The organism is Verrucomicrobiales bacterium, from assembly GCA_016793885.1.
GTDB lineage: Bacteria > Verrucomicrobiota > Verrucomicrobiia > Limisphaerales > UBA11320 > UBA11320.
In genome coordinates, this window is the sequence record JAEUHE010000124.1 from 1 (window position 1) to 56,065 (window position 56,065).

The 56,065-nt window shown below is 59.4% G+C and carries 30 protein-coding genes; 14 read left to right on the top strand and 16 right to left on the bottom strand.

The window, feature by feature from the left end:
• Window positions 1–77: 77 nt before the first annotated feature.
• Together JNN07_14010 and JNN07_14015 are read left to right on the top strand one after the other, a co-directional pair.
• A complete protein-coding gene (locus JNN07_14010) occupies window positions 78–1,013 on the top strand; it encodes a DUF58 domain-containing protein (protein MBL9168849.1) in 936 nt (311 codons plus the stop codon).
• Window positions 1,014–1,017: 4 nt separating this feature from the next.
• Complete coding sequence (locus tag JNN07_14015) at window positions 1,018–1,902, top strand: PIG-L family deacetylase (GenBank protein MBL9168850.1); 885 nt, start codon at window positions 1,018–1,020, stop codon at window positions 1,900–1,902.
• 133 nt (window positions 1,903–2,035) lie between these two features.
• Here JNN07_14015 and metF read toward each other — a convergent pair whose 3' ends face one another.
• Window positions 2,036–2,935 carry a methylenetetrahydrofolate reductase [NAD(P)H] gene (metF, locus tag JNN07_14020; GenBank protein MBL9168851.1) on the bottom strand — a complete coding sequence of 300 codons (900 nt, stop codon included), beginning with the start codon at window positions 2,933–2,935 and terminating at the stop codon, window positions 2,036–2,038.
• Between the two features lie 182 nt (window positions 2,936–3,117).
• Here metF and argA point away from each other — a divergent pair, with 182 nt between their 5' ends.
• Both argA and eno read left to right on the top strand, forming a co-directional pair.
• Window positions 3,118–4,422: an amino-acid N-acetyltransferase gene (gene argA / locus JNN07_14025; protein ID MBL9168852.1), complete on the top strand. Its 1,305-nt coding sequence runs from the start codon at window positions 3,118–3,120 to the stop codon at window positions 4,420–4,422.
• A 225-nt stretch (window positions 4,423–4,647) separates the two neighbouring features.
• Window positions 4,648–5,928 carry a phosphopyruvate hydratase gene (gene eno / locus JNN07_14030; protein MBL9168853.1) on the top strand — a complete coding sequence of 427 codons (1,281 nt, stop codon included), beginning with the start codon at window positions 4,648–4,650 and terminating at the stop codon, window positions 5,926–5,928.
• Window positions 5,929–6,090: 162 nt separating this feature from the next.
• On the opposite strand, the gene JNN07_14035 is transcribed toward eno, so the two are convergent.
• Window positions 6,091–6,963, bottom strand: a complete 873-nt coding sequence (locus JNN07_14035; protein MBL9168854.1) for a hypothetical protein — start codon at window positions 6,961–6,963, stop codon at window positions 6,091–6,093.
• A gap of 154 nt (window positions 6,964–7,117) precedes the next feature.
• Here JNN07_14035 and JNN07_14040 point away from each other — a divergent pair, with 154 nt between their 5' ends.
• Window positions 7,118–7,459, top strand: a complete 342-nt coding sequence (locus JNN07_14040) for a hypothetical protein (protein ID MBL9168855.1) — start codon at window positions 7,118–7,120, stop codon at window positions 7,457–7,459.
• A gap of 11 nt (window positions 7,460–7,470) precedes the next feature.
• On the opposite strand, the gene JNN07_14045 is transcribed toward JNN07_14040, so the two are convergent.
• From JNN07_14045 to ilvD, 3 genes are all read right to left on the bottom strand, one after another.
• Complete coding sequence (locus JNN07_14045) at window positions 7,471–8,871, bottom strand: hypothetical protein (GenBank protein MBL9168856.1); 1,401 nt, start codon at window positions 8,869–8,871, stop codon at window positions 7,471–7,473.
• Entirely contained in the window at window positions 8,868–9,392 is a 525-nt protein-coding gene (locus JNN07_14050) for a hypothetical protein (protein MBL9168857.1), read from the bottom strand. Before JNN07_14050 ends, JNN07_14045 begins: the two co-directional genes overlap by 4 nt.
• Window positions 9,393–9,534: 142 nt before the next feature.
• Entirely contained in the window at window positions 9,535–11,259 is a 1,725-nt protein-coding gene (gene ilvD, locus JNN07_14055; GenBank protein ID MBL9168858.1) for a dihydroxy-acid dehydratase, read from the bottom strand.
• 8 nt (window positions 11,260–11,267) lie between these two features.
• Between ilvD and JNN07_14060 the strand changes: the two genes are divergently transcribed.
• The gene (locus JNN07_14060; GenBank protein ID MBL9168859.1) at window positions 11,268–11,975 is read left to right on the top strand and encodes a hypothetical protein; all 708 of its coding nucleotides are present in this window, start codon (window positions 11,268–11,270) and stop codon (window positions 11,973–11,975) included.
• Between the two features lie 84 nt (window positions 11,976–12,059).
• On the opposite strand, the gene JNN07_14065 is transcribed toward JNN07_14060, so the two are convergent.
• Entirely contained in the window at window positions 12,060–12,434 is a 375-nt protein-coding gene (locus JNN07_14065) for a hypothetical protein (GenBank protein MBL9168860.1), read from the bottom strand.
• Between JNN07_14065 and JNN07_14070 the strand changes: the two genes are divergently transcribed.
• Genes JNN07_14070 through JNN07_14080 form a run of 3 tightly spaced genes read left to right on the top strand, consistent with a single transcriptional unit; the run spans window position 12,423 to window position 16,334 of the window.
• Window positions 12,423–13,292, top strand: coding sequence for a hypothetical protein (locus tag JNN07_14070; protein ID MBL9168861.1), 870 nt, complete (start codon window positions 12,423–12,425; stop codon window positions 13,290–13,292). The two genes, JNN07_14065 and JNN07_14070, sit on opposite strands and share 12 nt — an antisense overlap.
• Before the next feature lie 41 nt (window positions 13,293–13,333).
• Window positions 13,334–14,197, top strand: coding sequence for a hypothetical protein (locus tag JNN07_14075; protein MBL9168862.1), 864 nt, complete (start codon window positions 13,334–13,336; stop codon window positions 14,195–14,197).
• 13 nt (window positions 14,198–14,210) lie between these two features.
• Window positions 14,211–16,334: a hypothetical protein gene (locus JNN07_14080; GenBank protein ID MBL9168863.1), complete on the top strand. Its 2,124-nt coding sequence runs from the start codon at window positions 14,211–14,213 to the stop codon at window positions 16,332–16,334.
• 123 nt (window positions 16,335–16,457) lie between these two features.
• On the opposite strand, the gene JNN07_14085 is transcribed toward JNN07_14080, so the two are convergent.
• Window positions 16,458–19,781, bottom strand: coding sequence for a HEAT repeat domain-containing protein (locus tag JNN07_14085; GenBank protein MBL9168864.1), 3,324 nt, complete (start codon window positions 19,779–19,781; stop codon window positions 16,458–16,460).
• A gap of 374 nt (window positions 19,782–20,155) precedes the next feature.
• On the opposite strand from JNN07_14085, the gene JNN07_14090 reads away from it, so the two are divergent.
• On the top strand, window positions 20,156–22,924 hold the full coding sequence (locus tag JNN07_14090) for a pyruvate, phosphate dikinase (GenBank protein ID MBL9168865.1): 2,769 nt from the start codon (window positions 20,156–20,158) through the stop codon (window positions 22,922–22,924).
• A 276-nt stretch (window positions 22,925–23,200) separates the two neighbouring features.
• Window positions 23,201–25,402, top strand: a complete 2,202-nt coding sequence (locus JNN07_14095; GenBank protein ID MBL9168866.1) for a CHASE domain-containing protein — start codon at window positions 23,201–23,203, stop codon at window positions 25,400–25,402.
• Here JNN07_14095 and JNN07_14100 read toward each other — a convergent pair.
• Complete coding sequence (locus tag JNN07_14100; protein MBL9168867.1) at window positions 25,350–28,280, bottom strand: c-type cytochrome; 2,931 nt, start codon at window positions 28,278–28,280, stop codon at window positions 25,350–25,352. The two genes, JNN07_14095 and JNN07_14100, sit on opposite strands and share 53 nt — an antisense overlap.
• Window positions 28,281–28,489: 209 nt before the next feature.
• Between JNN07_14100 and JNN07_14105 the strand changes: the two genes are divergently transcribed.
• Window positions 28,490–30,145 (top strand): hypothetical protein, encoded by a 1,656-nt coding sequence (locus JNN07_14105; protein ID MBL9168868.1) that lies wholly within the window; start codon window positions 28,490–28,492, stop codon window positions 30,143–30,145.
• A gap of 7 nt (window positions 30,146–30,152) precedes the next feature.
• Here JNN07_14105 and JNN07_14110 read toward each other — a convergent pair whose 3' ends face one another.
• The 5 genes from JNN07_14110 to JNN07_14130 form a co-directional block, all read right to left on the bottom strand.
• Window positions 30,153–35,396 carry a hypothetical protein gene (locus JNN07_14110; protein MBL9168869.1) on the bottom strand — a complete coding sequence of 1,748 codons (5,244 nt, stop codon included), beginning with the start codon at window positions 35,394–35,396 and terminating at the stop codon, window positions 30,153–30,155.
• Window positions 35,397–35,587: 191 nt separating this feature from the next.
• Entirely contained in the window at window positions 35,588–36,610 is a 1,023-nt protein-coding gene (locus JNN07_14115; GenBank protein ID MBL9168870.1) for a formylglycine-generating enzyme family protein, read from the bottom strand.
• A gap of 45 nt (window positions 36,611–36,655) precedes the next feature.
• Window positions 36,656–37,906, bottom strand: coding sequence for a PD40 domain-containing protein (locus JNN07_14120; protein MBL9168871.1), 1,251 nt, complete (start codon window positions 37,904–37,906; stop codon window positions 36,656–36,658).
• A 1-nt stretch (window position 37,907) separates the two neighbouring features.
• Complete coding sequence (locus tag JNN07_14125; protein MBL9168872.1) at window positions 37,908–40,133, bottom strand: immunoglobulin domain-containing protein; 2,226 nt, start codon at window positions 40,131–40,133, stop codon at window positions 37,908–37,910.
• A gap of 57 nt (window positions 40,134–40,190) precedes the next feature.
• Window positions 40,191–42,065, bottom strand: coding sequence for a gamma-glutamyltransferase (locus JNN07_14130; GenBank protein MBL9168873.1), 1,875 nt, complete (start codon window positions 42,063–42,065; stop codon window positions 40,191–40,193).
• Window positions 42,066–42,390: 325 nt separating this feature from the next.
• Between JNN07_14130 and JNN07_14135 the strand changes: the two genes are divergently transcribed.
• Together JNN07_14135 and JNN07_14140 are read left to right on the top strand one after the other, a co-directional pair.
• Window positions 42,391–44,973 (top strand): DUF1553 domain-containing protein, encoded by a 2,583-nt coding sequence (locus tag JNN07_14135; GenBank protein MBL9168874.1) that lies wholly within the window; start codon window positions 42,391–42,393, stop codon window positions 44,971–44,973.
• A gap of 20 nt (window positions 44,974–44,993) precedes the next feature.
• Entirely contained in the window at window positions 44,994–46,385 is a 1,392-nt protein-coding gene (locus tag JNN07_14140) for a DUF1501 domain-containing protein (GenBank protein MBL9168875.1), read from the top strand.
• A gap of 432 nt (window positions 46,386–46,817) precedes the next feature.
• On the opposite strand, the gene JNN07_14145 is transcribed toward JNN07_14140, so the two are convergent.
• The 3 genes from JNN07_14145 to JNN07_14155 are packed head-to-tail and all read right to left on the bottom strand — an operon-like array spanning window position 46,818 to window position 55,808.
• Window positions 46,818–49,142 carry an AAA family ATPase gene (locus JNN07_14145; protein ID MBL9168876.1) on the bottom strand — a complete coding sequence of 775 codons (2,325 nt, stop codon included), beginning with the start codon at window positions 49,140–49,142 and terminating at the stop codon, window positions 46,818–46,820.
• A gap of 3 nt (window positions 49,143–49,145) precedes the next feature.
• Entirely contained in the window at window positions 49,146–52,505 is a 3,360-nt protein-coding gene (locus JNN07_14150) for an ATP-dependent Clp protease ATP-binding subunit (GenBank protein MBL9168877.1), read from the bottom strand.
• A 6-nt stretch (window positions 52,506–52,511) separates the two neighbouring features.
• Window positions 52,512–55,808 (bottom strand): ATP-dependent Clp protease ATP-binding subunit, encoded by a 3,297-nt coding sequence (locus JNN07_14155; protein MBL9168878.1) that lies wholly within the window; start codon window positions 55,806–55,808, stop codon window positions 52,512–52,514.
• Window positions 55,809–56,065: the final 257 nt, after the last annotated feature.

The following is a 56,065-nucleotide window of genomic DNA, read 5'->3' on the forward strand; positions in this document are numbered from 1 at the left end:
AATAACCATCCCCCCCCGCAGCCTTGCCCAAAACTTTCCCATTCTCATTTGATCCCAGAGTCACTAAGGTCCGTCGCATGCCGCCCAGCACCGCGGAAAGACGATCTTCGTCGATCGATGCCAAAGCCCTCATGGCGATTCGCAATCTCGAGTTGCGGGCCAGGGTTGTTGTCCAAGGATTTTGGAATGGCCTCCATCGGAGCCCCTATCACGGATTCAGCGTGGAGTTCACGGAATACCGCGAATACACCCCCGGCGACGACCCGCGCTACCTCGACTGGAAGCTCTACGCGCGCAGCGACCGCTACTACATCAAGAAATTCGAGGACGAGACCAACCTGCGCTGCCACCTGTTGGTGGACAACAGCCGCTCCATGGGCTTCGGCAGCCTGGGCCACACGAAGTCGGACTACGCCAACACCTTGGCTGCCACCCTTGCGTGGTTCTTGTTTCAGCAGGGCGACGCCACCGGTCTGATGACCTTCGACGCCGAGATCCGGGACTACCTGCCGCCCAAGGCTCGCAAGGGACATCTCCGACAAATCATGCTGGCGCTGGAAAAGCCAGCCAGCGGCGTTTCCACGGATCTGGCCGCTCCGCTCCGTCGCATCGCTGACTTGGTGCGTCGTCGCGGCCTGCTCGTGCTCGTGTCCGACCTGCTCGCGCCCATCGAAACCCTCGACACTCACCTCGGGTTCCTATCCGCAGCCGGTCACGAAGTCGTGGTCTTTCAGGTGTTGGATCCTGCCGAGTTGTCGTTCCAGTTCAAGGAGGCCTCGCTCTTTCGCGACTTGGAGACGGATCAAGAGCTATACATCGACCCCGAAGTGGCGCGAACGACCTATCAGGAGAAATTTTCCGCGCACAATGCGGCAGTCAAGCAAACCTGCGAACGCCATGGCATCCAGTTTCACCCGGTCGTGTCGGACCAGCCGATGGAGTTTGCCCTGTTCGACTTTATGCGCAGCCGCATGCAACGAGCGCGCAGCGTGCGACGTCGTGTGTTGAGGTAATCGCATGCTGAAGGTTCAATACATTCACGCTCACTACGACGACTACGAATTCACCGCCGCGGGCACCTTCGAGCTGTGGAGACGACAACTTGGGTCGGAGTTCAAAGCGCAGGTCGTGGTATGCACCGACGGCAAAGCAGGCCACCATTTTCGCACCCGGGAGGAAACCGGCCTGGTCCGACTCGAAGAGCAGCGCGAATCGGCACGGCTAGGCCGGTATGAGTTCAAACCCTTACTCTTGCCCGATGGCACCCAACCTCGCGAGGCTTGTTTACCGGTTTCCATTCCCCTGCTCGCCGCGCTGTGGAAAACCATTCGCGATTTTGAGCCGGACTATCTGTTCTGCCCCCCGCTCGTGACGGATCCCCTGGCCGGACTCCACAATGATCACCAAACCATCGCGGAGGCCGTTCGTCGCGTGGCCTACATGATCAATGTGCCTCACGCGTTCACTCCGGAGTTTCCAGCCGACGAGACCGCCTCCAAGCCCTGCAAGGTTCCGGTCATCATCCCGGTGTACGATGGCTATCAATTTGGAGCGAACAGCTTCGACCTGGCGGTCAATACCGACGCAACGTTCCCCGTGGTGAGCGAGATGACCTGGGCTCACCAATCTCAAGTTCGTGAATGGCTGCCCTGGGTCGGTCGGCATCAGATGGAACCCCCAGCCGATTTGGAGGCTTGGCGGAAAACCCTGCGCGCACGGTTCAGTCGAAGGAACGGGGAGCTGGGCCTTCAGACCGAGGATTACATGGAGGTGTTCACCGTGAGTGCCTGGGGTGAAATCCCGACGATCGACCAGCTGAGGAAGGACTTCCCATTCCTGGATCCCGAAAGATCCAACCTCGCGGCTCTGGCGGCCCGTCTCAAGCGGTGGCGCTCGGAGTAGGGAGCGATGGCCGATAAGCGATCGTCTCCATCAAGGCTCTCCACGACGCATCCACTCCCAATTCGCTACCCTAGGGCCCATCAGGGCTCGAGCGGAATCTCGCCCTACCCCGTATCGCTGGGGTAAGGTCAACTCAACCCTTACCGCCGCCTAGCCCGAGATTCTTGGCGACCTGCACCGTGCTCCGCGCTTTGTTGAGACAGTAGAAATGGAGCCCGGTCACCCCGGCCTTGAGCAATCCCTCGCCCTGTCGAGTCGCGTACTCGATTCCAAATTCGATGGCGGCCTCCTCACTGTCCCCCAGTTTCTCCAGCGAGGCAGCCAGCCCCTCAGGGATACGGGCGCCGCACAGAGCGGTGAATTTCTTGATCTGAGTCGCGCTCAGAATCGGGATCAGGCCGGGAATCAGCGTCGCCGTATTCCCTAGTTTCGTGAGAAAATCCCGAAAGCGAAAGAAGTCGTCGTTGTCGAAGAAAAGCTGAGTGATGACGAAATCAGCGCCACGATCAATCTTGGCCTTCAGCCGATGCCAATCCACTTCGCGTCCTTCCTTGCACGCGATATGTCCCTCCGGAAAGCCGGCGGTACCGATGGAGAACCCGCCCATCTCACGGATGAAAGCAACCAGCTCGTGCGAGTACTCGAAGCCGCCGGGGGTCTTCACGAACTCCGTTTGACCGCCAGGAGGATCGCCTCGAAGTGCGAGAATGTTGCGAATACCGCGCGCTCGGGCATCGTGAAGAACCTCCGACAACTGTTCCCGGGTCGAGCCGACACAGGTCAAGTGAGCCATCGAAGTGAGCCTATGCTCTTTTTGAATGCGCTCGACGATCCCCAGCGTCTTGTCGCGTGTACTCCCGCCTGCCCCGTAAGTCACCGAACAATAATCAGGATGGAGGTTGACCAAGTCAGGGATGGTTCGTTCAAACAGCGCTTTCTCACCCTCCGGGGTTTTCGGAGGAAAGAACTCGAACGAAAACGCCGGCCGACCCGCTGCCTTACACCGCGCGTGGATATCCCTAATCAATTCCATTTCGGTGACGCTATCGTTGAGCCGGGAACAATTCAAGGCGAACCCATACCGGTATGGATGCCAAACATCCCGGCGGTCGAACTAAAATAAGGATTGCACCTCGGCGAAAACAGCTTACTAGTGCGGGCGCAAGCCGGCAGGTATCCTGTTGTATCTAGGATGAGCCGGCACTGGACTCTGAAATGAAGCTGACCAACCTGCGGGGCATTCTCCAATATGTTCCGCGATTTCGTGAAAAAACGTTCGTCCTGAGCATCGACGGTGCGGTGGTCATGGATGAGATCTTCGCGAGCCTCCTCCAGGACATTGCGGTACTCCGCTCACTCAACATCCGAGTGGTGATCGTCCATGGAGCTGCGGCGCAGATCAAGAGCCTAGGGGAAGAACAAGCTGTCACTCCCAGCGACCTCGAAGGGAACGGCGTGACTGACGGCGTTACCCTCAAACTGGCGCTCACCGCCGCCAATCGACTCACCCACGAGATTCTGGAAGGTCTTTCGGCCAACGATCTCCGCGCCGTCTCCACCAACGCGGTGATCGCGCATCCCCTGGGAATCTTGCAGGGGGTCGACCATCTCTTTACCGGCAAGGTGGAGCGGGTCGATGTGGAGATGCTCCAAAGCCTGCTCAACCAGGGCATCGTTCCAATCTTGCCGCCGCTCGGATTTGACGGGGAAGGCCGCACCTACCGGGTAAACTCGGACCATGTGGCGGTCGCCGTCGCTGAGGCGCTCAAGGCGATCAAACTGATTTTTATCGGGAGCATGGATGGCCTCATCTTCCAGAACCAAAAGATTCCGGACATGCTGGCGAGTTCCCTTTCGACGCAGCTCAGCACGCGCAAAGCCGACTTCCATCCCGATTGCCTCTCCAAGGCTACCCACGCCGCCCAAGCCTGCCAGATGGGAATTCCGCGAGTGCATATCATCAATGGCCTCGTGAACGAGGCTTTGTTGGCGGAGGTGTTCTCGAATGAGGGCATCGGGACGCTCATCTACGCGAACGAATACAGCCAGGTGCGGCCGGCTCTGCGGAAGGATATCCGCAACATCCTGCTGCTGATCAAGAATTCGGTGGAGTCTGCCGAGCTGGTGAAACGGACGCGCACAAGCATCGAGAAGCAGCTCGGGGATTACTACCTATACGAGTTGGACCGGAACATTGTGGGTTGTGTTGCGGTGCATACTTATCCCGAAGAGAAGGCTGCGGAGCTGGCCTGTCTCTTTGTCAGCCGCGGGCATGAAAATCAGGGCATCGGACGCAAGCTCATCCAGTTCGCCGAAAGCCGCGCCCGAGAGCTGGGGATGAAGGAGATGTTCGCGCTCTCGACCCAGGCTTTCACCTACTTTCAGAGCAAGGGCGGATTCATCGAGGCCTCGCCCGATATGCTTCCAGCCAGCCGCAAGGAGAAGTACGAACAGAGCGGTAGGTTCTCCAAAATCCTGCTCAAGCGACTCACTCCCCCTCAAAACGGGACATCATCCTAGGGCTGACTCCACGTTTCCCGCGGTTCCCGGCCCCGATGCCGCAATGGGCTAGGGCTCGCCCCGGCCGAGGTGTGGGGCCTAGCGGTCCCGGAATGAGGCTCGTCCGCTCTCGACTGCCCCCCTGCAACGACTGCTTGACGGAAAAGCCAGTTGGGCCCGTAATCTGACCTGCTTTTTACCAAGCTAAAGACCAATTACTTACCGATGCACTGCGAACATTCAAACATGAGCACGATTGTTGACATTTTAGCCCGCGAAATTCTGGACTCCCGCGGCAACCCTACGGTGGAAGTCGACGTACACCTCGCCTCCGGCGCCAGTGGTAGCGCTGCCGTTCCGTCCGGGGCCTCCACAGGCGAACACGAAGCCATCGAACTCCGCGACGGCGACAAAAAGCGCTACCTCGGCAAGGGCGTTTCCAAGGCGGTTGCCAATGTGGTGGATCGCATTTTCCCGGCGATCGAAGGCCTAGACGCGATCGATCAGTTGACGATCGACCAGACCATGCTGAAGCTGGACGGCACCGAGACCAAGTCTAAGCTCGGCGCAAACGCCATCCTGGCTGTTTCGATGGCCAACGCCAAGGCCGCCTCCAACCACGTCGGCGTTCCCCTTTACAAATACCTGGGCGGACCGAACTCCAAGGTCCTTCCGGTGCCGATGGCCAACGTCATCAACGGCGGCGCCCACTCCGACGCGCCGATCGATTTCCAAGAATTCATGATCATGCCGGTCGGCTTCAAGACCTTTAGCCGCGGCCTCCAAGCGATCACCGAAATCTTCCACTCTCTGAAGGCTGTGCTCAAGGGCAAGGGTTTGAGCACTGCGGTGGGTGACGAAGGTGGTTTCGCTCCCAAGCTCGATAGCGCCGAGGCGGCGATCGAAGCGATTTTGCTCGCCACGAAGAACGCCGGCTACAAGCCCGGGAAAGAGATCTTCCTCGCTCTGGATGTGGCCAGCTCCGAGTTCCACACCGGCAACGGAAACTATGTCTTCAAGAAGAGCTCGGGACGCAAACTCACCGGGGACGAACTCGTGGACTTCTACGTCGAACTCTGCGGGAAGTATCCCATCATCTCCATCGAAGACGGCTGCGCCGAAGGGGACTGGACGAATTGGAAGAAGCTCACGGACAAGCTCGGCGACCGGGTTCAGCTGGTCGGGGACGATCTGTTCGTGACCAACGTCAAGTTCCTCCAGAAGGGCATCTCCACCGGAACCGCGAATTCAATCCTCGTCAAAGTGAACCAGATCGGTTCGCTGACCGAGACGCTGGATGCCGTCGAACTCGCCCAGATGAACAACTACACGGCCGTCATCAGCCATCGATCCGGCGAGACTGAGGATGCGACCATCGCTGACATCGCCGTCGCCACCAACGCCGGACAGATCAAGACCGGCTCTCTGAGCCGCACCGATCGCGTCGCGAAATACAATCAACTGCTGCGCATCGAGCAACAGCTCGGCAAGAACGCAGTCTACGGCGGCAAAATCAAGGTCGTCTAATCCTGCCGAAGGCCAGCCGGATTGAGTCCGGTCTGGCAAACAAGCTAGCCAGAGCTCCGGTATTATCCAGGGCTCTGGCTTTCTTCTGCCCGTGCACCCCCCAGTTGGGGAGGAACCACCAGCTAAGGGGCCACGGCAAACCGGCTTGCTAGTCGGTGAGGTTTAGAACCGGAAGATCATGTCAAAGGTGTAACGATCTTCGAAGAGGCCCTGAGGATGAGTCAGTCCCCGCTCGTAGGCGACACCCAGGTCCACCCACGAGAGAAGTCGAGAACGGAAGCCAACGCCACCGGTCACATCCGTGGTCCCAGCAGCATTGGACGCTCCGAAGTTAATAAGGTCATAGCCCTCATGCGTCAGCCCGAGCCCACGACCATTGTTCAAAGTTGAGTACGCGTTCAGCGCAACAAACGGGATGAAGTACTGGCAGGTGACATAGTCGACCTGGGCACTGTAATGCAACTGAGCGGTCTCCTGGCTGAAGTCGTTAGGGATTCGCGCGCCGATGCTACCGGTCAGGTTCAGCCGATCGTAACCTTTGGCGGCCGACACGAATAGGTCCCACTCACCGCGTCCATTGCCTTGGAACACCCGTTGATTTCCGGTCGGGAGCTCAAACTTGAAACCGGGCGTCACGATGAAGTCGTTTTCCTTATCATCGATCACGGCATACTTCAGGCCTGCGCCGATATCCGCCCAGCCGTCGTTATGCGCCACCGCTCGGCTCGGGTGGAGCGAGATGTAGCCGTCCTTGGTGGCAATCAGCGCCAGGCGATCAGTGATCGCCCATCGCACTTGCGCCGCAAACACGCGCGCGATTCCACCCTGCGTCACAAACGACTCGTCGATGTTGTGGTAGGCAAAGATAGGACGAACCTCGCTCGTGATGTGCGGATCTTCAAAGAAGAGCGGATTGGTAACCGGTGAGATGTGGATAGGTTCTGCATCCGCTTCGGCAGCCTGAACTCCAGAGCTCAGGCCAACACTCGCCACAGCAGCGCAGGTTAGAAGGGAAACTTTTGTTGAGTTCATCATACGCGTTCATGTTTAGAGGCTTCACCGCAGCCTGACTCAACCCTTCTTGACCAAGAACCGGCTGGAATTGCTCTCTGAGACAAACTGTCGGCCAGCCAAAACCCGGACTTGCCCTCCGAGGCTGAGCAGTCTCTATAATCATGAAAAGCACTCCATGTTATTGCTCAAAGGCGAAAAAATCCACGTCGTGCACCGCCGGCTGTTCGATCACGACATCCGCAAGCACTTCATCGGCGAGGTTGAGGACTACGAGCACGGAATCGTGCGTGTGGTCGGGCATGTTTGGGTAATCGAAGACATCAAGGAGAATATCTTCCGCCGGAAACCAGAACCGCGGACACGTCTCATCTCACTCAGCTCTGGCGAGGTGTTCGTCAATGTTCTGCCTCCGACCATCGATTTGGAAAAAGTCCGCTATGAGGGCGTGGGCCACAATGTGCGCGTCACGGACGGCTCGGACTGGCACCTCGACATCAAGGAATTCGGCTGGGCCTAGACCGCGGCTCCTCACTGGCGGCGCAGCCGGAAAAATGCCCGCTCCGCGGAGAGCGGAAGCTTGAGTCGATACCGGTCTCCCTGCTTCCTGGGAAGCTCTGCCACCCCGCTCCAGGGTCCGGACGCAGCGGAACGTGATGTTTCGAGCGCGAAGCCGATCGCCAGGGCCGACCAGGAAAACTCGACACCCTCGGAGACAATCTCAACTCCCAGGCGCGGAGGGGTGAGCAGATCCCGCACTACCGTCCACCGCGTGGTCGAGCTCAACCGCTCGAGCGGATCGTTCCTGACGAGTGGAGTGGTGAGGACCAAATCCGCGGTAAGCACATTAGTTTCGAAGGGCAAGGCGACGCCAGGTAGGGACAGTTTAAGCCCAGGCTCTGAGGGACCCAATGGAACTCCATTTAGCGCCCAACTCACACTGGCAGACTCCGAGGCGACCGTGAGTATCTCCAACACGAAATCCCGCTGGTCGTAGAGTGAGATGCTCACCGGAATGTCGACTGCCGGCAACGTGCTTGGAGGCTGAGGCAAGCGCTCATGGATGCTGAGCACCAAAGCCTCGGAGCATACTTCGCAGAACGGCACGCCCAGCGCTCTCATTTTGCAATCATGCTTAGGTCGATACCAACCCGTGGTGTGGTAATGGGCGCCTTCGAACAACCCGACAACGGACTCGAAACCTGACGACGGGGTAGGAACTGGGGTTGAGGCTCGGATCCACGCATTCCATTTGACCTGGGCGCGCACCGTAGTACGGGTGGTATTGGGTTCTTCGACATCCGGATAGCCAGGGTTGGCAGTGGAGTATTCATCTCCCAGGCGGGCCAGCGTGTGTCCCAGCTCGTGCACGGCGATTTCTCTCGAACTGGAATGGTTGGAGACCACCAAGGTGCGACCTCCGGATCCGCCATACTCGGGATCATTCACAACGATCGCCACCAGGTCATATTCGGGATACATCGCGGCGAGCAACTCCAACACTTTGCCCTGGCCATTCGCGCTGTTGGAGTCGTGGTTGTTGGGCGGGATCGTGATGAGCCTCTGAATCCCAAAGCTGTCGAAGCTGCTGTTAAAATAGGTATTGCGAAAGGAACCCCGAAACGGGTGGTCTGACCCGGATTCCTGCGAGGCGACGAACACACCGACCACATTAAAATGGCTGGCATACTCCCTCAGAGGAGGGGCCTGAAGGATCCCGTCGGCCACCGCTCGGGCATCACGCAGGAACACGTCGCGTTCCGCCTCCAGGTAACCTTCGGAGAGGATGACGAGGTTGAGTCTAGCCTCCGCCGGTCCGTTCACGGACAACCGGACCAGCTCGCCAATCGCTGCCGAGACATGAACTGGGGAGCTGACCAGAAAACAGACCAGGACCCAAGCAATCCACCGCCCATGTCGGGGCTTCTTCATGGTCCTCTCAGCGGTGCTGTTGTCGCCGGAAGTAGCGACAAGCGAACCAGGACCGGACGCGGACCACCGGGAACCCCTCCCAACTGGGGACCCACTTCAGGAGCGGCCAGCGGGGGATTCGGGATGGCCCCGAGTAGTTGAAACTCGCTGGCTGACGGCTTCAAAGGAACCCGAACCAACACCTCTCCGGTGGGAAGCCATTTCTCGATTTGACGGATCCCCCCCGGCTGACTCTCGTCCGGAAACTCGAACCTTTGTCGCCGAGGATCCTCTAGCGCAGACACCCAGAGGGCATTGCCTTGAACGTCGGCCAGTCGAATTTGGAGTGCACCTTCGGCGGAAGGCTGCGGTTTCAGCCGGCCGGCAACGCGCTCGCTTTTGACCACCGTGACTTGATTGCTCACCCAGCGAAGATGCACCAACAAAAAGGCATCACGCGGGCCAGCCACCGGCACGGTGGCTGCGCCCGCGGTGGTAACCGCGAACAGGACGAAAGCCCAAAGTATGCGGATTGGGTCCATAACAAACTGATGTCCCATCGGCTGCACCGCGCAGAAGCCGGCTCAGATCGCCTAACCGAGGGACCGAAACCGAGGCCTGTCCGAGTTCATTACCGGCTCCCGGAGCTTCAGCAGCGCCGGTTAGGCGGCAAACCGCTGTCCATTATAGATCGGTCACGGCGCCCAAGTGAGCAGAGCTGACCGACTTGGCGTACTTCGCCAGCACACCGGAAGTGTAACGCGGGGCCGGACGCCGCCACTGGGCGGCACGACGCTTGATCTCCGCCTGAGGCACTTCGAGATTCACTTGGCGATTCTTGGCATCAATGGTAATCGGGTCCCCATCCTTAACCAAGGCGATCACGCCACCTTCATAGGCTTCCGGGGTGACATGCCCGACGACGAATCCGTGGCTGCCTCCGGAAAACCGCCCATCGGTGATCAGCGCCACCTCTTTCCCAAGGCCCTTGCCCATGATGGCGGAGGTGGGAGAGAGCATTTCCCGCATTCCAGGCCCACCCTTAGGTCCTTCGTAGCGAATCACGATCACATGGCCCTTCTTGACCGTGCCATCCAAGATCGCCGCCAAAGCCTTTTCCTCACTCTCGAACACCAGAGCTTTTCCGCTGAACTTGAGGCCCTCCTTGCCGGAAATTTTGGCCACCGCCCCGGTGGTTGCAAGGTTTCCGTAAAGCACCACCAAATGACCCTCCGGCTTGATCGGGTTATCGAAGGATCGAATCACGTCCTGGCCCTTCGGATACGGCTTCACCCCGCGCAGGTTTTGGGCGATCGTCTTGCCCGTGACGGTCATGCAGTCGCCGTGGAGCAATCCCTTGTCGAGGAGCATCTTCATCAACGGTGTCAAACCGCCAATGCGAACCAGCTCGGCCATGACGTACTTGCCGCTGGGCTTAAGGTCACCCAAGACCGGAACACGCTTTCCAACCCGCGTGAAGTCATCGATGGTCAGCTTGACGCCCGCAGCATGGGCCATCGCCAGGAGATGCAGCACGGCATTGGTCGAACCGCCCAAAGCGGTCACGACGGTGATGGCATTCTCGAAGGCTTTCTTGGTGAGGATATCCAAAGGCCGAATGCCCAGCTTGACCAAATTCAACACCGCCGCGCCCGCGCGCTCGCAGTCCAGCTCCTTGTCCTTGGAGATGGCCGCCTGAGCGGAACTGTTCGGCAAGCTCATACCCAAAGCCTCGATGGCCGAGGCCATCGTGTTGGCGGTATACATACCGCCGCATGACCCCGCTCCAGGGATCGCCTTGCTCTCCAGCTCGTCAAGCTGCCGGTCGTCCATCTTGCCGGCCGCATGCTTGCCCACCGCCTCGAAGACGCTGACCACGTCTACCGGGTTGCCTTCATAGATGCCCGGCATGATCGTTCCCCCGTAGACGAAAACCGCTGGACGGTTCAAACGAGCGATCGCTATCAGGCAGCCCGGCATGTTTTTGTCGCAGCCGCCAATCGCGACCAAGCCGTCCATCCCCTCGCAGCCGACCACCGTCTCGATCGAGTCGGCAATGACCTCGCGAGAGACCAGCGAGTATTTCATGCCCTCGGTTCCCATGGAGATACCATCCGAGATCGTGATGGTGTTAAAGGTCACGGCTTTCCCGCCCGCCTCGTTCACGCCGATCCCCACTTGGACCGCGAGATGATCAATGTGCATATTGCACGGCGTCACCATTCCCCACGTCGAGGCCACTCCGATCTGCGGCTTGCGAAAGTCTTCCTTCTTAAACCCGACAGCATACAGCATCGCCCGGCTGGCGGCGCGCTCCGGCCCGTCCACCACGATGGACGAGAACGTACGAGTGGAGTCAAGGGCTCCCCGGCCCCCCCGGGAAGAACGCTGTTTAGAAATCTTTTTCATTCGTTTGTATGGGGAGCAGCATTGATGAAGTCGCGGGAATTGGCAAGCAACGGGTTGGAGGCGATTTCAGGTTTGGCATTGGCCAATCGATGGCTATGGTTCGTGGTGTGTCTTATCGGCTGACAGATCCGCTGAGCCAGCTTGGCCCCGAGGATGAGGATCCAATCCGACGTTGGATCAAGCAGCTCTCCAGCGGAGCCCCGGCCGAGCGGCAGCGCGCAGTGCGGCAACTGATCCGCAAGCGCGCTGAACCCGCCTTGGTGGAGTGTCTTCGCAGTCCCGACGCCCTGGCGGTGTCCCTCGCCACCAACGCGCTCTGGGAATGTTGGCTCAACGAACGCGGGCGTCACGCCCGCAGCGAGATCGACCGCGGCGTGGGACTGATGGAGTCAGGAGAGTATCGGGAAGCGGAAGAAGTCTTTCTCAACCTCATGGCCGAGTATCCCGATTGGGCCGAAGCGAAAAACAAGCAGGCCACCCTGCTCTACCTGCGCGGGCAGCCTGCGTTGAGCATGGCCCTCTGCGCCGAAGTGGTCCGCCTGAAACCGCATCACTTCGGCGCCTGGAATGGCATGGCGCTGTGCGCCGCCCAGCTGGGGAAGTGGACGATGGTCTTGGATGCAGCCACCAAGGCCCTCGAGATCCAACCCAACTCCGAAGCCAACCTCCATCTCATCCAACTGGCCAAGGAACAACTCGACGAAGGGCTAGTGTAGTGTCTCACAAGGTCTGACACCAACCAAAGCCCCCTCGAGCAGGTTGACACCCTCTCCTTGGAGGGAGCCGCCAGGGCGAGGCGACTACTGCCGTGCCAGGTTCGCCCGGCCGCCACGCAGAACGTACTTCTGCACCTTACCCGTAGCGGTCTTCGGCAGCTCAGGCACCCAAGTAAAAAACTGAGGCACTTTAAAATGAGCGAGATTCTGGCGAGCAAACTGGCGCAGTTCGTCCTCGGCCAACGCGGCTCCGGCACGCAGGACCACGAAGGCATGCGGTGACTCACCCCATTTCTCATGAGGCACCCCCACCACAGCGACCTCCTGCACCGCAGGATGCCGAAGGAGCAGCCCTTCCACCTCGACGGAGGAGATATTCTCACCGCCGCTGATGATGACATCCTTGAGTCGATCGCGGATTTCGAGGTAGCGGTCGGGATCGCCTGCGTGACTTGCCACGACACCCACAATCAGCATACCTACAACAACCCGCTTCACGGCGTGGTGTCGTTCACCAACCTCCTAACCGGCTCGGTCATCCAGCTCACGAATCAAGCGCTGGGAGCACGTTACACCACGCAGCTCCGTGAGCCCTTGTCATCCCTCGAGGACTACCATTCGACCGGAAACTTCGCGACCAACTACAACCCGGCGATCAACCTCTGCGCTCAGTGCCACAACGACCGAGGCGCGACCTTCACCAGGACCGATCGCCCGCCTCACCGGTCACCGCAGTACAATATGCTTCTGGGCACCGTAGGCGAACTGCCGGATCATTATCCGGCCCACCTGCCCTCCACCCACTCGCGGATAGAGAAGCAATGCGTGTCGTGCCACATGCAGACCTCAGGCCAGGGGGAGATGGGTCAGTCAGGACACCACTTCAAGGTCACATCCTATGAAGCCTGTGCCAGCTGCCATGGGAGCGCGGAGAATGCCCAGGCTTTCGCCGCGTTTGTGAAGGATGTCATTCTCTCGCTGAGCAACGATGTCAAAACAGCTTTGGACAAGTGGGCAGTCACCCGGGCGGCGCCCGGCCTGCGCAAGTACGGAGCCTTGGCCTGGGAATATCAGAACGCCGGTGGGCTCTCCACCACGAACGGAGCGCTCGCGGGTCCCGTCTCCTCTCCGAATGATCCTGCTCGGGATGAGCAACGGCTCATTCCGCTGAATATCCAGAAGGCGCGCTTCAACCTCTACCTGGTGATCAACGACGGAAGCTATGGCGCGCACAATGGCCCGTACGCGATCAGCCTGCTGAGCGCGGCCCTCGATTGGATCGAGCAAGAGAACACAGAGCCTAACCAACCCCAATGACAGAAGAAACCGAGAGGTCAGGACGACCGAAGGGACATTTCATGAAAATTCGCAACTTCCGTGGAGTCGGAAAGCTGGTATCGGGACGGGCGAGGAGGTGGGCCTGCTTGGCTGCAGTGGTCGTAGCCCTGATTGCGGCCGTCTCCTGTTCGACGGTCCGCCGGACGGTGGTGCAACTGCCCATGGTTCCCGGAGCCTCCTATGTGGGTTCCAAGGAATGCGAGCAATGCCATGAGGAGATCTACCGGGGCTTTATCGGCACGGCTGACCATGCCCGGCTCATGACTCCCGGGCCGAACGCTGTGGAGGCGGGCTGCGAAGCCTGCCATGGCCCGGCCAGCCTTCACGCCGAGTCGGGAGGCGAAGTAAAGACCGCTTATGGCTTCAGCGCCGGGCGCCCAGCGGCCAACAGCTTCGGGGCCGCCGTGGCCCTCCACGGAGCACGATCCAAGGACACCGCCTGCTTTCAATGCCATGCCGATGTTCGAGGGCAGTTCAGCCTACCCAGTCATCACCCGATGCCGGAGGGGAAACTGAACTGTGTGGATTGCCATCCGCCGCACAAGGGCTCCAGCCATCTAGGCGGCGGGGCCGCATTGCTTACTCAAAACCAGGGTTGCCTGAGCTGCCATCCCTCACAACGCGGTCCTCACGTTTTCGAACACGAGGCCGTCCGCGAGGGATGCACCGTCTGCCACACGGCGCACGGGTCGGTGAACCCGAAGCTGCTCACCGCTCGAGACGCGAACCTCTGTTATAAGTGCCACTTCCAGAGAGTCAGCGGCGGCCAGTTGCTCATTGGCGATTCCGATCACACGTTGCGAGTGCAACAGGGCACCTGCTGGACCGCTGGATGCCATGAAGCTGTTCACGGTTCCCGAGTCAGTTCATCTCTGCGCTTCTAACTCATCGCCCTCCATGAAACCTCACCGGACACCCATTCAGGATCGGGCGAACTGGCTCTGGGCCTCGCCCCTCGGTTTCTTAGCCGCAGTGTCGGCGCTCTCCGCGGCGGACACGAACTCTCCGCCGGCAGCCGTCGAACCCCTCACCCCGGAGCAACTGTTCGAAGGCGGAGCAACCAGCTACAATAACTGGATCGACATTTCCACCGGTGGTTTTTTCAACAGCGGCAACCGCTCCTCGGCACAACGCCGACGTCAGGGCCCCACCGGCGCCTTCGGGGGTATCGAAGATTTCCACTACCAGGCGGACGTCGACAAGACAACCACCTTGGCACTCGACGGCAGGGCGTTACTCGAGAGAAACGACTACAAGCTCAGCCTGGATCTCGTTCGGGAGAAAGTCGGATTTCTCAAGGTTTCCTACGGGGAATACACTACCTGGTCCAGCAGCGACGGTGGATTCTACCCTCCGTCCGACACCTGGTACCGAGTCTTTGATCACGCGCTCACCCTCGACCGAGGTGAGTTTGCTTTCGAGGGTGGTTTAACCTTGGAGAATGCGCCTCAGGTTCGATTCAAATACACCCACAGCTCGCGCGATGGCCAAAAAGGCTCCACCATTTGGGGGATCGCGCATCCATCAGTTGGGGTCACGCAAGGACTGTCCCCTTCCTTCTACGACATCAACGAGCAACGGGACGCGTTCCAACTCGATGTTACCCATAAAATCGAAAAGACCGATGTGGGCGTCGGAATCCGCTATGAGAAAGGTGAGGTCGACAACGCCCTCAAGATCACCCAATCGCCCGGCGAACCGGCTCAACTGCGGGTCACCGACCGCCAGGGAACATCCTACGATCTTTTCAACATCCATGCGTTCACGGAAACTTGGATCAATCCAAAGATACTTTTGTCCTCGGCCTATTCCTACACTGACCTCGACAACACCTTCTCAGGCAGCCGCATCTATGGGACAGACTTCGATGTCGGATACGTCCCCGCCGCTCAGAACGGTGCTGGCTATTATGGCTTGAATGGAGGATCGCGCGTGGACGAATACGTCATGGAGCTCAGCCTGATGTATCGGCCCATTCCAACCCTGGCCATCACACCCTCGTTTCGCGCCCAACAAGAACTTACCGAGGCAAGTTCGAGCGGTTACGAAACCCTTCGAGCGAGTGCGCCGGTCCTTTACAACAGTCACAGTGACTCCAGTCCGCTGGACGTGAGGGAACGTCTCGACCTGACCTACTCCGGCGTCACCAATGCGGTGATCTTTGCCCGTGGGGAATGGACAGAGGGACGGGGATCGCTCTATGAGAATGGTGGCTTCGGGCCGGTGGGTGGCATCGGCGCAGCCCCTATTCGCCGCCGCACTGAGAGTGACCGGTTCTTCCAGAAGTATTCAGCCGGGGTTCGGCTTTACCCCAGCTCCCGGGTCAACTTCGGAATCGGCGGATACTACAAGCTCAACAGCTACGATTACGCGCATCGCATCGACAGCACCCCCAACAACGGAGCCGGCAACCTCTATCCAGCCTTTCTCGCGATGCACGGGTTTGAGACTTACGACGGCAACCTCCGGATGACCGTGCGCCCGGTCAAGAACGTGACCCTCGTGAGCCGCTATGAATATCAGCTCTCCACTGTTCAAGCCGAGCCCGACTCAATTGCTGGGCTGGGACAGGTGGAGTCAGCCAAGATGACCAGCCGCATTCTCGCTCAAGACGTGAGCTGGAGTCCGTGGTCGCGACTGAATCTGCAGGCTGGGTTCAACTACGTCCTTAGCGACACCAAGACACCGATCAGCGACTACACTGCCGCGATTCTGAAAGCCCAGAACAACTACTGGACCGCCAACTTATCGTCCACCCTGGTCCTGGATGACAAGTCCGACCTGAATCTGGGATACTTTCACTACAGCGCCGACAATTACACGGACAACTCCAACTTCGGCGTTCCTTATGGAGCCGGAGGGCAAGAACATGCCGTCACCGCGACCCTGACTCGGCGGATCAGTGCCAACATGCTACTCTCCATCAAATACGGTTACTTCCAATACAACGACATCACCTTCGGCGGTCACGACGACTACATCTCGCACCTGGTGTATTCGAGCCTCCGCTATCGCTTTTGAGGCAAAGCCATCCTGTGAGCGACGTCCGTCACTGGACGATCCCCTGAGCGCAGCGGGCGTTCCTCTACCCTTCCTTCCGGGGCCCCCGATGGGCCGAGACGGCCCACGCTACCTCCCACTCAACTACTTCAAACTCGCCAGGTAGGCGATCACGTCGCGCAGCTCGAACAATGTGAGAACGTCGCCCATGGGAGGCATGGAGGATAAGGAACTCGAGGACTCCTTCCCAATGTCGCGGCGAGGGATTTCACGAATTTCCCCGGACGACAAACGCAACACGATCCCATCGGCGGTTTCACGAACTCGGATACCATCCATCACCTCTCCATCACGAAGCGCCAGCGAGATCGTGACGAAACCTTCTGCGATCCGACGGCCCGGATCGACCAACGATTCCAGTAGATATTCCCGCGACACCTTGGCCCCAATTCCTTTGAGGACCGGGCCCGCCTGATACCCATCCCCCCCAGCCTCATGACACCGCACACATTGAGCGCTAGCGTGCGTCTTAAAGATTTCCCGCCCCGACGTCACATCCCCGCCCTGAAGCGACGGGCGAAATCGGGAGAGCGGATCCGAGGCCGGTAGCATCGCTTCAAATGCCGAAAGCTTGGTCTGCAACAGAGGTTCCGATCGTCCCCTCGCCGCCTGCAACACGTCCAGAACGAGCTCGGGAGCAAGTCGGCCCGCGTGCGCATCGGTCAGATACCGATCCAGGATCTCAACAGCCTGGCGCTCAGACAGGGGCGCCAGAAGCCGCAGCATGAGCTGTTGTTCTCGAACCGAAAGCGACTGGCCTGCCCGGGTGACAGTGGACAGAAAATCCTGAGGTGACTTCGTCGCCAACAGTCGGAGCGTGGTGAGCCGTACGGCGGGATCACCGGACACCCATGCCTGGGCGAGCAACGCGGGCAGCCGGACATAATCACGCTGACTCAGCAGCTCAAGGGCATGAGACTTGACGGCGGACGGTTGATTCGTGGAAACGGCCCAACCCGCGAACAGTTCGGGATCCGCTTCAAGCCGATTCTGCAAGATCACTTGGGTCAAGACTCGAGACAGCGTCAGTCCTGCTCCGTTCAGGAGGCGATTGAGATTCTGCTGCAGCAGACGATCCCCCAGCCCCGCTGGACGATCGCCCAGAGATCGCACCAGTCCCTCAACGCGATCCAGGTAAGGTCGCCGCTCCCAGACGGCCAAACACTCGGTCGCTTCTGCACGCAAAGACTCAGGGTGGCTTGGATCCAGAGCGTAGCGTAGGAGCCGCTCCGCGCCAGCCTCGCTACCGAGGCGCAAGTTGGCATTGAGCAGTCGCCGAACTGCACCCTCTTCCGCCCCCATCTCTGCGGTGTCGAGCATGGCAGCGAGCGCAGGCAAGGCGGCGGGAATTGAGAAGTCGTCATGAACAGCCCGAATGGCCTCATAGCGAATCACGGCATCTCGGTCGCGCAGAAATTCCGCAACCATCGGCGAACTCAACCGGCGTAAAGCCAACACGGCCGCTCGTCGAACATCGACGGATGCATGCCCGGCGAGAGCCTTCAATGCCGATTCGTCGCCGATCCCAGCCAGGCCCATCACTCCAGCATGGCGGAGAAGCGGATCCTGATTGGCGTTGTTTGCCAGCATCCCAACCAACTGCGGAAACGCGCTGGCATTGGCGATTTTCCCCAAGGCCACCGCTGCATGGTAGCGAACCCTGGGGCTTTCGTCGTCCAGGCTCCTGGCAAGACGCCCCGCCACGGGCAACCGCAGATCCCCGGCTAGTTTTGCAGCCTGAGCGCGAATTTCCGGATCCGGATCCGAGAATGGGAGCGGGTCTGCATCGAAGGAACGGCCGCACTGGCCCAGTCCCCACAAGGCATGGACTCGCGCCAAACGGGCGGCGGAGGCAGTACGAGCCACCTCCAGGAGAGTGCTCTTTGCTCCGCGCGTCACCAACTCAAACTGAGCCCGCTGGCGCACACGCTGGTCGGGATGCCCCAGGAGAAGCGCGAGTTCCTCGATGGACGTGGCGTTAAGACCTACGGAGAGCAGTCGTCGGACTTCGACCCGCAAAGGCGATCCAGCCTCACGCGGATCGTCCAATCGCCAAATAGCCCCCTTGTCGTTCGGCTCCCACATTCCATCCCAATCCGCGACGAACAGAGCGCCGTCAGGACTGAAGTTCAACGCACTGGCCATCATCCCACTCAGAAGTACATGCTCGTTCACCATCTCAAACGAAGCCCCCTTGGGCTGCGCCTGGAAGGCCGTCACTTTCTGGACCGGGAACTGTACGAGGAAAAAGTAACGGCGATAGGACTCGTTGAGGGCAGTGCCCGGGTTGTATTTAATGCTGCCCGGGCCAACCGAGTAGTTGAGGATGGGCGGGGTGATATGTGCCGGCTGAGCGGAGTGATGCGGGATCCACATCTTCTCGGCGATCCAGGGGTTGTAGTTGGGCTGATGCGTAAATTTGGCCCAGCCAGCGTCTCGAAACTGCCAATGCAATCGCCATCCCGAGTCGCTGCCCTCCGCGATGTAAACAAATCGCTCGCGCTCGTCCTCCAGGTCCCCATCGTTGTCCACCGAGAATAAGTTGCCAAACTCATCGAACGCGATCTCCTGAGGGTTTCTGAGACCCGTCGCGAAGATCTCCAGATCTGATCCATCGGGATTCATGCGAAGCACTCCGCCCGTGTTCGGAGAGTGGAGCAAACGTCCTTCCTGGTTGGTGACGGAAAACCCATTGTCTCCGACCGAGAAGTAGATTTTCCCCTCCGGGCCGACCGTCAGCCCATGAAGATCGTGCCCATCGAACGCGGCATGAACTCCAAAGCCTCGGAACATGGACTCCTGAAGCTCCGCAACCCCGTCCGCACTGGTATCCCGAAGCCGCCACAGGGAGGGATACGCGGTGACCAGTACGTCCTTGCCCCAGGGCATCACGCCCGCGATGACCCCGCCAATTTCCTCATTAAAACCCTCCGCGAAGACCTGCGTGCGGTCGGCCTTCCCCTGCCCTTGAGTGTCCTGGAGCAAATGCACGCGCTCCCTCACCATGGTCAGATCCTGCCAATCGTGAATTCCATCACGGTTCAGATCGCGAAGCCATCGCGCGTTCTCGATGCTGTGTGCCGCGGACATCTTGTCGTGAAAGAACCTCCGGAGATCATGCACTGACTGATTGGAAAGATCATCGACGATCCAGGACTGATGACTTCGGATATCAATGTCTACCGTGCTTCGGCGCACAGTCTCAACGACATAGCAGCGTCCCTGATCGTCGAACGAGAACGCCACCGGATTCTTGAGCATCGGTTCACGAGCCCACAGCGACAGCTTAAGTCCTGATCGAGGGGAAATCGCCACGCCTGGTGTGGAGGAGGGTTGAGCCCAGCCCTGGAGGGCCAGCAGAAGCAAGCCGAGCCCATAGTGGAGCGGTTTGGGGGAATTCATAGCCATGACCTGAACCTAATCCGTCTGGTCGCAGGCCCCTATGGAGCATGAGCCTTGGAAAAAGGTCGATAATGGGAGTTTCATCCGCCTGCAATAGTGATTACTAGGGGGTTTGGCAAGGGGGATTCCCAGTGCCCAGCGCGAGCCGAACCGTCCTTCGTCAAAGCCCGACGGCGGCGTGTTTTAGGTTCGGAGCCCTGGTTGGCCGACCTGACACCCTCCTGCCGACCCTACGGAGGGTGGACCTCCCCCTCCCCCCGCTTAATATTTTAACTGCGCCGTTGACTCCACAGGCCTCTTTGTTAGGTTCGCGACTCGTTTTTCGCGGAGTTTTCCGACGCAACGCAATTTGCAAGTGTGCAGCAGACCTACTGAGATTTATGGCCAAAGCTAAGAAAGCGACAAAATCCACCAAATACGTCTATACGTTCGGTAATAAGAAGGCAGACGGTGACGGCTCGATGAAGGCCCTCTTGGGCGGCAAGGGAGCAAACCTTGCGGAGATGACCCGCATCGGTCTTCCGGTGCCTCCAGGCTTCACGATCACCACGGAAGTTTGCACCTATTACTACGACAACAAGCGCACCTACCCGTCTGTGCTGCAAGCCCAGATCGAGAAGGGCGTCGCCAACATGGAAGCCATCATGGGCACCAAGTTCGGCAACAAGAACGGGATGCCCCTGCTCGTTGCCGTGCGTTCCGGAGCCCGGGACTCGATGCCCGGCATGATGGATACCATTTTGAACCTCGGTCTCAATGACCAGACCGTCCTGTCCCTGGTTGCCGCGACCAAGAATGAGCGTTTCGCATGGGACTGCTACCGCCGCTTCATTCAGATGTATGGTGATGTCGTGCTGGGAGTGCAAAAGCGCGCCGGCGAGGACCACGACCCGTTCGAAACCGTCATCGGCACCCTGAAGCACGAGCGCCTCGGCAGCCACGACGAAGAGGACACCAAGCTCTCGGTGGACGACCTCAAGGAACTGGTTGCCCGTTTCAAGAAGATGGTCAAGGACCGCACCGGCAAGGCGTTCCCGGACAGCCCCTGGGACCAGCTCAAGGGAGCGGTCGGCGCTGTGTTCGGTTCCTGGATGAATGACCGCGCGATCGTGTATCGCCGCAAGTACAATATCCCGAGCGAATGGGGAACGGCTGTCAATGTGCAGGCCATGGTCTTCGGTAACACCGGCGAGCAATCCGGATCTGGCGTCGCCTTCACCCGCGACCCAGCCACTGGCGAGAAGGTATTCTACGGAGAATTCCTGATGAACGCCCAGGGCGAAGACGTCGTCGCTGGCGTCCGCACCCCGGACCCCGTCCAGAAGCTCGCCCAGAAGCAGGCTTCCTCCTACAAGGAACTCGATCGTATCCGTGGCGTGCTCGAGAAGCACTTCAAGGACATGCAGGACTTCGAGTTCACGATCCAAGAAGGCAAGGTCTTCATGCTCCAGACCCGTAACGGCAAGCGCACCGGCGTCGCGGCTGTGCGGATCGCGTGTGAAATGGTGAAGGAGAAGCTGATCGACTGGGAAACCGCGGTGAACCGCGTTCCGGCCGACCAGCTCGACCAGGTGCTGGCTCCGATCTTCGATCGCGCCACTCTGAAAACCACCGCAGCGATCGCCACCGGCCTGCCGGCCGGACCTGGCGCCGCCTCGGGCAAGATCTACTTCAATGCCGACCGCGCCGTCATCGCCGCGGAACGCGGCGAAAAGGTACTGCTCGTCCGCGTCGAAACCTCCCCTGAGGATCTGCGGGGCATGATCGCTGCCGAGGGCATTCTCACCGCGCGTGGGGGTGTCAGCTCCCATGCGGCGCTCGTCGCTCGTCAGATGGGTAAAGTCTGCGTCTGCGGAGCCAGCGCGCTGCACGTCGATTATGAGCACAAGACGCTAACCGTCGGCGAACGCACCTTCAAAGAAGGAGAGTTCCTCTCCATCGACGGCACCAGCGGCACGGTCTACGCCGGCGAAGTCAAGACGGCCCCGTCCGAAGTCATCCAAGGCTTGCTCGAGAACAACACCGAGGCCCGTCAGAGCGGAACCTACAAGAACTTCAAGCAGCTCATGGACTGGTGCGCCAAGGCGACCCGCATGGCGGTTCGCACCAACGCCGACAATCCGGAACAGACCCGGAACGCGGTCGACTTCGGAGCTACGGGCATTGGCCTGTGCCGAACTGAGCACATGTTCTTCGAAGGCGATCGTATCGATGCGATGCGCGAAATGATTCTGGCAACCTCGATCGAGGAGCGGGAAAAGGCGCTGGCCAAGATCCTCCCCTACCAGCGGGAAGACTTCGCCGGAATGTTCCGCGAGCTCAAAGGCTTGCCGGCGACCATCCGTTTCCTCGACCCGCCCTTGCACGAGTTCCTGCCTCACAGCAAGGAACAGCAGCTGGACCTGTCCAAGAAGCTCGGTGTGCCGGTGGAGCGCATCATGAAGCGTGTCTCCGAGTTGCATGAATTCAACCCCATGCTCGGATTCCGTGGCTGCCGTCTCGGTATCGGTTACCCGGAGATCTCCGCCATGCAGGCTCGCGCCGTCTTTGAAGCCGCCGCGCTCGTGCAGAAGGAGGGCATCAAGTGCCGTCCCGAAATCATGATCCCTCTGGTTGGCTTCAAGAAAGAACTGGACCTCCAGGTGGCGGTGGTTCACGAAACCGCCAAGAAGGTTCAGGCCGAGAAGAAGATCAAGCTGAACTACATGGTCGGCACCATGATCGAAGTGCCGCGTGGCGCCCTGACAGCGGACGAGATCGCGGAGAGCGCGGAGTTCTTCAGCTTCGGCACCAACGACCTGACTCAAACCACCCTTGGAATGAGCCGTGACGACTCCGGGTCTTTCCTTCCGAATTATTCCGAGCTGGAAATCGTGAAAAAGAATCCGTTCGCCACGGTCGACCAAACCGGGGTCGGCGAACTGATGAAGATCGCGATTGCCAAGGGACGTCAGACCCGTCCCGACATCAAGCTCGGCATCTGCGGTGAACACGGCGGCGACCCTGAGTCGGTCAAGTTCTGCCATAAGATCGGACTGAGCTATGTCAGCTGCTCCCCGTTCCGTGTGCCCGTGGCACGCCTAGCGGCTGCTCAAGCCGCCATCGCCGATAAGAAGTCTGCTGCAGCGCCCAAAGCGAAAAAGAAGTAAGGCGTTGAGCCCTCTTACAGGCCGCTCTGGCTAGCCCGGAGCGGCCCTTTTTATTGCCCGGATAGGACCACTGAGACAGGTGCGATCAACGGTTGATGCATCACCGCCCACTCCGGCCGAGCTCCCCATTTTGGCATTTACCCGCAAGGGCTTTCGCCGTAAATATATGCGGCAATGCCCACCCCAGCATCCAGCGGCTTATCACGCAGGCACCCCCTGCTCCCAGCAACGATCGTGTTGGCTGTCTGCCTGGTCCTAACTGCGGGATTGTCCTGGATGGTCCATCGCACGACCCAGGCCTGGGAGGTCGAACGATTTGAAGCCCTCTGCGCTTCGGCCTACCGCAACCTGGCGAACAGCGTCGAGTACGAACTCAACGCCATCCGCGCAGTCCAGGGCCTATTGCATACCACAGGCGGCCTTACCGAGGAACAGTGGAAGCGATTCCTACCCAGCCTTAACTGGAGGCGCAATTATCCCAACTTGCTCAGCATGGGTTACGCGGATTGGTCGACCGACTCGCGGCTAACAACACCCCAATGCCGGGTAAAGGTGATCGACTCAAGAATCCCTAAGGCTGGCTTCGAACCTGGAACGGATCTGGCCAGCGATCCCGACCTCCTGACGGCGATGTTCAAGGCCGCCGATTCCACCTCTCCGGCTTCCTCAACCGTCCGTCCATTCACTTTAGCGAATACGAATGGGACCGTCCAAGGGAGCTTACTTTTCCTCCCAGTGTATGCCAGCGGCACCATCCCTCGGCCAGGTCCGGAACGGCGCACCGGGCTTAAGGGCTTCGCGTTCACCGCCTTGATCGCCGTCAACGAATACCGGACCCTCCTCTCCTCCCAATCCAACCAGGTGGTTCACATCGAGATTGAAGACCTTCCCGCCGGCCACCCCGGGGTGAAGCCCGGAGGAAATCGACCAACTCCCGTCGTGCGATTGCCGGATGGACGCCTCGAGCAAACCCTAGTGACTCCGGGAATCGGCAGGGTCTGGAAGCTTCGTTTTAACACCGATTCCAACTTTCCACGTGACTCGTCCCGGCACTTCCCGTGGGTGGTGGCTATCGTTGGCGGTCTCACCACCCTCATGCTATTCGGTTGGCTCCGAAACCAGGCGCGCGAGAAAACGAAATCCGATGAATGGAACCAGCGGATCCGTCAAATCAACGAAGCTCTCGAGCAACGCATCGACGAACGAACTCGCGAACTGACCCAGGCCAATCAGCAACTTCAGTCCGAAGTAGCCATCCGCACGGAATCGCAGGAGATGCTCACTCAGATGGAGGAGCTATACCGCCGCTGCATCGGCGTGGCCAATGCCGTCCCATACAGCCGCGACTACCGCACCGAAAGCTTTACCTTCGTCGGAGAGGGAATCTTCCAGATCACCGGCTATTCCCCTCACGAGATGACACCACAAATCTGGGAGACTTTGGTGGAGGATTCCCAGCTCCAAGGCGAACTGGCGGGACTCAGCGTGGAGGAAGGAATCCGTCGAGCGCGCGCGGGAGAGTTCAAGTACTGGCGGGACGACTGCCGAATTCGAACTCGGGATGGAAACACTCGCTGGGTGAGCGATGCCTCCGTCGAGGTGTTGGGTCCCGACGGCAAACCGATCGGTTCGGTAGGGATTCTTCAAGACATCACGGAGCGGAAACGCGCGGAGGTGGAGCTAACCAAGTCGCTGCAGCTCGAGCGCGAGCTGGGGCAGCTCAAAACAAACTTCGTCGCGACTGTATCCCATGAGTTCCGAACTCCCCTGGGCATCATTATCTCGTCCGCTCAGATCCTCGAACGTTACCAGGAACGACTCTCCCCCGAGGCGCGCACGGAGCATCTGCACAGCATCCGCGATGCTGTCATGACGATGGCCCGGATGATGGAGGATGTCCTCGTCCTTAGCCGAGCCGACGCCGGCAAGCTGGAGTACCACACGCGAGAACTGGATCTCATCGAACTTTGTCGCACGATTATTGATGAGACGCTGGTTTCCACCGGGCGGCGCTGTCCCATCACGTTCCTACCGGAGGGAGATGATCTCAGGCAAGCCAAGGGCGATGAAACGCTTGTGCGTCACATCCTGAGCAATTTGGTCTCTAACGCGGTGAAGTATTCCTCGGCCGGATCAACAGTGACGGTCCACCTGCGCAAACAGGGCTCGGATGGCATCATTGAGGTGCGCGACCAGGGGCGTGGCATCCCCCCTCACGAAAAGGATCGCATCTTCGAAGCCTTCCACCGAGCTTCCAACACCGAAGGTGTTCCCGGCACCGGGCTTGGACTGGTGATCGTCAAGCGCTGCGTGGACTTGCATGGCGGGGAGATCCGCTACCAGAGCCAGGAGAATGTCGGAACAGAGTTCGTGGTGCAGCTGCCGCTCTTCGCCCCGCAATCCTCACTCGTCACTCGTCACTCCCCTACCTCAGGGTCTGCAGGAATGCTTGGATATCCTCAAGCTCCTGTGGGCTGAAGATGTCCGCCATCGGCGGCATCGGCGAGAGCCCGGTACCTTCGAAGCCTTGAGCCAGAACTTTGCTCGGCTCCAAGAGACTTTCCTTGATATAGGTGCGGTCTTTGCGAGTGGCGATGCCATCCAGAGCCGGGCCGACCGTGCTGCCATTACCTTTGATCGTGTGGCACAGGATGCAGCGGGCGGTATGATTGTAAACGATGTGTTCCCCGCGTTTCACGTCCCCAGCCGTGACCATGGATGCCGCATCATCCAAGGGCAGGAGTTCGCAGAACTTGATGTCATCAAAGTATCCCTCACCCCGAGCGACGAAGAGGATGTTCAGGCTGGCCAAGGGAGCCGATCCGCTGTTGTAGGTAGCCTCGACCAACTGCCAATCTCCATCGCGCGTTACCCGCTCCGTCTCCGCTCGGTTGATGTGATCATTGAAGCTGATCTTACCTCGAAGGCCCTTCCCTTTCACCCAGCCGGAAAGACGGTAATCAGTATTGGGCTTGAGCTGGACGTCAGCGTAAAGGCTGGAATCCGCATCGCCCGTGGCTGTGCAACGAACGGCGACCGAACCCGAGCGAACCTGGCCCGCACCCCGCACGACCTCCCACTTGGCGGTCTGGTTCGCCGGACGGTTCCCGTAGTCGCGACGTTTCCAGCCCTCGGGCAATCCATCGGCCCCGACAGTCTCCAACCCGGGATTGGCGAGCAGGTTCGGTCCCTCTTTGAACAGCTCTGTATGATGCTTCTTGCTCAGCAGACGAATGCCCTCCCTAAGCCATTCGTCGGATCGATGGACCGGATTGCGCGCCAGGGTGCCGACCAGGGTCTGAACTTCCGGGGTCGTTTGGAACTCCGAGAGCTTAACCAGAGCCGCGGAGCGCGTCAGGAGATCCGGATCGCTGACCACGCCTGCGCTGAAGAAGGAAGTACGAGCCTCGTCATCGTTGCCCAAGGCGCGAACAGCATTGCGTCGCAACGCGGAGTCCTTGGCCAGCAACGCCGCGCGAAGGGTCGCGCTGTCCAACTGCCCAATGCCGCGCAAGCTCCACAGGGCGTGGATGGCACCCACCCCAGTCTCTCGCGCTGTCACCAGCTGTCGCAGCCCGCCCGCGACACCCGAACGTTTACCCTCCACCAAAAGACGTTGCGCTGTCAGACGCCAAAATGGATTGGGATGCGACAACGACCGGACCAACTCATCATCCGAGGCTCCCTTCAGCGATTTCGGAGCCGCCTTCTTGGCCTGATCCCAGACCACCCGATACACCCGGCCGCGCACGTGGTCGCGGAGCGGGTTCTCGTGCGCTCCACCCACACCGGTCTTGGCATCATACCCACCACGAGAAACACTGGGGGTAGGATTGTGCTGAATGATGAAATTTTGCCAGTCCGCGAACCAAACGGCACCATCCGGCCCGACTTCCGCAAAGACCGGAGACATCCATTCGTCCGTGCTGGCCACCAGATTAAAACCGTCCTTAGCCGTATAGCCTGCCCCCTTCGCCCGAACATCCATGAGGCCGATCGTCTTCATGGTGGGCTCACACACCATGGCCATCCCCTGGAACCGCGCGGGCAGCTGATCGGAGTAAATGAAAGCGCTGCCGGCCGCCGCAGTGTATCCGCCAAACACATCCACTTGCCGATAATTGGGGGTGATGGTGTGTACTCGATCCTCCTCGTTGATCTTCTTGGCGGTTAGCCCACGCGTACCGGCGGGATAGGCGGTCGCGGGGATCCCCCCGTAAAAGATCGGCGCGCCGTTGGCTGTGCCGCCAAACTGATCCCCGAACTCATTGGCGCTGTGGCCCCAGCTGTTGTTCGAGAACTGATGCAAGAACTCCAGGGCGGACCCGTCCGCCTGGAAACGGAAGGTGCCCATCGCGAACTGCTTGCGAACTCCGCCCACGGAGCCGCTGAAACCGGAGTATCCCACGCAACCATAGAGCCAGTTGTCATGGCCGTAGTGCAGGTTGTTCGCCTGAGCATGAGTGTCACCGATACCCCACCCTTCCATGATCACCTCGCGGACATCCGCCTTATCATCTCCATTGGTATCCTTCAAAAAGAGCAATCGTGGAGGCTGAGTAACCACCACCCCTCCATTCACAAACACCAAACTGGTCGGGATGTTCAATTTGTCCGCGAAAACTGTAAATCGATCCGCGCGTCCATCACCGTCAGTATCCTCGCAGATCTTGATGGTATCGTTGCCCTCGCCAGTCGGCTTGACCTCATGCGGATAATCACGAGTTTCGCAAACCCATAGCCGCCCCCGTTCATCCCAGGCCATTCCGATGGGCTTGGCAATGTCAGGCTCGCTGGCAAAGAGCTCCAACCGCAGATCCACCGGGACCTGCGTGCGCTCCCGACTGCCTTTCTCGTTGAACGGATGTTGAAACGTAATCGCTTTCGGTCGGTTCTCGTAATTGGCAACGTTAGAATCCGGCTCACGTCGCTCGGGCTCGCGCTGCGCCAGAAACTTCTCCCAGCCCTGCTGCCGAACCCCGCCCACTGCGGTTAGGATCTGACCGCGCAAAGCAGTCAAAAACTCAGGACTCGACCAGGCCCTGCTGTCGCCCGTGAAAGTAACCTTGAAAACCCGATCCGCTGCCTGGCCGAAGAGAAACCCAGCGGCCGGGGGTGCGGAGGCATCGAACAAGATGGCATCAAATCGGGCCAATAGATCGGGTGTAAGCCATTTGGGTTCAGAAAGGTAATCAAACCAAATCGCGTCCCTCCCCAGCTCTCGCATCACCACATGGCAATGGCTCCGTGAAGGCTCAGATCCGTCCCCCAAGAAGAGGACACGAAGCGGGCCCGATGCCGCCTCGACTCCGTAGGATGAAGCCCAAAGCAACGCGTAAAGTAGCAGAGATTTCATGGTTCAGTGCAGTGCGCGCAAAGGCAATCAGACTTCAAGAGAGGTGACCAGCCAAAAGAAGCTCAGGGAGGGGCTTTCAGGAAAGTGTTTGGAAACCGATAAGTGGAGAGAAACGGCTGATTCCCGAGCGGCCTCGGATCCACGCACGGGATATCAGGCTGGGTGAAAAGGCGGTGAACGGACGAAGTCTCAGGAACAACAGTTGAGATATGAAGTTAAGCTCGAAATTGATGGTAGGGTTTGCAGTGCCCATGTTCACCCTGATCGCCCTGGTCGCCGGAACACGCTATAGCCTCTCACAGCTTCAACACGGGATCACCGAGGCACAAACGCAGGCGCACTCCAGCTTCGAGCATGCGATGAAGGCGCAGTCCATGCGCTATGACGTCGTGCAAGTGCAACAATTCCTCACGGATGTTTCCGCGACTCGGGCACAGGATGGTTTGAGCGATGGTTTCGAAAAGTCAGAACACTTTAGGAAATCCTTCCTCACCAACCTTGAGGAGTTCGGCAGAACATGCCAGCAGGGAGACTCGGAGCAGCTCCGTCAGCGCCTGAAGACGCTCCGCAGCGCTTTCGAGGCGTGGCATGCCGAGGCGGTCACAATGGCCAAAGCTTATGTGACCAACGGGACTACCGCCGGCAATGCGTTAATGGGGAAAGTGGACGCGACGGCTGCGAAGCTGACGGAGGAGTTGGAGCCGTTCGTTCGGGAGCACAGTAAAGAGGCTGACGGAGTCGTCACAGTACTCACCGCAACCACGGAGCGAATCAGGTTCTGGTTTCTCGCCATCTCCTCTGTGGTCACGCTCGGCTGCTTCCCGGTCATCGTCTGGCTCCTCCGATCGGTGTCAAAACCCGTGCAAAAGACATCGAACGATCTTAAGATCATTGCCACTCACCTGACCTCAGCAGCGGCCGAGATCGGTCGCGCGAATCAAAGCCTCGCCGAGGGCGCCAATTCTCAGGCGGCATCGCTGGAGCAGACCAGCGCGTCGCTTGAGGAGATCTCCAGCATGACCGCGAGAACCGCCGAGCAGTCCAAGGAAGGGCAGGCTCAGGCGAAACAGGCGCGCTCGAGCACCGAATCGGGCGCCGCCGCGGTCCAGGAGATGTCTCAGAGCATGCAGGTCTCCAAACTGGCCGCAGAACAAATGCAGGCCGCCTTGTTCGATCTCCAGACTTCGTCCACAGAAGTGGCGAAGATTATCAAGACCATCGATGAGATCGCGTTCCAGACAAACATCCTGGCACTCAACGCCGCCGTGGAAGCCGCGCGTGCGGGAGAGGCTGGACTCGGATTCGCCGTGGTTGCTGACGAGGTGAGAAACCTAGCCCACCGCAGCGCCCAGGCGGCCAAGGAAACCGCCACCCGCATTCGATCGTCCATCAACAAAAGCGAAGGCGCGCAGTTGGCCAGCCAAAAGCTCCATGAAAGTCTAAACGCCACCGAAAAGCAGGCCGCGGCGGTAGCCAGTGGATTGGAAGGGATCACTCAGAACATCCGCACCCTGGATAAAACCGTTCAGGACATCGCCTGCGCCACCAGCGAGCAGAGTCAAGGAATCCGCCAGATCAATTCTGCCGTAAGCCAGATCGACAAAGTGACTCAGAACACCGCTGCCCAAGCGCAGATCAGCGCCGCAGCTGCCGATCAGGCAAGAATACAGGTGGAACGCCTGAATGCCGCGCTCGGCCAGTTGCGATCACTGGTAGAGGGACAGTTCCACAGCGATTACGTTCTAGAAACCCAGGCGGAACCACCGGCTCAGCTGAACCTCCCCCGCCACATCGAGCCGACGAGTTTGTCGGGCTCGTCCTCCACTTTAGTGTCCAGCAGCGCCTCGAACGACAAACATTTCTAAAGGCCTGTTAAGGGGCGGCTATCACCCCCGAAAAAGTGGGCAAAGCAATGTTCTGAGGATCCTCCGAGCCTACGGCCATCCCGAAGAAGAGCCCGGGCGCCCAAGCCGCCGGAATGGTCGCGATCAACTGCCAAGCCACGCCATCGGTCTGGGCAAAGGCGTAGATGCTCTCCCCCTCCCGGCTCAGTTGAATCCACAACTCCTGCGCCGCTGGCAGCGACAAAGTCCAGCGATCGGCCATGCTTTCCCCACCAGTCAACCCACGGCTCTGGAGGATAAGATCGTCCATGCCTGACGTCCCAATAAAGACATAAGGCGAGTCAGCCGCCAGGTTCTGTCGGATCATCAGACCGATGAGCTCTTCCGCTCCGCTCCCGCGAGCAGAGCTCAGCTTGGCCGTGATGACTCCGTCCCCATTGAGAGGCTGATGCACATAGTGGAAACTGTCGGACGATCCGCCAATTGTCCCGGAGCCTCGGATCAAGAATCGACCGTCGGCATCAACGAAGCGTGCCGATCCCGGCGTGGGCGGAACGCCGATGTCTGAGGCGATCCAGGGGTATGGGGGAATGCTCTCGGTGACTTGTTCCGGATCCAGAGCCCCCGCCTCACCGGGAGGCAGTCCCTGCGGATCGGTCGTCAAGTAGATCGCATCCAGGATGACGTTCTCCTGACCCGCCCTTAGACGCAGGGTATGAGCCCCCCCCTGCCAGAAAAGCAGCCGGGGTTCTCTTCCCAACTCCGTCTCCGCTCGGATCCAGTGGAGCGGCGCCGACCGGAAGGAATTCGTAACCGACCAGGAGAATTCAGGGCCTCCATCCACCGAGACATGGAACAGGTTCGTGGCTAAGTCAGGAGGCTGAACTCGAGCCCAGAGGACGTAGCTGGCCGCGCGAGGCGCTTCCACAAGAACAGAGACCGCACCCGTTTGTGCGGAAGGCGAAAATACAAAGGCGCCTCCCGAGGCGTTGGTGTGGCTTCCGGTAGTCAGCGGATCCTCGACGGTTCCCAACTCGGCCTCGAACCATAGTTGGTTCGTGGGCGGAGAAGTGACTAGGACGTTGAACGTTCGCTGAACGGATCCATGCTGGGGTTGACCATCTTCCACGGTCACAAAAATCTGAGCCGAGCCGGACGCATTCACGGAAGGAGTGAATGTCAAGCTCCCGGAGCCCGACGCCCCCACCGGAGTCACCTCGAGGTGTTGAAAGAGGCTGGAGTCGCTGGAGCCTGTCCGAACCGTCAGCAAATCGTTCTCGTTGGGGGCTCCGGAGGTCAGCTGCAGAAGCTCAACCACCTGCGGCCCTGAATCCGAGTAAACCACCAGATCGGGCAACTCCGCCAGGGTGGGAGTGTCATTCACTGGCTTCACATGAACCAGGAAGCTTTGAACCGTCGTGGAGGCGGGGTTCAGCGCATCCGCCACCCGAACCTCGACCAGAGCCGACCCGAACGCATCCGGAACCGGGGTCAGCCAAAGGCTCGCCACGCTGTCACCTTCGCTATGACTCAAACTAGGATTCGGCAGGACGAGGGGATTGCTGGAGGTAGCAGACAAGACCATCGGATCGAACTCATTCGGAGCCCCAGTTCCGATGCCGGTCAAGGTCACGTGGTGCGCGGAGAAGTCCTCTTCCAGCTCCAGATCTTGAATGGAGTCGAGGGTGGGAAGATCATCAACGGCGTTTACCGTGACCTCAAAGGAACGGGTGACCTGGGAGTTCTGTCCATGGCCATCGCTTACCGTGATCTGAATCCTGGTCCTTCCGAACGCATCGGGAGCAGGGGCGAGCAGCAGGATTCCGGTGCTTCCCGGCGACTCATACACGATGGTCGGGTCCGGGATCACACTCGGATCGCTTGAGCTCGCCGTTACAGTCAGGTCTTCCAACTCGTTGGCGGCTCCGGAGGTGATGCCGGTTAAGGAAATGCTCTGAAATGCCGCATCCTCCTCCAAAACCAGATCCTCGAGCAGCGCCAGGGTGGGAAGGTCATTCTCAGGCGACACCGTGACAACAAAGGACCGACTGGCGAGCGCGCTCAAGGGCTGCCCATCATCGGCGATGACCGTAATCACTGCCGTGCCGGCCGCATTCTCCACCGGAGTCAACTGCACGCTACCCTTATCGCTCCCCTCCTCATAGTAAATCTGAGGATGCGGGACCACCGATGGATTGCTTGAAACCGCACGCAACGTCACAGCCTGGGCTTCATTGTCGGGACCAGCCCTGACACCCGTGATGTCCAAACTATGAGTTCCGGAGTCTTCGGCCACATTGAGATCCGGAATCGGGTCAAAGTAGGGCGGGTCATTGACCTCTAAAACCCATACTGCGAACGTTGTCACCGCCACATTTTCCGGATCTAGACTGTCCTGGACAGCGACGGAGATGGTGGCGAAGCCAACGGCATCCGGAACCGCGACGAAGCTGAGCTTGCCCACTGTGCTCCCGCTGACATAGCTGATGGAGGGATCAGGGATCAAACTCGGATTACTGGACGACGCTGTGACTGAGATGGTAGGTGCTCCCGGACCAAACGGCGAGCTGATGCCCGTGAGATGCACCGTCTGAACGCCGGAGTCCTCAGCAATTCTGAGTCCGGGGACAGGATCAATGGAGGGATTCCCGGTAGGAGCATTTACCTTCACATTGAAAATCCTGGTGAGCGTGCTGTTGGTGGACTGGCCATCAGTGACGCTCACCGTGATGGTGGAGCTCCCCGTTGAGTTAGGCACCGGTGTTAAGATCAGACTTCCGGTGCTCGCGGGTCCGGAATAGCGGATGACCGGATCAGGAATGCAGGTTGGATCGCTGGAGATCGCGGTGATCACCACCGGTTGCACCTCGTTCGGGGCACCACTACCGATTCCTGCCAAAGGCACCGTGTGAACCGGTGAATCCAGGGAGATGGTGCGATTTGAGATCGGGTTCATCGTGGGCGGATCATTGACCTCAACGACCACCACGTGAAACTCGTTGGTCGCCAGACTGTGCGGCGTGCCTCGTCCATCATCCAGAATCACGGAGATCGAAGCGGACCCACTCGCATCAGGAGCGGGCCGAAAGCTCAGCGCGGCTGCGCCCTCAGCATCGGGTCCAAGGATCTCCGGAGATGGAATCAAGGAAGGGTTGCTGGAAGTGGCCGTCAATCTAAAGGAACTGCCACGACCATTGGGAGTGAGGACCCGTAATGCCACCGTCTGAAGGCCTCCGTCCTCTGAGATCAGTCGGTCAGCGACCGGCTCGATGCTGGCAAGTCGCGGAGCACTACCCAGAACCACGGCAAAGCTGCGTGTGATGACGCTATTGAAACCTTGTCCATCATCGACCCGGACGGCGATAGAAACCAGACCAGCGGCACCAGGAACCGGACTGAAGGTCAGAGTCCCAGTCGTGTGGGGGCTGTTATAGATCACTCTCGGATGGGGAATCAGCGACGGGTTGCTGGAAACCGCGGACACTCGCAGCGACTGGGCCTCATTGGCCGCCCCCGAGCTGATGCTCGAGAGCCCGACCGTCTGCAAACCCGGATTCGAGGGAAGAATGAGGTCTGCCAGAGGGGCTAAGGTTGGTGGATCGTTCACGTCCCAAACCGAAACGTTAAAACTGCGCACCAGCTTGCTCGACGGTGTGCCCCGGCCGTCGTCCAAGGTGACTGTGATCTTGGCGATTCCTGCGACGTTGGCCAAGGGAGCAAAGGAAAGTGTCCCGGTAGTCGATGGACTCTGGTAGTTTACCTTGGGATGAGGGATCAATCCCGGGTTGCTCGAGATTGCGGTGATCTTCGCGGTCGCGTTGCCATTGGCCGTCGCGATCCGAGTGAGGGCAACCGTCTGCGTGCCGCTGTCTTCAGCGATGGAACGATTGGGTATGGTGTCCAAGGTAGGGGCAGAATTGCTACCCGTCACCGAAACCGTGAATGTGCGGGTCGTCAGGTTGTTGAAGGTGTGCCCGTCGTCCACTCGAACTGTAATAGTGGATGCCCCGGAAGCGTTGGCGACCGGAGCGAACGCCAGGGTCCCGGCTATGCCCGGGGAGGAATACGTCACCACAGGATTGGGTATGATGGCCGGGTTGCTCGAAGTGGCTCGAATCACCAAACTCTGCAATTCATTGGGCGCTCCGGAGCCGATCCCTGAAAGGGTTACGACCTGACGGGGAGCATTCTGCAGGAGCCCAAGGTCGGGCAGAGCGTTGATGGTGGGAGCATCGTTCACCTCCCACACCGATACGTTGAAGGTGCGGGTGACCAGGGTCAGGCCTGAACCGACGTCCTTCAGAGCTACCGTGATCGTGGCCAACCCGCTCGCATTCGACGAAGGAGCAAAGGTGAGACTGCCGCTTGTGGCCGGACTGGAATATTTCACAGTGGGATGCGGGATCAATCCGGGATTGCTCGACGTGGCGGTCACCCGGAGCGTGCCCCCGGATCTAGTGATCGGCGAACCGATCCCCGCCAAGACGATCGTCTGTAGGGGGGAATCCTCAGCGATGGAGCGATTGCCGATGGCATTCATCGTGGATGCGCTCTCGAGCGAGGTTACGGAGACGCCGAACTGTTCGGTGGCAACTCGAGAGGGATCGGTCAGATCCACTGCGGTGATCGTCACCGAGGCGCTTCCGAGCAACCCTGCGGTCGGGAGCAACGAGACCGAAAAGTTGGTGCTCGACGCACTGACGACCAGGTTGGATTCCGGCAGAAAACCGGTGTTGGAGGAGGTCAGCCGAACATTCAGATTGCCCAGCGCGGTCCGCCCCAGTCGCACGTGAAACGACACCGTCCCGGGAGTGTTAGGCAGGAGCACGACATCGGAAACCGGAGAAACCCTCAGCGCATTGGGGTCGGGAACGCGATAGACAAATTCGGCCGAAGGAATGCTCTCCTCCCCATTGGCCTTATAGGCCGTCGAGGCAAAGAAGTAAGTGCCTCCGGGGGACAGGCAACACACTCGAACCTTGGTGGCCGCGCCGGCGTCGACGCTGTTCGTGTAATGTCGCGTGGATGGACCGTAGTAAACCCGATACCCAGCTGGGTTGGAACTTAACGGGGGATCCCACTCCAGATCAACGCTCGACTGCGCGCGAACCTGCAGGGAAGAACAAAGCCAAAGCAGAACCAGAAAGAAACCTGAAAGAAGTCTCGAGGAAAATACCGCCAAGGACGCCATACGTCCGGACGCGCACCAAAAGCCAATCCAGGATACGTCTGAGGTCTGGGCAGGTAAAACTGCGATACGTCTTAACTTCATTCCGACTACGACAATGCCGGGTTACTAAGCAGGACCACGAACCGGGGCAAAATGCCCCTGTCCAAATGATCCTAAGTTGCGAGATCACTCGGTTGCTGGGTCCGCGACGAAGTGTGTACGTTTTTTCAGATCGCGCCATAAGAATCCACTCCCAGCGCATCGGAAAACACTCCAGGAATCTTACCGCAGAGTTAAGGCAGAGGAGAAAGAGCGATTCTGAATCCGATAGCGTAGTGAGCATGCTCGGGCACGCCAGCGTAACGTCGCGCTGATCGACAGATGCGCCCACCGACGTCCCACGCCCCCCCACGAACCGCGACATGCGAGTGATCGAGGACGCCCTGAGGATCGACGATGGGATCCACACTATAGTCATCATAACCGTCGGCGCACCATTCACTGACATTGCCATGCATGTCATGCAGGCCAAAGGCATTGGGCTGGTAGCTCCCGACCGGAACCGGCCCCATGGGAAGTGGGTCAGGTGCTCCAAATTTGGTGCCCGTCGCTTCGTCGTACTCCTCTTGCGTATTGAATCGGGCCATGCCCGCACGCAAGGCCGGACCGAAACTGAAGGCCGTGGTGGTGCCGGCTCGACAACCATATTCCCACTCCGACTCCGTGGGCAATCGATAGACCAGACCCTGCGGAAGCCGACCGGCCGCCTGTTCCCGTTGCGTCAGCAGACCGCAGAAGTTCGTGGCTTCGTGCCAGCTGACCGATTCCATCGGCAAGGACGGCCCACGAAAAGTACTCTGAGTTCGGCCGGTGAGTTCGGCATACAGCGCCTGAGTGACCTCGAACTGCGCCATCCACACCCCACGAGTCAAGGTGACTTGATGCTGGATCTCCCTAAACTCGACGTCCCGTTCCGCCTCGGTCGGGGGACTTCCCGCCAGGAAAGTGGCCGGTGGCAGCCAAACAAAATTGGTGGGAACTTCGAAGGCTCGATAAAAACGGTGTCCTGTCTGGGCGGGGTCAACCAGCACCTCACGGGGCGTGCCAGCGGTGATTGAGAGATTCGTGAGCACCCGCCATCGTACGCCCCCCGCGTCAGCCAGATTATCCGTCCAAAGTATCGCCTGCGTGGTGCTGACAGGCCCCTGAACCTGAAGCCGAGGTGCCAGCGGGTTGGAAATGGTCAGTTCCGCTGAATGCAAGATTCCCGCCAAACAAACCCAACTCGCTAGCGCACGCGCCACAACACAACTCATAGCCTACAAATAGACCATTCCCGCGGCGCAAACTCAAGGGACAATTCAGGCGATGACGGGGAGCCAGCGAGGATGGTCCGCTCCTTGGTCCTCGAATCCGGCCGTTAGCCGACGCTGCCGTGCCCCGTCCCGATCCATAACCCAGATGGCCGGACTCTCCCCGGTCCGCGCTCGGCAAAAGACAATTTCTTTGCCATCGGAAGACTCGCTCATCCGAAAGTCCCAGACCGCGGGCTCTGCGGACGTCAACTCAGCCACCTGCCCCGTATCAGGATTGAGCCGGACGATCTGAGTGCCTCCGCGCGAAAGCTCGGGCTTGAACTCACGATTGAAATGGTCGGTGTCTGGGCGGCCGACTTGATATTCCCAGGGAACCTTGGCACCCGGTGCACGTCGCGAGAACAAAATCTGCCCATCCGAGCTCCATCCCGGCATATTCGAGCCTCCCCCTTTTCGGTCCTTGGACCCGTAAGTCGCCGCAAACCACTGGGGCTGTCCCTGGGAAAGCACGCGATGCTCACTGCCATCGGGACGCCCCACACACACGTCTGACCAGTCATGCCCTGGATCCTGGCGATGGTGACAATCATGATAGAGAATCCAACGTCCATCAGGTGACCAGCTCGTGCCGAAATAAAGATGATCGGGATGCGCGGCCACGCGAACCCGATCCGTTCCATCCACACGCGAAGTCCAAACTTGATATCCCTGAGGGCTGGCTAGGTGAAACGCAACGCGCTGACCATCGGGACTCAGACTCAATCCGTAGGGTAACCCCTCTCCTGCCCGGGTGAAGGGACGCGCATCCGTGCCGTCGAGGTTCATGCTATAGATTTGCCCCACCTTATTCTTGACGACTTGCACCAGAATCCGTTGATCGCTCACCAGCAAGGCCGGGGTGTAGAAGACAGCCATCCGATCCCGATGCGCGATCTCCTGGTAGCTGCCCTTCTCCAGATCGTAGATCCAGAGGTGGGTGGGAGTCTGGGTGTAGTACTCCTCGAACGGCTTCCCCGGCCCATCCCGGCGCGGCTCCATGCTCAACAAGATCACGCGCCGGCCATCCGATAGAAATGGCCCCGGCTGCCAGGTAGCCTGGTTGGGAACTTGAAACTCAAGGTACCGGAGCGAGGTTCCATCCGAGTTCATCATCGCCGTTCTTCCTTGGCTGGTGAAGAAGAACCGACGCTTCGGGCCGGCGAGCCGATTCATATGGCCCTGGCACCCGGCGGACAGGGAAGCGCCCGAGACGGCCGCGAGCGCCAGAAAGCGGCGTCGTGAAACAATCAGTGGCATGTCAGGGAATCCTCGTGGCTCGGTAGAAGCGTCGCTCGGCCGCGACAGAATTCAGATCAACCCAGATCTGATGATTATCCCGAATGAGGAGATTCGTTGCCGTCACCCACGACGGCGAACTGGAAAGCTCAGTCGTGTAATCGATTCGGTAAGTGCTCCCCGGCGTTCCGGCAATGGTGATACCAGCATAATACTGAATGCTCAGTTCCCCGACCTCCGGTTGAACGATCTTCAAAAGTGCAGGAAGCGACACCGCCTCTCCGACCGAATTGCGCACGGCACACACGTAGATGCCGGCCTCCGATGCTTGAACGCCTGCCAGCAGGAGAGTGGCGTTGGTCCCGCCAATGATGGGCACCCCATCCTTGCGCCACTGGAATTCTAAGCCCGCCAGGTTCGATACCAGCACCGTAAACTGGGCGTCACCCCCTAGGCTGGCCGTCGCATTTGCAGGTTGCGCAACGATCTGAGGCAAACCGCCTTCGCGGGGTGGCGATTGAATGATAAGCCCCTCCTCACCCACGCCGAAGACGGAGCTGTCTGCAAAAATGGCATCACGAATGAATTTCTGATTGGGAGGACGCCATGCCACGTCCGTCCAGTGCACCCCGTCCTTCGACTGCAATATCTTGGCGCCGATCGGGTCGATGCCAAATGAAAAGAAGGCTCCCCCGTCCCCCATGACGACCAGGGGGAAGAACGCCACTCCCATCGAACCGTAGGGCACGGTTACCGAATCCTGCAAATTGGTGCTGATGATCAAAGATTGATTGGCCTCATCGCGCAAAACAAAGATTCCCCGATCGTAGGCTAGCAGCGAGCCTCGTCCCACGGCCGAGGAGGTGGGAAGGACTTCCCAGCTCCTCCCATTAGAGCTTCGTGCGAAAAATGACTCGGTAGGTGATAATCTGACTTGGCCCAAGAAGGTACCGTCTGCAAATACGGCTTTTTCCAATGGACGAGTCTGAAACTGCGGGACGATCTGCGGTTCCCAAGTCTTTCCATCCTTAGATACCCACAGCGCCGTTGTTCCCTCAACGGAGGTGCCGCTGGCCACAAATGTTTTGTTTCCGGCAGCCAGGGTGGAAATAGAATAATACCCCGCCGATTGGGTCCAGTGGACGCCATTGGTTGATGTTAGAACCGTGCCGTCCTGAGTCGCTGCCGCGAACACACCTTCTAAAAAGGCGATATCCAGTATCCGCGCCGGTGTGGGCGGGGAAACGTAATTCCACCGGATGCCATCGGCAGATGTCATAATGCCCTGACCTGCAGCGACGAAGATGCCCTGCCCATAGATGATGATCGACAAGTCCCTTGAGGTGGATTGAGGGCTGGCTGACCAATGAATTCCGTCCTCCGACTGGATCCGAGAGCCATCATATCGGATCATCAGAAAACCAGCGGTCCCGTGAGCAAGGATTCTCACCTCCCCCCGGTCGGTTTTGAAAGCCTCCGTCCACGAGGTACCATTCGACGAGGTCCAGATGGAGGTGGCGCCCACGGAAACAAATAGCGAGGCGCCAAAGCAGGCGGCCCCAGCACTCTCGTCAGGAGTCTGGTGTATCTCCCAGTGACGAGCGTCGGACGAGGTGTAGGAAGCCCTATATCCCATTGCGACATAGACGCCATTCCCATAAGCCAACGAGCTGAGATAGGGCCTTCTCTGAAACTCCCACAGCCTCCCGTCTTGAGAAGTCAAAATCCCGGCGTTTGGAGCCGCGACCACGAATCCAGCATGACCGAACACCACTTGCGTCAACACCGATCCGTCTCCTCCGGAGACAAATTCCTGCCACGTGCGTCCTTGATCAAATGAAGTTAGGATATTTTCTCCGACTGCCACAAACACGTTATTCCCGTAAGCCACGGAGTACAACGTGCCGAGGGATCCAGAAAACTCCTTCTCCCAATGGATTCCATCATCTGAAGAGAGAATTTCACCAAAAGCGCCCACGGCTATATAGCGGCCGGCTCCAAAGGCGACGGCGGCAATGTCGACAGACGTTTGGCTGTCCACGGCCACCCAATCTTGACCGTTCCTCGAGACCGAAAACGCGCCGAACCGACCAAAGGCGAAATACAATTCGCCCGCGAAGGTGCCGCTGCTCACATCGAGAAGATGAGGATCGGGGTTACGAATTCGCCATGAATCCGTTTCGATCGCACCTCCGAGACAGATGAAGCTGAGAGCCCAAACACAGAGGAGGCAGACAACTGTCTTCATGAGCAGGGTACATAGCAGATTAGAATGGCCCTGTCTGCGAAAATTCAAAGGGGAGGCTCACCACGCAATTCCGTAGTCCTCGCCATGATTGCTCGCCCCGCCCCAAAAAGTATTGTGCCGCTGATCGAAGAAGATCGCGGTGATCGGACCCGAGGACTTCCGCTGAAAGTCGAGCCGATACCCCATCTGAAGGAGCTCCCGGCGCACCCAGGAAGGCACCTCTTCGTTGACCGTCATCCGTCCGGGTTCCGAAGGATGCTGGTCAAACGATGCCCGCATTTGATAACTGTTCATGTTCGCCGCCTCGCAGGCCTCCTGTACATTCATTCCAAACTCAGTCATGTTCAGAAAGAACTGAAGCAGATTTTGGTCCTGGGTGTCGCCGCCTTGCACCGAGAAGCAAAGAAAAGGCCGGCCATTGGTGAGCGCCAACGAAGGGGTGAGTGTCACCCGCGGCTGCTTTCCGGGAGCGACGACATTGAACGGGTTCTCCTCGGGATCCAGAACGAAGCTCTGCATCCTCTGGCTCATCGCGATTCCCGTTCTTCCCGCAATGCACGCCGGCATCCAGCCTCCGCTGGGCGTGACCGAAACCGCCCACCCCGAGGCATCAGCCGCCTGAATGGAGGTGGTTCCCATCTGGAACACCGACTCGATGCTGGCTGGGACGGAAGCCACCCCATTCGTCAGCTTTCGTTGCCCCCTGAATCGATGCCAATTGGTGAGCAGATGGCTGTAGGGGTTGGTCTCGTTCTGAAAGGGATAGGGATCCCCCGGAAAGATCTCCTTGGGGTTCCGCTGCCAATCGATCGTGGCCCGCCTCCGATCGGCATACCCCTTCGAAAGCAGCCCGGCGATCGGTTCCGCAGGAGGGGTCAGGGGATCTCCGTAATAGAAGTCTCGATCGGTGAACGCCAGGTTCATGGATTGGTAGAGCGCATGCAGATAACGAGCGCTGTTGTAGCCCATGCTTCGCAGGTCAAGAGCTTCGAGCAAATTCAGGGCCTGCAGCATGGCCGGTCCCTGGGTCCAATGGGTGAGTTTGTAGACCTCGATTCCCTTGTAGGTGGTAACCACCGGCGGTTCGGTTCTCGCCTTCCAGCCGGCGAGATCCTGGACGGTGTGCAAGCCTCCCTGCTCTTGCGATCCGCGGCAGAACTCCTGGGCAATGTCCCCTCGGTAAAACCGATCGTACGCGGCATAGATCGCTTCCCTCCTATTCTTGCCCGAAGCCAGAGCCTCCGACTCCGCTGCAACCAGTTTCTCCAGCGTCGCTTTCAGATCCAGCTGGCGAAAAAGTTCTCCTGGCTCCGGCGCCTCATGCTCCTGGCCCAGGTGTGGAAGCAGGACTTTTCGCGAGTAAGGCCATTGTTTGATCTTGGCCTTGCCGTTCTCGATCTTGCGGACCAGTTCCGCCTCGATAGGGTACCCGTCAGCCATCTGGATGGCTGGGCCCAGCACCTTTTTGAGGGACAGAGTTCCGAATTCCGCCAACATCAGCATCAGCCCCCCGGGATTGCCGGGCGTCACCGCCGCCAACGGTCCTTCACTCGGAGGGTAGAGCAGGCCCTTGCTTCGGAAGAACTCGGGGGTTGCGCCCGTTGGAGCCACGCCGAGCCCGTTGACGCCGATCACCTTTTTCGTGCGCGGATCGTAGATCAAAGCCTGGGTTTCCCCTCCCCAGCTCACATCGTCATACATGGTGCAGACGACCGCGAGCATGGCACAGGCCGCATCGATGGCATTTCCCCCATTCTGAAACATGAGAGCCCCAGCCGTCGCCCCGGCCGGCTTTCCGGTAATCGCCATCCAATGGCGTCCGTGCAAGATCGGTTTGTCGGTCATCGACTGAAGGTAGGGAGGAGCCGCTTGGACGCAGACAGCGATGCATCCCAATCCTAAAATCGCGGAGACCACCGAGGAGGCTTTCATGAGTCCGAACCTACCAGGGAGTTTCGCCTTGGGAACCACTTTTATTCGATGAGTTAGGGTTGTCGAAGGGAATCGTCCAGGGACGGACGACGCTACAAGGGGACGGGCTTACTATTACGATTACGATTACGAGCGGACGGGAACACGCCGAGCGCTAGTCAACACTCGTCACTCATCACTCATCACTCATCACTCATCACTCATCACTGTCTCCTTAGGTTGACGATTCTGCTCGAGGAGTTCAGGATACATCCGATCCTTTCCAAAATGACCTGAATAAAGTTAACCAGAGAATGGTCATCGGAGTTACATTGGATTTCGCTCTATGAGCTTTATGCGCAGCATACGCAGCCGCAAGGCCCGACAAACCCTCGAGTCGAGAGCATGGCGGCGCTCCGCAGCCAGGATTTGGACGGGACTGCTCTTGCTTTGGGCCGCCCAACCCAGCCACGCGGCGCCCTCCCCAGCCGCCGGGTCGCATTGGTCCTTCGCCCCGGTCCGGCAGCCGGCCCTCCCGGCACAACTGGATCCGAGCCACACGGACATTGACCGATTTATCGTCGCGGCGCTCCAAAAGCGTGGACTCACCCTAGCCGGCTCGCTTCCACGCTGGCAGTGGATTCGACGCGCCACCTTCGACCTAACCGGCCTTCCCCCGACCTGGGAGGAGGTCCAAGCCTTTGTCGAGGACAACTCCCCCCAGGCCAAAGAGAAGGTGCTGGACCGATTGCTTGCCTCGCCACGCTACGGCGAGCGCTGGGGAAGACACTGGTTGGACCTGGCTCGCTACGCGGACACCCTGGGTGGCAGTGCCATCGGTTTCACGCGCTTCCCGTTCTCATACACCTACCGCGATTACGTGATTCGCTCCTTCAACGTCGATACCCCTTACGACCGCTTTCTAACGGAGCAGATCGCCGCCGACCAGATGGGACTCCCCGAGAATGACCCCGCCCTCGCCGGACTGGGATTCCTGACAGTAGGGATGCAGTATCGCAACCGACACGACGTCATTGACGACCAGATCGACGTCATCTCACGCGGCCTGATGGGGCTGACGGTGGCCTGCGCTCGCTGCCATGATCACAAGTACGATCCCATCCCCACCAAGGATTACTACTCCCTCTACGCCGCGCTCGCACCCAGCCGTTCTCCGGAACTTCTCCCGCTGTTGGGCAAAACTGAGGAGACGGATGCTTACCGCGACTACCAGCGCGAACTGGGACGCCTGCAAACTCGGCATGACGAAATGGCCGCGGAACAGAATGAAGTCATGCGAGCCCGACTGCGCATGCAAGTGGGGCTCTACCTGCGTGAGCTCGCCAAGGGGGTCCCGGAACAGGATCTCTCCACCGCGTTCCTGTCCTACCGAACCGACGACATCCGACCGTTGGTGCTCAACCGTTGGCGTGAGTATCTCGCGAAAATGCCAGAGCAGGAACCAGTCTTCGGCCCGTGGGTGAAACTGGCTAGACTCCCGGCAGCAGGTTTCGCGGAGTCCTGCACCAACCTGGTCAAGACCCTGGAGAAGGAGAACGGAGATCCAGCCAAATTCAAAGACCTGCACCGCTTGACCGCCGAAGCGCCCACCTGGAATCCACTCATCCTAAAAGCGCTGGCCAGCAAGGCCCCAAGGACCATGATCGAGGTGGCCGATGTCTACGGGGAGGTCTTCTCCAGCGCGCATCAAGGGTGGTTGAAGGCTCTGCACACGGCTTCCGCCGAAGCCGCACCCGGAGCGGAAATCATCCCCGACGAGGACCCCCGTCAGCTTGAGATCAATAGTCCGGTGACACGGCAACTCCGCCGCCATCTCTACGGCAGTTCCAGCCCCACCTCCGTACCCGATCCGATCGCCCTCACTTTGTTGAACCGCACAGTGAATGATAACCTCGCCGGTCGTCGAGGTTCCATCCATGAGCTTCATTTGAACGCCGCTGGCTCACCACCTCGAGCCATGTCACTGGAGGAGAGTCCCACACCAGAGACCTATCATGTGCTCCAGCGCGGCAATCCACTAGCGCGCGGTACGGTGGTCGCGCCCGGATTCCTCTCTGTGATTTCCCCGACCAATGCAGGGCTCTGGCCGGATCGAAATCGCCGGCTGGCGCTTGCTCGCGCGGTGGTTTCGCCAAACAATCCGCTCACCCGTCGAGTGCTCGTCAATTGGGTATGGCAACACCACTTCGGACAGGGATTGGTAAAAACCCCGGACGACTGGGGCACAAGAGGCAACCGTCCTACTCATCCAGAGCTATTGGATTATCTCGCCTCCACTTTTGCGGAGGAAGGTTGGTCGATCAAACAGCTCCATCGACGCATCATGCTTTCGGCCGTCTATGGCCAACGCGCCGCAGAGAATGAGCAAGCCAGGAATATCGACCCTGAAAACGAGCTGTTGTGGCGGATGCCAAGCCGCCGGTTGGAGCTCGAGGCGATGCTCGATTCCATGCTGGCGACCTCCGGAGAGCTGGACCTCACCATCGGCGGCCGGCCATTCGACCGCCAAAACCAGCCCAAGGTGCATCGACGTAGCGTTTACGCCTTCGTCAACCGTGACATCGTTTCAAACCTCTCCAGCACCTTCGACGCCGCCAACCCCAGCGCCTGCACCGCCCGTCGCCCCGACACCACCGTCCCTCAGCAAGCATTGTTCGCGCTGAACTCCGAGTTCATTCAAGACCGTGCCATAGCGTTGGCCGCCCAGGTGGCGGCGAGCGCAGGAGACGACGAGGCGCGTCGCGTTCGCGAGCTGTACCGTCGGATCTTCTCACGAGAGCCCAATCCCGCCGAAGAGGATCGCATGCTACGCTTCGTCCGCTCCGCCGCCGAACCCTCCTCGACGGCAGCCTGGCAACAGGTCGCCCACACCCTCCTTGCCGCCAACGAATTTTCCTTCGTCGACTAAGACTCAGCTCCTCCCCTTCTATGCACACCTGGCTTACTTCCTCGCGACGGGACTTTCTCAAACGGTGCGGGATGGGCTTCGGATCGCTCGCGCTCGCCGATTTGCTCAGCTCCCGGGCACAGGCCGCCGAGGTGACGTCGCATTTTGCGCCCCGAGCCAAAAGCGTGATTCATGTGTTTCTCAACGGAGGCATGTCTCAGGTCGACACGTTCGACCCCAAGCCGGAGTTGACCAAGCGCGGTGGCCAGATGCTGCCCTTTGAGAATCTGCAAACCGAACGAAAGACCGGCGTCGCCTTGCCATCTCCCTTCACGTTCCGAAATCACGGGCAGAGCGGCATTCCCATCAGCGACCTGTGGCCAAACCTTTCCCGGTGCGCCGATGAACTGGCCGTGATCCGGTCGATGCACGTGGAACTCCCCAGCCACGAGCTGTCGCTCATGCTCATGAACACCGGCGATCAAAGGCAGGTCCGTCCGAGCCTCGGATCCTGGCTCACCTGGGGCATGGGATCGGAGAACCAGAACCTGCCAGGGTTTGTCGCCCTGTGCCCGGGTGGCATGCCGGTCGGGGGCGCGGGGAATTGGAGGTCCGCCTTCCTGCCCGGAGCCTACCAGGGAACCCATATCGACACTTCCCAGGCCGACCCCAAGAAGCTCATCGAGCATATCCGAAACACGCGGGTAACCGCTCAGGCCCAGAAAGCTCAGTTTGAACTTCTCCGGGAGCTGAATGCGGACCATCTGGCATCACGTCCGGGAGAAACCGCGCTGGAGTCGCGCATCCGATCCTTCGAACTCGCCTACCGTATGCAGATGGAAGCGACCGACGCGTTCGACATCGATCAAGAGCCCGAGCACATTCGAAAAGCCTACGGTGAAGGACCCCAGAACCGTCAGCTGCTCATGGCTCGGAGGTTGGTCGAGCGAGGGGTTCGCTTCGTGCAAACCTGGCATGGGAACCTTCAGCCCTGGGACAGCCATTCCAACATTCGGGAGGAGCACCGGAAAGTTGCCAACGAGTGCGATCAGGGTTTGGCGGCGCTCATCATGGATCTGAAGCAGCGCGGACTGCTCGAATCGACTCTCATCCTCTGCAGCGGGGAGTTTGGACGCACACCCTCCGTGGAGATGGGACAGAACGGCTCCGGGGCCGCACAAGGCCGCGACCACAACCACTGGGGGTTCTCCCTGTGGCTGGCAGGTGGCGGTGTTAAGGGCGGCACGATCTATGGCGCTACCGATGAGTTTGGCTTTCGGGCCGTCGACAAACCGGTGTCCGTGCACGACCTACACGCCACCATGCTGCGACTCCTGGGATTCGATCATGAGCGCCTGACCTTCCGCTACGCCGGCCGGGACTTCCGCCTGACCGACGTCTACGGAAACGTAGTCCACGACATCATTGCCTAGCAGCAAACCCCGCCGGCGCGAAGGCACGACTGTTGTTAGCTGTGGAAACTGTGGGATCGCGTCAGCGGCGTTTGCTGCTAGAAGGCACTGCGTGCGAGAAGATAGATGTCTTTTGATATTCAAGGGGTTCGTAAATAAGTTTCTGGAGAGGGGCACCTCCGAAAAATGGACGTGAATGGAGGCCATGAACCTGGTGGCAGGGGAGCGAGCGGGGCAGCTCTATGGACTGCGGTGGCACGACACCGCTTTTCCTTCGCCCGAGTTCAGTCCCTCTAACGGGGGCGTTCACAAGAGGCACACCAGCAGCCACTCCGCCACGCGCAGGAAAGCTCAGGACATGTCTCCGAAGTCCACAGCGCCTGGTTCTTTCGCTTGCGATTGCAAAGCTCCGGACACCGAAGCGAGCGACCGGTTCATGGAAGGTCGACCGAATCATGGTTCGGTCGCCCGATCCAATATGCTCACCCTTCCCTCTTCATCCAAGTCGAGGTGCAGCGTGCGGTTGCGGGCCTTGGGCCAAGCCATCCGCCACTCAGCTAGGCGCACGGCCACCTGACTTTCGATGACGCGCTGCAGGGGGCGAGCTCCGAAACGGTGATCGTAACCATCGCGAGCCAGCGAGCTGACGACACGATCAGACCAAGTGACCTTCAGGTTCGCTGCCGCCAAGCCCTCGCGGGCTGCCAACTCAGAAAGTTCCTTCCGCGCGATCTGCTTCACATCCTCGGCACCGAGCGCCTTAAAAGTAATCACCTCATCCAGACGATTGAAGAACTCCGGGCGAAAGAACTTCGTGACTTCGGCCTCCTGGCCAACCTCGGTGCCAATGCCAAAGCCGGCGCTATCGCGTGTCGATGCACCGAGATTGGATGTCATGACGACAATGGCGCTGCGAAACCAGGTGATGCGTCCGAAGCGGTCGGTGAGCCTACCCTCGTCCATGAGGCCCAGCATAATGTCAAAAATCTCCGGAGCGGCTTTTTCGAGCTCGTCGAACAGGACGACACAGAAAGGCTGGCGGCGAACCGATTCGATCCATGACGCAGGTCGGCCATTCTCGCCTTGAAGAAACCGCTGAGCCGATCCCCACCCTGAATACTCACTCATATCCAAGCGAACGAGTCGATCCTTCGCGCCATTGGAACCGAAACAAAACTCGACGAGCGCCTTCGCCAACGCAGTTTTTCCCACGCCCGTAGGCCCGCAGAACAGCAGCACGCCCAAGGGCCGGGACGGATCAGTCAGTCCGGTCTTGATCGAAACGAGCAGCCGGGATCCAGCAGTAACCGCATCGGGCTGACCGACAATCTCGGCGACGAGTCGGTTTCTCACCTGCTCAATAGGCAGCAGCGACTCGTCGCGTAAGAAGACTTCCGGCAGACCTGTAAGCTGGGCGAACTGCGCGATAACGTCGCCAGCAGTGACCGTTTTGCGGCTTGGGGCGCCCGTGGGAGGAGCCTGGATTAGCCTTCGGAGGAAATTGGCAGCGTGCCCGGGGAAAGCCGTGTAAGGTTGATAGCGCTTAAACAGACGGAACACCAGTGCCGGAACGCCCACTTCAAGGTCGAGTTGCGCCGTGGCAGCCTGAGTGGAAGCTACTCGTTGAAGCACCAGCTCCGCAGTCGACTCGTCGAATAAGGGGACTGGCACAATCTGGAAGACATCGAGCAATCCGGGAAGCAATCGACGACACGCCAACACCTCCTCCGGGGTCGCTTCCGCAACCATGCGCAACTCGCCACGCTCTAGATAGGGGAGCAGGAAGGCCGCCACGCTGTCGCCTGCGCCTTGGCCGCCAACTTGTAGGAGCTCGAGCAGGCTCTCAGCGCAGAAAATTCCATCAATCTCTTTCAACTGGGCGATCAACGCTTCGCATCGTTCCTCCCATTCACCCAGAAAACGCATTCCCGAGATCAAACGGCCACCGCTCCCTCTCCAGCAGCGCAACGAAGCCTCCCCTGCATCTGAGTAACTCTGATCCTTGCCGGATTCCGTGGGCGAGGAAGCTCGCTCCATTCGCGTCATGCGCTTCGCCGAATCCAGTAGGAGTGTGGTTTTACCCACGCCGCATTCGCCGACCAGCAGAACGTTGGCTTTCTCCTTCCCCAACTTGCGGGCGACCACTTCCGACAGCTGCTCACGACCGTAAGCCGCCGATGCATGCCGTTTGCGACCAACGTCGTACAGGAGCGGGTCGGCTACTGTAAACAGTAACTTTAGCTCAGGCCTATCCACAGGCATGACGCGGCGAACCCTTTCCCCAAGGCTTGGGATAGGCAGCGTCTCTAGCCGACAGCGGGCCGACGGAAAACTGGAGGCCAGTTGCTCAGGGGTGACATCCCGGAGAGATTCTTTGACGTAATGAGCGACCAAGTTCGGGAGAGCCGAATGATCCTGATAGTTGAACTGCGCCGGAAGGTGCGGAACAACACAAAGAAGCAGCCCGTTGTCCTGCTTACCCGTCACGCAGGGAACCCGCAGGAACAGGGTTTCCGGGCAGGGTATGATCCTGGCGCCATGGCGATACTGAGGTCGGACCTCAACTTTCACTTCGATCAGGACCGCCTCACGCACTTCTGAATCAACCGCCCAAGGCTCGTGGTCCACACGCCAGTCCAATAATTCCTTAAGCTGAAGCACCGCTTCCTCAGGGGTCGAACCGTTAGCCGCAGCGCCCTCCAGGTCCCCAACCAGTGAGGCCGTGAACCAACCTGAGGCATCCTGCCAGGTCAAAATGGGGTAATGGTGGCTGCCCATAGATCAACTCTCCCGCGATAGACTCACCGCAACCTCCGGTGGCAAAGGCAACATCGAGAGTAGCAAACTTCGGAACTCGTCGTCCGAGGGCCGATCCGGAACGGTGACCCCGCTCCGAAAGTCTGTCATTCCCTGATTCTCAACGACACGCTGAATCACGGGCCCAAGAGAATGAACATCCATGTCATCTACGGATGGAGAAAGCTGTTGGCATTGTGCCCCCCCGTTGCTGTCCGCGGCCAGCGTCTCCAGGCTCGTTAGGATGACTCCGGTGCCTCCGTCGGCCCGCTTGATCAGGATGAGGTTGGGTCCCTCGGGCAAAAACCGGCGGGCATCGTGGCCGACAATCCGGATCGCCATCGAGCGTCCCTGAGGCTCACTGAGGTTCCCACTCCCGCCCAGGTTCTTTTCCCCGAGGGACTCCACCGACACCAACTTGGAAGCCCCCCAAATCGAGCCAAGAGCTTCGACATGCAATCGAACGAGGCGGTGCATCAGATCGTTGTCTTTGGCCAACAACGTACGGAACGTCAGTAGCAGGACCTCCTTCTCGCCATCCATAGGCGCTTGGGCGAGTGCCTCAAGCAGGGCAACCTCGCGAAGCAAGGCCGCGAGTGGCGAATCCGGCAGCTCCACAACGTCGGCCTCCAAGTCCTCAAGCGAATGCCTAACAGCAAAAACATCCCTCAATCGGTGCAAGAACGTTCCCGAAGGACTGTCAAACAACCTCTCTGGACGCAAGGTCCTGGCCCGCGGCAGCTTGGATGCTCGTTTAGGACGGCCAGCCATGACTTGCGCATCCTCGACATCTTTAATGAGCTGAAGCACATTCACGATGGATTCGCGACCAAGGAAGTAGCGCACGTGATGAGCAGGAAGAGCCGCCAGTTCAATCGTTCCCGCAGGCGCGTTCTTTCCCAACTCCGTTTCGATTCGGCGCAAAGCGCGTCGCACTCCATCGAGAACCTTGACGGTCCAATTCGGATCGGATGCCAGCGGACTGGCTGGTCCTAAAGTCTCTGGCCAGGTTACCGAACGGTCCACGGGATTCAAACTTCTCAGGCTGACGGCAAATCCCGTCTCTTTCGCGGCCAGCAAGGCCATCATGGCAGTCCCTGGCGGCAACGCGACGAGCAGCTCTGCCAGTGGTTGAGCTACTTCCCGTTCAATCACTCGCTTCAGGGCGCGCGCACCCAGCTGGGGATGATTCCCTAATCCCACCAGCCGCTGGATAGCGGCTGGGGCCACCGTTAACACACCATCCCGACGGCGCAATCCATCACGCGTCAGAAGATTTCCAATGAGCAGGCCGCAAATGCGTTCCAAGTGAGTGGCATCCAGAGTGCGAAAAGGAACGACTCGATCCAAACGATTGAAAAACTCAGGCCTAAAAAACTTCTCAGCTGCGGAGATATAGGCAGTGTCATCCGCTGCGGAACCAGCGGAGCCGACTCCAAAGCCGAGTCGCGCCCGGGACTCACGTGCGCCCAAGTTTGAGGTCATCAGGATCACCGTCTGAGTGAAATCCGTCACTCGCCCCAAAGAATCGGTCAGCCGGCCTTCGTCGAGGACCGCGAGCAACAGATCGAAAAGCTCCGGAGAGGCCTTCTCGATCTCATCGAACAAGACCACACTAAACGGCTGCCGTCGCACGGCACTGGTCAGCAAGCCCTCCGGCTCCATCGGGGAACCGGTCAATCGGAGAACCGATGACGCGTCCACGTACTCGTTCATGTCGAAACGCAACAGCCGCTCCTTGCCGCCAAACAGAAGCTCGGCCAGAGCATTGGCGGCTTGTGTCTTACCTACCCCCGTTGGCCCCAGCAGGAGCAGAGTCCCCAAAGGCCGGCGCGGATCGTTGAGGCGTGCTTTCAGCGTCACCAGAATATCGGCGAAGGCTTCCAGGGCATTGTCCTGACCCACGACCCTCGTGCGCAGTTGCTCCAAGAGACTGCTGCGCTCCAACTTCACCGAGCCATCCAGCATGGCCACGCGCAGCCCGCTCTGTTGCTGGAACTCCTCCAACGCATCCGCTCGCGTGACCGGTTGTCCTGAATGCCGAGCGGCCAACCGTTTCAAAAAGTCCGCCGCTTTTCCAGGGAACGCGGCGTCGGTGCCGAAGCGACGAACCAGGTCGCAGGACGCCGGGACCACCTCCAAGTCGAACGCGCAGCGATGCGCTTCCTCCAGGGATCGGTCGACATGGATCAAGATGCGCAAGGTCTCAGCGTCGGACGGTTCTTCTACCGGGATGAGGTGAAATAGATCGGCGAATGCGCGGTCTCGTTCCTGGAGCTTGCGCCAGGCCTCGGGGGCGATTTCAGCAACCAACCGGACCGATCGACGTTCGAGCCACGGACGAAGTACCTGGGCAACATTGAGGTCGGAGGCGGAACTGACCCCGGCGCTGAACAACCCGAGCAAGTCGTCGAAATAGAGCACCAGGTCTTTCTCTCGGGCATGTTCCAAGATAGCCAGCACCCGATTCTCCCACTCGCCCAAATAGCTCATTCCGCTGATAAGGCGCATAGGGGACACGAGCCAGACATCCGGCCCGTCACCAGAACCTCCTTTCCGACGGGCGCAGATTCGCCGCACGAGTTCGTGCAGCACCGTGGTCTTTCCAACCCGTCTGGGACCGACCAGCAGAACCGGTCGACGATCATCGGCAACCAACAAGCGATCCAACTCCTCAACCTCATGATCACGATAAAAGGCGCGCTCCAGGTCGTCCGGATACATGCTATTCAACCGGCGACCTGTTCTTCGCAACTCCACTTCACCCTCCTTCTTCTCCTGGCCGCCAAACAACGCGGCCCGGGTTGTGCCACTCTTCTTCGTGGCGAGTGAAGCGGGATCCAGCGCCACTTCGAGAATGGTGAGGCGCCCCTTTCCGATCAGAGCAAAGTCATCCAGATCCACTGCGCCCCTGTCGCGTTCCATTTCCCGAAAATGTGGGGTGAATACCGTGACGGCGCGATCCGCCAACGTCTGGTTGGACAAGACTTCAAAATGGAGTTCGGGCAGCTTCGGACAAAAATAGAGTTTTCGACCGAACGAGGAATAGCCAACCAGGAAAAAAAGTCGACGATGCGAGCCAGACTTGAGCTCAAGCCGCAGCTCAATCGTGGTCTCGTCCAACAAAGGATCAAAGGTCCATGCCGCCAGGTCGTCATGGCGGGGGCTTCGACCTAACCCAAGGAGGAGCTGGTGGAGGTTGTTCGAAAGCTTAGCCAGAGCGCGAGTCAGTTTCTCGGCTCGCTGCACGGGTTCTCGCTGGAATAACGGTCGAACGACAAAGGTCGGGGAGATGCCCGGCCCCGAAGAGCGTTCCTCGATAAAGATTGGGATCGAAAAGATCATAGGAACTCAGCGGGTGGCCTCCTCGACGGCCAGCTCCAAGCGCTCCTCGGTTAGCACTGCCAAGCACTGTTTCAATCCCTCACCAGCCCAAGGTCGATCGCCGAGCTTCCGATCTCGGACAACTCCCTTCTCCTCAACATAGGTCCGACAGTTCGACGCGCCCCGGGCGTCAATACCGCCCTGGCGATGGATGCCGGGTGGTGGCTCATATTTGTCCACAGGTGGCGAAGCGGACTCGACCAGCACTTTGAACCCTTTGTTCCTTCGTTGGATGAGGTGCAAGCCAGCCTCCGATTGAAATCGAACGGCAAACAAATCGCCCCGCAGATGCATCACAATACCCATCAACTCTTCCGGCGGCGAGGCGAGAAAGACACTCAGTTTCTGAGGGGTTTCACGGACCAGTTTGGTCACATTCGATGCCTTGCCGGCCGGGAGACGCAGATAGTCGAGTTTGAGGACTTCCCCCAGATCCAAAGCGAGGCGGTAATAGGTTAGCGCCAACTCGAGCAACGAGGATCGATCCTCACAGTAGAAGGCGAGTACAACATCATCCGGTGAGGACTGCTGGTGGCGAACCACTTCACGCTTCAAGTGCCGCAACTCCTTCGTCAGAGCATCCAACTCCTGGGTCATCAGGCTCTCATCGATCGCTGCACGCCCATGGAATAGCGTCAACGCGTCCGTCTCGAACTGGCTGGCCCGCTCAAGGAGGTCGGTTACCGCTCGCAAGCAGGCGCGCAGTTTCGGCCATCGAGCCAGACGGACTTGTATTTCCGGTGCCTTGCTCGCGTTGGGCTTGAGTCGACGCTCCAGAGATTCAAGCATGGCCACTTCGTCCTCTATCCTGCTGAACGAAACACACCGCACGAGCCGACCCACACGACGGCGCTGCTCGACCAGTCGCGTAATGATGGAATGAACAGCTGGGCTAGTGCGCTGTGGGTCGTTTTCCTCCTGAGCCTGAACTTTTACTTGAATCCGTCCTTGCTTCAACCATACCGATACCTGCAGGGCGGTAGTGCTCCGGTATTGGTTGATCGCCTCGGCCAACGGTACCAGCAACTCTTGCTGGATGGCGCGTTTGAGAGGGCGAGCGCCATACCGCACATCATACCCGCGGCCGGCCAGATGGTGGGCGACCTCTGGCTGCCATTGCCACCGAATAGAGCGGAGGCGGAGACCATCCCGCAATCGGAGCGAGTCCAGATGCTGCCTGGCGATCGCCAACACCGTATCCTGCGCCAGAGCATGGAATGGAACGATGGAGTCCAGCCGATTGTAAATCTCCGGACGTAGGAACTGGCGCACTGCGTCAGAAAAATCGGATTGAACCTGAGCGCTCGACCCGGCGTCCGATCGGAAACCGGTCGGCCCGCGCTGGATTCGTTCCGCGCCCAAGTTCGAGGTCATCACGATGACACTATTGCAAAAGTCGGCGACTCGACCGGAGGCGTCCGTGAGCCGCCCCTCACCGAGAATCTGCAGCAGGAGGTCAAAAAAGCTTCGATCCGCTTTCTCGAATTCATCCAGCAACACGACGCTGAATGGCTGCTCCCGGATTCGTGCGGTGAGTAACCCTTCATTCCCGTTCGTCAACGGGCCGCCAATCAGCCGCTGAACCGACACCGGATCACTGAACTCGTTTAAGTCGAAACGGACGAGGCGACGAGGGTCACCGAACAGAAAACCGGCCAATGACTTCGCCATCTCGGTTTTTCCGGTGCCGGTCGGTCCGATGAACAAGAAGGAACCCAAAGGTTTACGTGGCCGGGCGAGCCTCGCTTTAACCACCACCAGCAGCTCCACCACTCGAGCTACAGCTTCAGGCTGCCCCAGCACGCGTTGAGCAAACCACTCCCGCGTCGCCGTTAGATCCAAGTCGATCTCGTCATCCAGCAACATCGGGGGCAAGCCCGTCTCCCGCGAGAAGGCAGCGATGACTTGCCCTTCGTTCAACTGCTTCTCCGGAAACCGGTCGGCCAACAAGTTCTTCAGAAAGCGCAACGGACGACCAGGATTCGCCGAGTAGGTGGCATAGCGCTCGTGAAGCCGATGCAGCCGAGCCAGTGCCAGCTCATTGGCTACACCATCCATGCCCTCTTCGCCTGGAGACACAGCCAGAACCTTTCCGAGAATCTCTCGAGTTTGTCCAGCGGTACGCGCCGCGATAGCCAACGGCTGGAACGCACCGAGCAGGTGTGGCTCCTCGCGCTCGATCATGCTCAACTGCTCCGGCGTGCATTCGGCGATCGCGAGCACCTCGCCCCGCGCGATCCAGGGCCGCAGGAAACTACCCACGCTCTGTTCCCCACGGGAAGCCTTGCCCACCTGAAGCAACTCATCCAGCCCGTTGAGATGAAGGATCGCCTGGGATTTGGAAACATCGCGGCAGAGAGACTGACAGCGTTCCTGCCACATTCCGAAGCCGATCTGTCCGGTCATCAGCCGCGAACCGCTGGTAGACCAAAACGAGCTGTGGCCAAAACCAAACTGATTCCGACGTCGGGCCAATTCGCGCACCAGCGCGGTCTTCCCGCACCCGGGAGGACCCACCAAAAGCACGCTACGAGCATTTGGTCCTGCCAACAGCTCGGCCAACTGTTGAAGCTCGGCATCCAACTCGAAAGCGGGCTCAGACACTCCGGCAGGGGCGGACTTTCCAGAGTTGCGTCGACCTGCGCCCCCAGTCCTTCGTCGCGGCGGCAGTTCCTCGGCCAGTTGACTCAGCGCGGATGACTGTTCCTCCTTGGCCTCTCCAGCCATGGCTAGCTCCTTCGGCGTCTTGCGGTGCGCGGCCAACTCCAAGTGCCCCACCCGGAGCTCAGAGACTCGCTCGAGCTGAGCCAACCGACTCAGGCTGAGTTGCGGACCCGCACCGGCCAACACCAGACGAACATGAGCCTCCAGGCGCTCCAGGAGGAGCGCGGGAGAGTTGGCGAACACGTAAACGCCAAGCCCAGGCACCGCTGCATGGCACACCTCATCCACGACCCATCGCACGAAATGAATCCGCAGCATCAGCGGTTCCTCCCACTCAGGTGAACGTCGTGGCGGATCGAATCTCAAGGTCACCGAGTCCACTTCGAGATCGGCTCGAAAATTTCGACGATGCAAGGAGAGGGCTGGTGAAAGGCTGGCGTCCTCCAGCAAAATTCTAGCTTTGGCTTCAAAGCAGGTCCGAGACTTCTGCCCGTCCGCCTCCAAAGCGGAGATTTCGGAATACCCCATCGCCTCCAAGAGTTGGGTCCCCTCCTCAAACACGCGAGTGACCGTGGTCAGTTGAAAGGGCATTTCGGGCATGGGCAAAACACGTCAGAACAATAGGATGCAACGTGCTGGAGCGAGAGTAAAAGACTCGCGAAGACTTTGTCTAGTGTGGTTCTCATGCGGCGCCAGTCCGAGAACCCGCAGGGTTCCGAGAGATTAGCCGGGCGATCGAAGATCCCCGGAATTCCGTTCCCTTTTCCGCCGCACCCTGAAAGGCGTGCCACCCGTCGTATAGCCTAACCGAACAAACGGATTAGGCTCCTTGAGTCCGGGTGACGCAAGTCTCAGAA

What these genes read in the sequence shown, in the direction of transcription:
- JNN07_14010 (MBL9168849.1), top strand. Translation starts at nt 78, where the DNA reads ATGCCGCCCAGCACCGCGGAAAGACGATCTTCGTCGATCGATGCCAAA.
- JNN07_14015 (MBL9168850.1), top strand. Translation starts at nt 1,018, where the DNA reads ATGCTGAAGGTTCAATACATTCACGCTCACTACGACGACTACGAATTC.
- metF (MBL9168851.1), bottom strand. Translation starts at nt 2,935, where the DNA reads ATGGAATTGATTAGGGATATCCACGCGCGGTGTAAGGCAGCGGGTCGG.
- argA (MBL9168852.1), top strand. Translation starts at nt 3,118, where the DNA reads ATGAAGCTGACCAACCTGCGGGGCATTCTCCAATATGTTCCGCGATTT.
- eno (MBL9168853.1), top strand. Translation starts at nt 4,648, where the DNA reads ATGAGCACGATTGTTGACATTTTAGCCCGCGAAATTCTGGACTCCCGC.
- JNN07_14035 (MBL9168854.1), bottom strand. Translation starts at nt 6,963, where the DNA reads ATGATGAACTCAACAAAAGTTTCCCTTCTAACCTGCGCTGCTGTGGCG.
- JNN07_14040 (MBL9168855.1), top strand. Translation starts at nt 7,118, where the DNA reads ATGTTATTGCTCAAAGGCGAAAAAATCCACGTCGTGCACCGCCGGCTG.
- JNN07_14045 (MBL9168856.1), bottom strand. Translation starts at nt 8,871, where the DNA reads ATGAAGAAGCCCCGACATGGGCGGTGGATTGCTTGGGTCCTGGTCTGT.
- JNN07_14050 (MBL9168857.1), bottom strand. Translation starts at nt 9,392, where the DNA reads ATGGACCCAATCCGCATACTTTGGGCTTTCGTCCTGTTCGCGGTTACC.
- ilvD (MBL9168858.1), bottom strand. Translation starts at nt 11,259, where the DNA reads ATGAAAAAGATTTCTAAACAGCGTTCTTCCCGGGGGGGCCGGGGAGCC.
- JNN07_14060 (MBL9168859.1), top strand. Translation starts at nt 11,268, where the DNA reads ATGGGGAGCAGCATTGATGAAGTCGCGGGAATTGGCAAGCAACGGGTT.
- JNN07_14075 (MBL9168862.1), top strand. Translation starts at nt 13,334, where the DNA reads ATGAAAATTCGCAACTTCCGTGGAGTCGGAAAGCTGGTATCGGGACGG.
- JNN07_14080 (MBL9168863.1), top strand. Translation starts at nt 14,211, where the DNA reads ATGAAACCTCACCGGACACCCATTCAGGATCGGGCGAACTGGCTCTGG.
- JNN07_14085 (MBL9168864.1), bottom strand. Translation starts at nt 19,781, where the DNA reads ATGGCTATGAATTCCCCCAAACCGCTCCACTATGGGCTCGGCTTGCTT.
- JNN07_14090 (MBL9168865.1), top strand. Translation starts at nt 20,156, where the DNA reads ATGGCCAAAGCTAAGAAAGCGACAAAATCCACCAAATACGTCTATACG.
- JNN07_14095 (MBL9168866.1), top strand. Translation starts at nt 23,201, where the DNA reads ATGGTCCATCGCACGACCCAGGCCTGGGAGGTCGAACGATTTGAAGCC.
- JNN07_14100 (MBL9168867.1), bottom strand. Translation starts at nt 28,280, where the DNA reads ATGAAATCTCTGCTACTTTACGCGTTGCTTTGGGCTTCATCCTACGGA.
- JNN07_14105 (MBL9168868.1), top strand. Translation starts at nt 28,490, where the DNA reads ATGAAGTTAAGCTCGAAATTGATGGTAGGGTTTGCAGTGCCCATGTTC.
- JNN07_14110 (MBL9168869.1), bottom strand. Translation starts at nt 35,396, where the DNA reads ATGAAGTTAAGACGTATCGCAGTTTTACCTGCCCAGACCTCAGACGTA.
- JNN07_14115 (MBL9168870.1), bottom strand. Translation starts at nt 36,610, where the DNA reads ATGAGTTGTGTTGTGGCGCGTGCGCTAGCGAGTTGGGTTTGTTTGGCG.
- JNN07_14120 (MBL9168871.1), bottom strand. Translation starts at nt 37,906, where the DNA reads ATGCCACTGATTGTTTCACGACGCCGCTTTCTGGCGCTCGCGGCCGTC.
- JNN07_14125 (MBL9168872.1), bottom strand. Translation starts at nt 40,133, where the DNA reads ATGAAGACAGTTGTCTGCCTCCTCTGTGTTTGGGCTCTCAGCTTCATC.
- JNN07_14130 (MBL9168873.1), bottom strand. Translation starts at nt 42,065, where the DNA reads ATGAAAGCCTCCTCGGTGGTCTCCGCGATTTTAGGATTGGGATGCATC.
- JNN07_14135 (MBL9168874.1), top strand. Translation starts at nt 42,391, where the DNA reads ATGAGCTTTATGCGCAGCATACGCAGCCGCAAGGCCCGACAAACCCTC.
- JNN07_14140 (MBL9168875.1), top strand. Translation starts at nt 44,994, where the DNA reads ATGCACACCTGGCTTACTTCCTCGCGACGGGACTTTCTCAAACGGTGC.
- JNN07_14145 (MBL9168876.1), bottom strand. Translation starts at nt 49,142, where the DNA reads ATGGGCAGCCACCATTACCCCATTTTGACCTGGCAGGATGCCTCAGGT.
- JNN07_14150 (MBL9168877.1), bottom strand. Translation starts at nt 52,505, where the DNA reads ATGATCTTTTCGATCCCAATCTTTATCGAGGAACGCTCTTCGGGGCCG.
- JNN07_14155 (MBL9168878.1), bottom strand. Translation starts at nt 55,808, where the DNA reads ATGCCCGAAATGCCCTTTCAACTGACCACGGTCACTCGCGTGTTTGAG.